The sequence below is a fragment of the Agromyces sp. Soil535 genome (genome assembly GCF_001428255.1).
Taxonomy (GTDB): Bacteria; Actinomycetota; Actinomycetes; order Actinomycetales; family Microbacteriaceae; genus Agromyces.
The window spans coordinates 1-53945 of sequence record NZ_LMRW01000007.1 but is presented as its reverse complement, the minus strand read 5'-3'; the positions used below and the strand labels follow the sequence as shown (position 1 = coordinate 53945).

At 71.3% G+C, this 53945-nt stretch carries 61 protein-coding genes (1 of these 61 running past the window's edge); 31 read left to right on the top strand and 30 right to left on the bottom strand.

The window, feature by feature from the left end:
- Nucleotides 1-2, bottom strand: a 2-nt sliver of a protein-coding gene (locus ASG80_RS07635) for a Fic family protein (protein WP_082589903.1). Its footprint begins 1189 nt before the window's first position; only 2 of the gene's 1191 nt are visible here; the start codon is cut by the window's left edge — 2 of its three bases fall inside, at nt 1-2; its stop codon lies off the left edge, out of view.
- Between the two features lie 228 nt (nt 3-230).
- Between ASG80_RS07635 and ASG80_RS07630 the strand changes: the two genes are divergently transcribed.
- A complete protein-coding gene (locus tag ASG80_RS07630) occupies nt 231-1298 on the top strand; it encodes a zinc-dependent alcohol dehydrogenase family protein (RefSeq protein WP_056729579.1) in 1068 nt (355 codons plus the stop codon).
- Here the strand turns inward: ASG80_RS07630 and ASG80_RS07625 are convergent.
- Nucleotides 1287-1856: a TetR/AcrR family transcriptional regulator gene (locus ASG80_RS07625; RefSeq protein ID WP_056729578.1), complete on the bottom strand. Its 570-nt coding sequence runs from the start codon at nt 1854-1856 to the stop codon at nt 1287-1289. The two genes, ASG80_RS07630 and ASG80_RS07625, sit on opposite strands and share 12 nt — an antisense overlap.
- Before the next feature lie 138 nt (nt 1857-1994).
- Between ASG80_RS07625 and ASG80_RS07620 the strand changes: the two genes are divergently transcribed.
- Nucleotides 1995-2717, top strand: coding sequence for an ABC transporter ATP-binding protein (locus ASG80_RS07620; RefSeq protein ID WP_056729577.1), 723 nt, complete (start codon nt 1995-1997; stop codon nt 2715-2717).
- Complete coding sequence (locus tag ASG80_RS07615) at nt 2717-5113, top strand: FtsX-like permease family protein (RefSeq protein ID WP_056729576.1); 2397 nt, start codon at nt 2717-2719, stop codon at nt 5111-5113. Before ASG80_RS07620 ends, ASG80_RS07615 begins: the two co-directional genes overlap by 1 nt.
- 159 nt (nt 5114-5272) lie before the next feature.
- On the opposite strand, the gene ASG80_RS07610 is transcribed toward ASG80_RS07615, so the two are convergent.
- Nucleotides 5273-5866 (bottom strand): nitroreductase family protein, encoded by a 594-nt coding sequence (locus tag ASG80_RS07610; protein WP_056729575.1) that lies wholly within the window; start codon nt 5864-5866, stop codon nt 5273-5275.
- 199 nt (nt 5867-6065) lie between these two features.
- On the opposite strand from ASG80_RS07610, the gene ASG80_RS07605 reads away from it, so the two are divergent.
- Both ASG80_RS07605 and ASG80_RS07600 read left to right on the top strand, forming a co-directional pair.
- Nucleotides 6066-6623, top strand: coding sequence for a flavodoxin domain-containing protein (locus ASG80_RS07605; RefSeq protein WP_056729574.1), 558 nt, complete (start codon nt 6066-6068; stop codon nt 6621-6623).
- Nucleotides 6620-7153: a flavodoxin domain-containing protein gene (locus ASG80_RS07600; protein WP_056729573.1), complete on the top strand. Its 534-nt coding sequence runs from the start codon at nt 6620-6622 to the stop codon at nt 7151-7153. The genes ASG80_RS07605 and ASG80_RS07600 overlap by 4 nt, the downstream gene beginning before the upstream one ends.
- Nucleotides 7154-7171: 18 nt before the next feature.
- Here the strand turns inward: ASG80_RS07600 and ASG80_RS07595 are convergent, their stop codons facing one another.
- The 4 genes from ASG80_RS07595 to ASG80_RS07580 form a co-directional block, all read right to left on the bottom strand.
- Nucleotides 7172-8245 (bottom strand): low specificity L-threonine aldolase, encoded by a 1074-nt coding sequence (locus tag ASG80_RS07595; RefSeq protein WP_056729572.1) that lies wholly within the window; start codon nt 8243-8245, stop codon nt 7172-7174.
- 70 nt (nt 8246-8315) lie between these two features.
- Nucleotides 8316-8876 (bottom strand): dihydrofolate reductase family protein, encoded by a 561-nt coding sequence (locus tag ASG80_RS07590; RefSeq protein ID WP_056729571.1) that lies wholly within the window; start codon nt 8874-8876, stop codon nt 8316-8318.
- A complete protein-coding gene (locus tag ASG80_RS07585; protein WP_056729570.1) occupies nt 8876-9346 on the bottom strand; it encodes an SRPBCC domain-containing protein in 471 nt (156 codons plus the stop codon). The genes ASG80_RS07590 and ASG80_RS07585 overlap by 1 nt, the downstream gene beginning before the upstream one ends.
- A complete protein-coding gene (locus ASG80_RS07580; protein ID WP_056729569.1) occupies nt 9339-9680 on the bottom strand; it encodes a helix-turn-helix transcriptional regulator in 342 nt (113 codons plus the stop codon). The genes ASG80_RS07585 and ASG80_RS07580 overlap by 8 nt, the downstream gene beginning before the upstream one ends.
- 158 nt (nt 9681-9838) lie before the next feature.
- Between ASG80_RS07580 and ASG80_RS07575 the strand changes: the two genes are divergently transcribed.
- Both ASG80_RS07575 and ASG80_RS07570 read left to right on the top strand, forming a co-directional pair.
- The gene (locus ASG80_RS07575; RefSeq protein WP_056729626.1) at nt 9839-10204 is read left to right on the top strand and encodes a cupin domain-containing protein; all 366 of its coding nucleotides are present in this window, start codon (nt 9839-9841) and stop codon (nt 10202-10204) included.
- A gap of 107 nt (nt 10205-10311) precedes the next feature.
- Nucleotides 10312-11289, top strand: a complete 978-nt coding sequence (locus ASG80_RS07570; protein ID WP_056729568.1) for an acyl-CoA thioesterase — start codon at nt 10312-10314, stop codon at nt 11287-11289.
- Nucleotides 11290-11305: 16 nt separating this feature from the next.
- Here ASG80_RS07570 and ASG80_RS07565 read toward each other — a convergent pair whose 3' ends face one another.
- Together ASG80_RS07565 and ASG80_RS07560 are read right to left on the bottom strand one after the other, a co-directional pair.
- Nucleotides 11306-12580 (bottom strand): RNA polymerase sigma factor, encoded by a 1275-nt coding sequence (locus tag ASG80_RS07565; RefSeq protein ID WP_056729567.1) that lies wholly within the window; start codon nt 12578-12580, stop codon nt 11306-11308.
- Complete coding sequence (locus ASG80_RS07560) at nt 12580-12912, bottom strand: YciI family protein (protein ID WP_056729566.1); 333 nt, start codon at nt 12910-12912, stop codon at nt 12580-12582. The genes ASG80_RS07565 and ASG80_RS07560 overlap by 1 nt, the downstream gene beginning before the upstream one ends.
- A 107-nt stretch (nt 12913-13019) precedes the next feature.
- Between ASG80_RS07560 and ASG80_RS07555 the strand changes: the two genes are divergently transcribed.
- Nucleotides 13020-13535: an emopamil-binding family protein gene (locus ASG80_RS07555; RefSeq protein WP_056729565.1), complete on the top strand. Its 516-nt coding sequence runs from the start codon at nt 13020-13022 to the stop codon at nt 13533-13535.
- Between the two features lie 18 nt (nt 13536-13553).
- Here ASG80_RS07555 and ASG80_RS07550 read toward each other — a convergent pair whose 3' ends face one another.
- On the bottom strand, nt 13554-13832 hold the full coding sequence (locus ASG80_RS07550) for a PLDc N-terminal domain-containing protein (protein WP_369816233.1): 279 nt from the start codon (nt 13830-13832) through the stop codon (nt 13554-13556).
- A 104-nt stretch (nt 13833-13936) separates the two neighbouring features.
- Here ASG80_RS07550 and ASG80_RS07545 point away from each other — a divergent pair, with 104 nt between their 5' ends.
- From ASG80_RS07545 to ASG80_RS07535, 3 genes are read left to right on the top strand one after another with little or no spacing between them, the layout of a single operon-like run.
- Nucleotides 13937-14302 (top strand): UBP-type zinc finger domain-containing protein, encoded by a 366-nt coding sequence (locus ASG80_RS07545; RefSeq protein WP_056729564.1) that lies wholly within the window; start codon nt 13937-13939, stop codon nt 14300-14302.
- Nucleotides 14303-14339: 37 nt separating this feature from the next.
- Nucleotides 14340-15743, top strand: a complete 1404-nt coding sequence (locus tag ASG80_RS07540) for an FAD-binding oxidoreductase (RefSeq protein WP_056729563.1) — start codon at nt 14340-14342, stop codon at nt 15741-15743.
- A 10-nt stretch (nt 15744-15753) separates the two neighbouring features.
- Complete coding sequence (locus tag ASG80_RS07535) at nt 15754-17463, top strand: SulP family inorganic anion transporter (protein WP_082589899.1); 1710 nt, start codon at nt 15754-15756, stop codon at nt 17461-17463.
- 76 nt (nt 17464-17539) lie between these two features.
- Here ASG80_RS07535 and ASG80_RS07530 read toward each other — a convergent pair whose 3' ends face one another.
- Entirely contained in the window at nt 17540-17926 is a 387-nt protein-coding gene (locus ASG80_RS07530) for a phage holin family protein (protein WP_056729562.1), read from the bottom strand.
- A gap of 120 nt (nt 17927-18046) precedes the next feature.
- On the opposite strand from ASG80_RS07530, the gene ASG80_RS07525 reads away from it, so the two are divergent.
- A complete protein-coding gene (locus tag ASG80_RS07525; RefSeq protein WP_082589897.1) occupies nt 18047-19396 on the top strand; it encodes an MFS transporter in 1350 nt (449 codons plus the stop codon).
- 121 nt (nt 19397-19517) lie between these two features.
- Nucleotides 19518-20186 (top strand): hypothetical protein, encoded by a 669-nt coding sequence (locus ASG80_RS07520; RefSeq protein WP_056729561.1) that lies wholly within the window; start codon nt 19518-19520, stop codon nt 20184-20186.
- 36 nt (nt 20187-20222) lie between these two features.
- Here the strand turns inward: ASG80_RS07520 and ASG80_RS07515 are convergent, their stop codons facing one another.
- Together ASG80_RS07515 and ASG80_RS07510 are read right to left on the bottom strand one after the other, a co-directional pair.
- Nucleotides 20223-20927, bottom strand: coding sequence for an SDR family oxidoreductase (locus ASG80_RS07515; RefSeq protein ID WP_056729560.1), 705 nt, complete (start codon nt 20925-20927; stop codon nt 20223-20225).
- A 97-nt stretch (nt 20928-21024) separates the two neighbouring features.
- On the bottom strand, nt 21025-22512 hold the full coding sequence (locus tag ASG80_RS07510) for a DUF6421 family protein (RefSeq protein ID WP_056729559.1): 1488 nt from the start codon (nt 22510-22512) through the stop codon (nt 21025-21027).
- A gap of 355 nt (nt 22513-22867) precedes the next feature.
- On the opposite strand from ASG80_RS07510, the gene ASG80_RS07505 reads away from it, so the two are divergent.
- Together ASG80_RS07505 and ASG80_RS07500 are read left to right on the top strand one after the other, a co-directional pair.
- The gene (locus ASG80_RS07505; protein WP_156401712.1) at nt 22868-23812 is read left to right on the top strand and encodes a hypothetical protein; all 945 of its coding nucleotides are present in this window, start codon (nt 22868-22870) and stop codon (nt 23810-23812) included.
- Nucleotides 23813-23928: 116 nt separating this feature from the next.
- Nucleotides 23929-24693: a DNA alkylation repair protein gene (locus tag ASG80_RS07500; RefSeq protein WP_056729557.1), complete on the top strand. Its 765-nt coding sequence runs from the start codon at nt 23929-23931 to the stop codon at nt 24691-24693.
- Here ASG80_RS07500 and ASG80_RS07495 read toward each other — a convergent pair.
- Nucleotides 24675-26120 carry a DHA2 family efflux MFS transporter permease subunit gene (locus tag ASG80_RS07495; RefSeq protein WP_056729556.1) on the bottom strand — a complete coding sequence of 482 codons (1446 nt, stop codon included), beginning with the start codon at nt 26118-26120 and terminating at the stop codon, nt 24675-24677. The two genes, ASG80_RS07500 and ASG80_RS07495, sit on opposite strands and share 19 nt — an antisense overlap.
- A 67-nt stretch (nt 26121-26187) precedes the next feature.
- On the opposite strand from ASG80_RS07495, the gene ASG80_RS07490 reads away from it, so the two are divergent.
- A complete protein-coding gene (locus ASG80_RS07490; protein WP_162256608.1) occupies nt 26188-26796 on the top strand; it encodes a TetR/AcrR family transcriptional regulator in 609 nt (202 codons plus the stop codon).
- A 58-nt stretch (nt 26797-26854) separates the two neighbouring features.
- Here ASG80_RS07490 and ASG80_RS07485 read toward each other — a convergent pair whose 3' ends face one another.
- The gene (locus ASG80_RS07485) at nt 26855-27556 is read right to left on the bottom strand and encodes a DUF998 domain-containing protein (protein ID WP_162256607.1); all 702 of its coding nucleotides are present in this window, start codon (nt 27554-27556) and stop codon (nt 26855-26857) included.
- Nucleotides 27557-27737: 181 nt separating this feature from the next.
- Here ASG80_RS07485 and ASG80_RS07480 point away from each other — a divergent pair, with 181 nt between their 5' ends.
- The 4 genes from ASG80_RS07480 to ASG80_RS07465 are packed head-to-tail and all read left to right on the top strand — an operon-like array spanning nt 27738 to nt 31578.
- Entirely contained in the window at nt 27738-28091 is a 354-nt protein-coding gene (locus tag ASG80_RS07480; RefSeq protein WP_056729553.1) for a YciI family protein, read from the top strand.
- Nucleotides 28092-28137: 46 nt separating this feature from the next.
- Nucleotides 28138-29430: an RNA polymerase sigma factor gene (locus ASG80_RS07475; protein WP_056729552.1), complete on the top strand. Its 1293-nt coding sequence runs from the start codon at nt 28138-28140 to the stop codon at nt 29428-29430.
- A 43-nt stretch (nt 29431-29473) separates the two neighbouring features.
- Nucleotides 29474-29935, top strand: coding sequence for a hypothetical protein (locus ASG80_RS07470; protein ID WP_056729551.1), 462 nt, complete (start codon nt 29474-29476; stop codon nt 29933-29935).
- Entirely contained in the window at nt 29935-31578 is a 1644-nt protein-coding gene (locus tag ASG80_RS07465) for a DUF5671 domain-containing protein (protein WP_056729550.1), read from the top strand. The genes ASG80_RS07470 and ASG80_RS07465 overlap by 1 nt, the downstream gene beginning before the upstream one ends.
- Before the next feature lie 17 nt (nt 31579-31595).
- On the opposite strand, the gene ASG80_RS07460 is transcribed toward ASG80_RS07465, so the two are convergent.
- A complete protein-coding gene (locus tag ASG80_RS07460; RefSeq protein ID WP_056729549.1) occupies nt 31596-32063 on the bottom strand; it encodes an N-acetyltransferase in 468 nt (155 codons plus the stop codon).
- A gap of 68 nt (nt 32064-32131) precedes the next feature.
- On the opposite strand from ASG80_RS07460, the gene ASG80_RS07455 reads away from it, so the two are divergent.
- Both ASG80_RS07455 and ASG80_RS07450 read left to right on the top strand, forming a co-directional pair.
- Nucleotides 32132-32500 (top strand): iron chaperone, encoded by a 369-nt coding sequence (locus tag ASG80_RS07455; RefSeq protein WP_056729548.1) that lies wholly within the window; start codon nt 32132-32134, stop codon nt 32498-32500.
- Nucleotides 32501-32548: 48 nt separating this feature from the next.
- Entirely contained in the window at nt 32549-33388 is an 840-nt protein-coding gene (locus ASG80_RS07450; RefSeq protein ID WP_056729547.1) for an SDR family NAD(P)-dependent oxidoreductase, read from the top strand.
- On the opposite strand, the gene ASG80_RS23470 is transcribed toward ASG80_RS07450, so the two are convergent.
- The 7 genes from ASG80_RS23470 to ASG80_RS07420 form a co-directional block, all read right to left on the bottom strand.
- Nucleotides 33352-33501, bottom strand: a complete 150-nt coding sequence (locus tag ASG80_RS23470) for a hypothetical protein (RefSeq protein ID WP_156401710.1) — start codon at nt 33499-33501, stop codon at nt 33352-33354. The two genes, ASG80_RS07450 and ASG80_RS23470, sit on opposite strands and share 37 nt — an antisense overlap.
- A gap of 49 nt (nt 33502-33550) precedes the next feature.
- Nucleotides 33551-34369 (bottom strand): alpha/beta fold hydrolase, encoded by an 819-nt coding sequence (locus ASG80_RS07445; protein ID WP_056729546.1) that lies wholly within the window; start codon nt 34367-34369, stop codon nt 33551-33553.
- 33 nt (nt 34370-34402) lie between these two features.
- Nucleotides 34403-34834 carry a hypothetical protein gene (locus tag ASG80_RS07440; RefSeq protein WP_056729545.1) on the bottom strand — a complete coding sequence of 144 codons (432 nt, stop codon included), beginning with the start codon at nt 34832-34834 and terminating at the stop codon, nt 34403-34405.
- A complete protein-coding gene (locus ASG80_RS07435; protein ID WP_156401709.1) occupies nt 34831-36075 on the bottom strand; it encodes a serine/threonine-protein kinase in 1245 nt (414 codons plus the stop codon). Before ASG80_RS07435 ends, ASG80_RS07440 begins: the two co-directional genes overlap by 4 nt.
- Before the next feature lie 93 nt (nt 36076-36168).
- Complete coding sequence (locus ASG80_RS07430; RefSeq protein WP_056729543.1) at nt 36169-37011, bottom strand: exodeoxyribonuclease III; 843 nt, start codon at nt 37009-37011, stop codon at nt 36169-36171.
- Between the two features lie 9 nt (nt 37012-37020).
- Nucleotides 37021-37656, bottom strand: coding sequence for a DUF6328 family protein (locus tag ASG80_RS07425; protein ID WP_255355586.1), 636 nt, complete (start codon nt 37654-37656; stop codon nt 37021-37023).
- Between the two features lie 64 nt (nt 37657-37720).
- Nucleotides 37721-38218 (bottom strand): DUF6264 family protein, encoded by a 498-nt coding sequence (locus ASG80_RS07420; RefSeq protein ID WP_255355585.1) that lies wholly within the window; start codon nt 38216-38218, stop codon nt 37721-37723.
- Between the two features lie 36 nt (nt 38219-38254).
- Here ASG80_RS07420 and cofE point away from each other — a divergent pair, with 36 nt between their 5' ends.
- The 5 genes from cofE to ASG80_RS07395 are packed head-to-tail and all read left to right on the top strand — an operon-like array spanning nt 38255 to nt 42407.
- The gene (gene cofE / locus ASG80_RS07415; RefSeq protein WP_056729541.1) at nt 38255-39031 is read left to right on the top strand and encodes a coenzyme F420-0:L-glutamate ligase; all 777 of its coding nucleotides are present in this window, start codon (nt 38255-38257) and stop codon (nt 39029-39031) included.
- 31 nt (nt 39032-39062) lie between these two features.
- Nucleotides 39063-40061, top strand: coding sequence for a TIGR03557 family F420-dependent LLM class oxidoreductase (locus tag ASG80_RS07410; protein WP_255355584.1), 999 nt, complete (start codon nt 39063-39065; stop codon nt 40059-40061).
- Entirely contained in the window at nt 40058-40726 is a 669-nt protein-coding gene (cofC, locus tag ASG80_RS07405; protein WP_056729540.1) for a 2-phospho-L-lactate guanylyltransferase, read from the top strand. Before ASG80_RS07410 ends, cofC begins: the two co-directional genes overlap by 4 nt.
- Entirely contained in the window at nt 40723-41739 is a 1017-nt protein-coding gene (gene fgd / locus ASG80_RS07400) for a glucose-6-phosphate dehydrogenase (coenzyme-F420) (protein WP_056729539.1), read from the top strand. The genes cofC and fgd overlap by 4 nt, the downstream gene beginning before the upstream one ends.
- Nucleotides 41740-41795: 56 nt before the next feature.
- Complete coding sequence (locus ASG80_RS07395) at nt 41796-42407, top strand: hypothetical protein (protein WP_156401708.1); 612 nt, start codon at nt 41796-41798, stop codon at nt 42405-42407.
- Between the two features lie 3 nt (nt 42408-42410).
- Here ASG80_RS07395 and ggt read toward each other — a convergent pair whose 3' ends face one another.
- Nucleotides 42411-44258, bottom strand: coding sequence for a gamma-glutamyltransferase (ggt, locus tag ASG80_RS07390; protein ID WP_056729537.1), 1848 nt, complete (start codon nt 44256-44258; stop codon nt 42411-42413).
- 174 nt (nt 44259-44432) lie between these two features.
- Here ggt and ASG80_RS07385 point away from each other — a divergent pair, with 174 nt between their 5' ends.
- From ASG80_RS07385 to ASG80_RS07375, 3 genes are all read left to right on the top strand, one after another.
- Entirely contained in the window at nt 44433-45701 is a 1269-nt protein-coding gene (locus ASG80_RS07385; RefSeq protein WP_056729536.1) for a hypothetical protein, read from the top strand.
- A gap of 14 nt (nt 45702-45715) precedes the next feature.
- Nucleotides 45716-46705 (top strand): ABC transporter ATP-binding protein, encoded by a 990-nt coding sequence (locus tag ASG80_RS07380; protein ID WP_056729535.1) that lies wholly within the window; start codon nt 45716-45718, stop codon nt 46703-46705.
- 64 nt (nt 46706-46769) lie between these two features.
- Nucleotides 46770-47594, top strand: coding sequence for an ABC transporter permease (locus ASG80_RS07375; RefSeq protein ID WP_056729622.1), 825 nt, complete (start codon nt 46770-46772; stop codon nt 47592-47594).
- Nucleotides 47595-47643: 49 nt separating this feature from the next.
- Here ASG80_RS07375 and ASG80_RS07370 read toward each other — a convergent pair whose 3' ends face one another.
- From ASG80_RS07370 to ASG80_RS07350, 5 genes are all read right to left on the bottom strand, one after another.
- Nucleotides 47644-48144 carry a hypothetical protein gene (locus ASG80_RS07370; protein ID WP_156401707.1) on the bottom strand — a complete coding sequence of 167 codons (501 nt, stop codon included), beginning with the start codon at nt 48142-48144 and terminating at the stop codon, nt 47644-47646.
- A gap of 9 nt (nt 48145-48153) precedes the next feature.
- A complete protein-coding gene (locus ASG80_RS07365) occupies nt 48154-49035 on the bottom strand; it encodes an ATP-binding cassette domain-containing protein (RefSeq protein ID WP_235508225.1) in 882 nt (293 codons plus the stop codon).
- A complete protein-coding gene (locus ASG80_RS07360) occupies nt 49032-50168 on the bottom strand; it encodes a putative F420-0 ABC transporter permease subunit (RefSeq protein WP_082589893.1) in 1137 nt (378 codons plus the stop codon). The genes ASG80_RS07365 and ASG80_RS07360 overlap by 4 nt, the downstream gene beginning before the upstream one ends.
- Nucleotides 50168-51208 carry a putative F420-0 ABC transporter substrate-binding protein gene (locus ASG80_RS07355; RefSeq protein ID WP_056729533.1) on the bottom strand — a complete coding sequence of 347 codons (1041 nt, stop codon included), beginning with the start codon at nt 51206-51208 and terminating at the stop codon, nt 50168-50170. Before ASG80_RS07355 ends, ASG80_RS07360 begins: the two co-directional genes overlap by 1 nt.
- A gap of 183 nt (nt 51209-51391) precedes the next feature.
- A complete protein-coding gene (locus ASG80_RS07350) occupies nt 51392-52384 on the bottom strand; it encodes a DMT family transporter (RefSeq protein WP_056729532.1) in 993 nt (330 codons plus the stop codon).
- Nucleotides 52385-52528: 144 nt separating this feature from the next.
- Here ASG80_RS07350 and ASG80_RS07345 point away from each other — a divergent pair, with 144 nt between their 5' ends.
- A complete protein-coding gene (locus ASG80_RS07345) occupies nt 52529-52999 on the top strand; it encodes a hypothetical protein (protein ID WP_056729531.1) in 471 nt (156 codons plus the stop codon).
- A gap of 36 nt (nt 53000-53035) precedes the next feature.
- On the opposite strand, the gene ASG80_RS07340 is transcribed toward ASG80_RS07345, so the two are convergent.
- Nucleotides 53036-53854 carry a class I SAM-dependent methyltransferase gene (locus ASG80_RS07340; RefSeq protein WP_056729530.1) on the bottom strand — a complete coding sequence of 273 codons (819 nt, stop codon included), beginning with the start codon at nt 53852-53854 and terminating at the stop codon, nt 53036-53038.
- Nucleotides 53855-53945: the final 91 nt, after the last annotated feature.

The window sequence follows — 53945 nt, the reverse complement described above, 5'->3', positions numbered from 1 at the left end:
ATGCATCCCCAATTTGCGTGAGCATCCAGCAGTATTTGTCGTTCGACGTCATTCTAGCCCGGAAACACGGGGATCTATTTTCTCAAGAGAGGCGCATTATTTGTCTCCGCGTGATGACGGAAGTTGCGTAGAGCCGACGACGCGAGTTTCAGGAATCCGCCAGGTCACCCCAGGTCGGGCGGACCGGGAGTTCGAAAGCTGCACAACCGCCGCGCGCGTAGGCTCGGAGCATGCTTGCGACGATCATCCACGCCCCCCGTGACATCCGCGTCGAAACCGTACCCGACCCCGTGCTCTCGACGGGCGGCGACGCCATCGTGCGGGTGGTCGCGGCGTGCGTCTGCGGCTCCGACCTCTGGCCGTACCGCGGCGTGACACCCACGCACGAACCGCACCGCATCGGCCACGAGTTCGTCGGGGTCGTCGAGGCGGTCGGCGACCATGTGCAGCGCATCAACGTCGGCGACTTCGTGATCGCGCCGTTCTACGTCTGCGACAACACCTGCATCAACTGCCGCAACGGCGTGAGCACGTCGTGCCTGCACGGCGGCTGGTGGGGCGGCGAGGACCGGTTCGGCGCATTCGCCGACGGCGGTCAGGGCGAGCGCGTGCGCGTTCCCCTCGCCGACGGCACGCTCGTTGCGGTGCCGGGCCCGGTGTCCGACGACCAGGTGCCCGGGTTGCTGTCGCTCTCCGACGTGATGGGCACCGGCCACCACGCCGCGGTCGCGGCGGGGGTCGGTCCCGGGGACTCCGTCGCAGTCGTCGGCGACGGCGCCGTGGGCCTCTGCGCGATCATCGCGGCGAAGCGGCTCGGGGCGGCGACGATCATCGCGATGTCGCGGCATCCGGAGCGCCAGGCGCTCGCCCGCGACTTCGGCGCGTCGTACATCGTGGCCGAGCGCGGCGACGTCGGCGTGACCGCCGTGCAGGAGCTCACCCGCGGCGTCGGCGCCGACCGCGTGCTCGAGTGCGTCGGCACGAAGGAGTCGATGGACCAGGCGATCCGCTCGACGCGCCCGGGCGGGATGGTCGGGTACGTCGGCGCGCCCAACGGCGCGCCCGAACTGCCGGTGCGCACGCTCTTCAACCGCAACGTCGGCGTCAACGGCGGCGTCGCGCCCGTGCGCGGCTACATCGAGGAGCTGCTGCCCGACGTGCTCTCCGGAGCGATCCAGCCGGGCCGCGTCTTCGACGTCGAGCTCCCGCTCCGCGATGCCGCCGCGGCCTATGCCGCGATGGACGAGCGGCGCGCGATCAAGGTGCTGTTGCGCCCGGGCCCCACTTCAGGCCGCTGAGACGCCGATCGTCACCGTGAGTCCCGGTACGACGAGGCCCTGGAAGAGCGCGTCGATCTCCCGGGGCTCGGCCACCCGCTCGCCTCCGAGCCATTGCTCGACGAGCGCGAGGAACGCGCCGACGGTCGCGGCGGCCGCCGAGTGCAGCAGCGCGGCGTCGGCCGCGGGCGACCAGCCGCGCAGTTCCGCACGCACCTGGCTCACGAGCATCCGCTCGATGTCGCGCAGCATCGGCGATTCCGCTGAAGCTGCGAGGGTCGTGCGCGCGATCGCACGGTTCGCATCGAGATGCTCGAGGAACGGACGGCTGAAGCGGAGCGTGCCCGGGGCAGCGTCGGCGGTGCCGACGGTGAGATCGGTTCTGAGCACGTCGATCGCATCAGCGAAGAGGTCGTCCTTGTCCCGATAGTGCGCGTAGAACGTGGATCGACCGATGTCGGCCCGCTCGATGATCTCCGACACGGTGATCTCACCGTAACTGCGCTGCGACAGCAGGTCGAGGAACGCCGAGTGCAGCGAAGATCGTGTGCGGCGCACACGGCGATCGTCGTCGCTCATGGCGCGTTCCCGAACGACCTGAGGTGGGGTGTGCGATAACGGACGACTCCGTGGCGCCTGTCGCTGGTGCGAGACCGGTGCGCGGTTGGAGACTCGTTTCCGAACAACATGTACGGAAACTACCACGGAGGCCCGAAAATGGACAGCGGTCGACTCGCCACGTCTGAACCCGTCATCCGCCTGCGCCGTGTGGGCAAGAGGTACGCCTCAGCGGCGGGCGAGACGGTTGCGCTCCGCGCGCTCGACCTCGACATCGAGGCGGGGGAATTCGTCTCGATCGTCGGTCGGTCGGGGAGCGGCAAGACGACGCTCCTCAACCTCCTCGCCGGCATCGACACCCCCGACGAAGGCGAAGTGCACGTCGGCGGCCGTCGCGTCGACGAGCTCCGCGGCGCCGAACTCGCGCGATGGCGTGGCCGGACGGTCGGGCTCGTCTTCCAGTTCTTCAACCTGTTGCCGACGTTGACCGTCGCCGAGAACGTGATGCTGCCCTTGGACTTCGCGCGCACCACGCCACCGCGTGCCAGACGGCGGCTGGCGGTCGATCGACTCGACGACCTCGGCATCGCCGAGCACGCCGACAAGTTCCCGCATGAGCTCTCGGGCGGTCAGCAGCAACGCGCCGCGATCGCCCGCGCCGCGGTGAACTCGCCCCCCGTGCTGCTTGCGGACGAACCGACCGGCAATCTCGACACGGCGACGGGGGAGGATGTGCTCGCACAGTTCGGCCGACTCGCCGCGTCGGGAACGACCGTCGTCATGGTCACTCACGAGCGGGATGTCTCGGCGCACGCCACCCGCGAGGTACGCCTCGAAGACGGAGCGATCGTCGACGACCGCCAGTTCGCGGGGGTGCGGTGATGACCGCCCTGCGGCTGCGGAAGCTGCTCCGTGACATCCTGTCGATGCGCGGCCGAGTCGCCCTCATGATCGTCGCGATCGCGCTGAGCGCGACGGCCGCGATCGCCCTGCTCGACGCTCGAGCGCTCCTCGGTCGCGCGATCGAGTCGAACTATCGCGCGACCGAGCCTGCCTCGGCGACGATCGTGCTCGATGACCCGCTCGACCAGGAGGCGCTCGAGATTGTCGGCGGCGTGGCCGGAGCCGAGCGGGTCGCCGCGCGCGCAGCGCTCGTGGGACGCATCCGCTCCGGCGACGGCCCGTGGCGTTCCCTGCTCCTGTTCGTGCGCGAGAACGGCGACCCGATGCGCTTCGCCACCGTCAGCGTCGAGGATGGTGCGGATGCCGCGGGCCTGCTGCTCGAACGCACCGCACTGCGGTACCTCGGCGTGGGCGCCGGCGACCCCGTCGAGCTGGGCACCGCTGCCGGCCCGACCACGCTCATCGTCGCCGGTGGCGCACACGACGGCGGTGTCGCCCCGGCCGAGCAGGAGCAGACCGTCTACGCCTATGCCGAGGAGTCGCTGCTCGAGTCGGCGGGCATCACGGTTGCGCTCGATCAGATCAAGATCCTGGTCACGGATGCCGCGGGACACCCGAGCGGCGACGCGAACGCCATCGACGACGTCGCACAGCGTGCCCGCGACGCGCTCGCATCACGCGGATACCGCGTCGACCACGTCGAGATCCCGAGGCCGCTCGCGCACCCCCATCAGGGACAGATGGAGACCCTCGGCGCGATGTTCCTCGCATTCGGCGTGCTCTCACTCGTGCTCAGCAGCATCCTGGCGGCGGCGCTCCTCGCGGGCGCCCTCGTGCGGCAGATCCCGCAGATCGGTGCCATGAAGGCGATCGGGGCGCGCACCGCACAACTCGTCCCGATGACGCTCGGCATCGCGCTCGTCGTGGCGGGCATCGCCACCCTGCTGGCGCTCGTGCCCGGGTTCGCCCTCGGCAACCTCATCGCAGGGTTCGGAGCCTCGCTCCTCAACCTCGACCTCGGCAGCACGCGGCCGCCGGGATGGGTCTTGGCGACCGCGATCGCGTCGGGCATCGGCATCCCGACCGCCATCGCCGCCGTTCCCGTCGTGCGCACGACGCGCATCACCGTGCGCCAGGCACTCGACTCGGCGCGCCCGAGCGCCGTGCGAGGGGGGCCGCGCCGCCTGCGGGTCGGCGGTGACCTCAGCCTGACGGCGGCGGTGGGCGGGCTGCTCCGCCGCCCGGGCCGGCTCGCGCTCAACCTTGCGCTGCTCGCGATCGCGGGCGCGTTGTTCCTCGCCGGCGTCAACGCCGCGGCGGGATGGGACGAGCTCGTGGACACCGGCACGGATCGGCGGCACTACGACGTCTCCCTGCGCCTCGATGCACCGCACGATCGCAGCGCCGTCGAGCGCCTCCTCGTCGACCTCCCCGATGTCGTCGAGGTCGAGGCCTACGGGTCGGCTCGGGCGACGCTGCACATCGCCGGGCGCGCCGACGTCGCACGCGTCTATCCCGACGAGGGGCACGCGAGCTTCGTGATGGTCGCGCCGCCGATCGACTCGACCCTCGCCGAGACGTCGCTGGAGAGCGGGCGACGGCTCGCCCCCGACGACACCGACGCCATCGTCGTGACGACGACCGCCGCGACGCAGCAGCTCGGAGGCGCACACGTCGGCGATCGCATCTCACTCAGCGTGGCAGGACGTGCCGCCGAGTGGACGATCGTGGGCATCGTCGCCGACTTCGGCAGCCCGGCGGCGGCGTACACGACGCCGGAGGCATTCGCCGAACGCGCCGGCGTTCCGGGTGTGGCGAGCGTGCGCATCGTCACAGGGTCGCACTCCGCCGGCAGCCGCAGCCGCACCGTCGACGCCGCCGTCGAAGCGCTGCGCCGCGCGGGGATCGAAACCGATCAGGCCTACTCCGTCGACACCCTGGGGATCGCCCTCGACGGTCACGTCGGGGTGCTCATCGCCGCGCTCGTCGTGATCGCGGGGATCATCGGCGTCGTCGGCTTCCTCGGACTCGGCGCGAGCATGACGACGAGCGTCGCCGAGCGCACCAGGGAGTTCGCGATCCTCGCGGTCGTCGGAGCGGCGCCCCGCGACATCCGCTCGATCGTCATGCTCGAGAGCATCCTCGTCGGGATCGCCGGAGTGCTGCTCGCCACCGTGTTGTCGGTTCCGCTGACGCTGCTTGCCGACCAGGTCTTCGGTCGGCAGGCGTTCCTTGCGCCGCTGCCGTTCACCGCGAGTGCGTTCGCGCTCGCCGTCTGGACGCTCGTCGGCATCGTCGGCGCCCTTGCGGCGAGTGCGCTCGCCGCGCGTCGCGCGACCCGCATCCGCCCGAGCGTCGCCCTCGCCACGCTCTGATCCCCCCGAACGAACGGAGACGCTCATGCGCCGCACCCTCATCGCGATCGCGATCGGCATCGCCGTCGTGCTCGTCACCCTGGTGTCCGTCCACCTCGCGGTGAACGGCATGCCGGACTTCAGCAGCCTCAACCCGCACGGGTAGGCGGCGGGCGAGCGCTACTCGCCGACGAGCACGAGCTCCTCGAGCGGCTTGCGCAGGCGCGGCGCGACCTCGCGCTCGCGCAGCGGGTCGGGCAGGGCGTCGACGTCGCCGAGCACGCCGATCGCGGTGATCGAGACGACCTCGAGGCTCGCGTCGAGCCCGAACGCGTCGTGGATCCTGGCGCCGTCGAAGCCGCCCATCTGGTGGGTGTGCAGGCCATCGTGCTGCGCCTGCACCGTGAGGTGCGCCACCGCCTGGCCGAGGTCGTAACGGGCCCACGGGCGGGCCTTGCCCTCGGCGTCCACCGTCTCGGCGACGTTCACGATGAGCACGGCGGCGGAGTCGGCCCACGCCTGGTTGAAGCCCATGAGGGCGTCGTGCACGGTGCGGAAGGTCTCGGTGCCGCGACGGGCGACGATGAAGCGCCACGGCTGCACGTTGTTGGCCGACGGCGCCCACCGGGCGGCCTCGAGGATCGTGCGGAGCGCGTCGGTCGAGACCTCGGCGGTCGGGTCGTAGGCGCGCGGGCTCCAGCGCTCCACGAGGGGGTGGATGAGGGGCGCGGTCGTGTCGGCGCGGCGGGACGTGAGTTCGGTGACGAGGGTCATGGTGGTGCTGCTTTCGTGGGAGTGGACGGATGCCGGGGCGCCGTCGTCCCGCGAGGTGCAACGCTTCGCGGCATCCGCTATTCCATGTATCCGCATACTCTCAGCAAGCGGCGGGACCTTCGGCCGCCTGCCGGGGGGGATCGCGGCGTACCGTCGCGCCTGTGCCCGCCGGACAGACATGGAGAGAGAGGGGTTCGCGATGAAGGTGCTCGTGGCGTATTCGAGCAAGTACGGTGCCACGGAGGGCATCGCCCAGCGGATCGGAGAGGTGTTGAGTCGACGGGGCCACGAGGTCGAGGTCGTGCGGTGCGCGGATGTGGACGACGCGACCGGGTACGACGCATGCGTCGTCGGATCCGCTGCGTACATGTTCAACTGGAGGAAGGACGCCACGAGGTTCGTGAAGCGCAATGCGGAGATGCTCGCCACCCACCCCGTATGGCTGTTCAGCAGCGGCCCGCTCGGCGCTGACACGGTCGACAAGGACGGCAACGACGTGCTCGCCGGGGCCGAGCCCAAGCAGTTCGCCGAGTTCGAAGACCTGATCCATCCGCGCGGACGGCAGGTCTTCTTCGGCGCGTACGACCCCGAGGGCATCAGCGGTCGTGATCGGATCGTCGTGTGGATGCCGGCGATCCGGGACCTGATGCCCGCGGGCGACTACCGCGACTGGGCCGCGATCGAGGCCTGGGCGGGCTCGATCGCCGATGAGCTGGGCGCGCCGGCCGGTCGTGCCCCGGAGAAGGAGCCGACATGAAGATACTGGTCGCCTACGCGAGCAAGTACGGGGCGACGCAGGGCATCGCCGAGCGGATCGGGGACGTGCTGAGACGACGAGGCCTCGAGGCCGACGTCGTACGGTGCAAGGACGTGGACGACGCGACCGAGTACGACGCGTACGTGGTCGGGTCCGCCGCGTACATGTTCCGGTGGCGCAAGGACGCCCGGAAGTTCGTCCGCCGCAACCAGGACGTCCTCGTCTCGCACCCCGTGTGGCTGTTCAGCAGCGGCCCGGTCGGCACCGACAAGCTGGATGCCAAGGGCCACGATGTGCTCGCGGGCGCGGAGCCCAAGGAGTTCGCCGAGTTCGAGGCGGCGATCAGCCCTCGCGGCATGCAGGTCTTCTTCGGCGCCTTCCAGCTCGAGAAGCTCCGCGGCGTCGACCGGATGGCCAAGTGGGCGCCCGCGGAGGCCATGCCCGTGGGCGACTTCCGCGATTGGGCCGCGATCGAGGCCTGGGCGGGCTCGATCGCCGATGAGCTGGGCGCGCCGGCCGGTCGTGCCTGAGCGCGTTCCGGTCGGGCGCTACGCCCGGGCGAGCTCCTCGCGGATCCCCGCCACGAACGCGTCGATGTCCTCCTCGCTCGTGTCGAACGAGCACATCCAGCGCACCTCCCCGCGTGCGGCATCCCAGTCGTAGAAGCGGAACCGCTCGCGCAGCCGGTCGGCGACGCCCTGCGGCAGTGTCGCGAACACGCCGTTCGACTGCGTCTCCTGCGTGAAGCCGAGGCCGTGCAGGTCGCCCGCGGCGATGCCCGCGTCGAGCGCGTCGCGCAGGCGGCGCGCCATGGCGTTCGCATGCGAGGCGCTGCGCAGCCACAGGTCGCCCTCGAGCAGCGCGATGAGCTGCGCGGAGACGAACCGCATCTTCGAGGCGAGCTGCATGTTCAGCTTGCGCAGGTACTTCAGGCCCTCGGATGCCGCAGGGTTCAGCACCACGATCGCCTCGGCGCCGAGCGCGCCGTTCTTGGTGCCGCCGAAGCTCAGCACGTCGACGCCGACGTCGCGTGTGAAGGCGCGGAGCGGGAGTCCGAGCGACGCGGCCGCGTTGGAGAGGCGCGCGCCGTCGAGGTGCAGCTTCATGCCGCGCTCGTGCACGTGGTCGGCGATCGCACCGATCTCATCGACCGTGTACGCGGTGCCGAGCTCGGTGGTCTGCGTGATCGACACGACGAGCGGCTGCGCGCGGTGCTCGTCGCCCCAGCCCCACGCCTCGCGGTCGATGAGCTCGGGGGTGAGCTTGCCATCGGGCGTCGGCAGCGTAAGGAGCTTCATCCCGCCGACGCGCTCAGGAGCCCCGCCCTCGTCGGAGTTGATATGCGCGGTCGATGCGGAGATGACCGCGCCCCAGCGCGGAAGCATCGATTGGAGCCCCGTGACGTTCGCGCCCGTGCCGTTGAACACGGGGAAGGCCTCGACGCCCTGGCCGAAGTGCTGCGCGAACACCTGCTGCAGGCGCTCGGTGTAGACGTCTTCGCCGTAGGCGACCTGGTGGCCGTCGTTCGCGGCCGCGATCGCCGCGAGGATCTCGGGATGCACGCCCGAATAGTTGTCGGAGGCGAAGCCGCGGAGGGTGGTGTCGTGGAGCTGATCGGTCACCGAACCATCCTCCCATCCGTCAGGCGGAGCCGGGCTCGGCCGAATCCCGCTCCGCCGAGCCCGATGCCGCTCAGCGCACCAGGTAGGTGAGGCCGACGTGCCCGCTCGGGTGCGACACGACGTGGTCGAGCGCGAGCCGCCGCTCGCCGAGGTCGGCGGGCGTGAACGGGCGACCGGCGCCGATCAGCACGGGCACGATCCGCAGGCGCAGCTCGTCGACGAGGCCGGCGCGGAAGAGCGCGTCGGCGAGGGTGAGGCTGCCCCAGACCACGATCCCCGCATGGCGCTCCTTGAGCGCGGCGACCGATGTCGCGCCGTCGCCGCTGAGGATCTCGATCGAGCCGTCGCCCCATGGGGCCGCCGTCAGTCCGTTCGACACGACGAACTTCGGCAGCCGATTGATGGGCTCTGCGACCCGTTCGACCTCGGGGTCGGCGGTCGGCCAGTACCCCGCGAACATCCGGTAGGTGTTCGCTCCGAGCAGGATGGCGTCGATGTGCTCGAGGAACGCGAGTTGGTCGGCATCGTTCGCGTCGACCTCGTCGACGGCCTCGAAGAAGTCGATGCCGCCGTCGGAGTCGGCGGCGTACCCGTCGACGCTCACGATCTGCTCGACGGTGAGCCGGCCCATCAGGCGCTCCCTCCAGCGAGCTGCTCCGCGAGCACGTCGAAGGCGGAATCCCATCCGTCGTACACGTCGCCGTCGCCGGGCTCGCCCGCCCATCCGACGAGGTGGAACCGCATCTCGGTGCGGTCCTCGGGCAACTCGCGAAGCTCCACCGTGATGACGGGCGCCTCCTCGTCGGGGTCGCCGGGCGACGCCCAGGTGAACACGAGCCGCTCGGGAGGGGTGACCTCGCGGTAGACGCCGGCCGTCGGGTACTCCTCACCGTCGGCGGGGTTCACCATCGTGTAGGCGTAGCGGCCGCCGACGCGGACGTCGACGGCGACGCTGCCCGGCTTGATCTCGATGCCGCGCGGGTGCCACCACGCGGCGGCGTCCGCCTCGGTCGTCCACGCCTGCCAGACGAGGTCGCGGGGTGCGTCGAAGACGCGGGTGATCGTGAACTGCTTCATTCCGGTGGCGGTCTGCTCAGGCATCCGTCTGTCCCTTCAGCTCGCGGAGTCGCTCGTCGAGCAGGTCGAAACGCTCGTTCCACTCGTCGCGGTGCCGTTCGACCCAGGCGGATGCCTCGTCGAGCGGCTCCGTTCGGAGGGTGCACCGGCGCCACTGCGCATCGGCGGTGCGTTCGATGAGGCCGGCGCGCTCGAGCACCTTCAGGTGCTGCGAGATCGCGGGGCGGCTCATCGCGAACGGCTCGGCCAGCTCCCCGACGGTCGTCGGCCCGCTGCGGAGGCGCGAGATGATCGCGCGCCGCGTCGGATCGGCGAGCGCCTGGAATACGAGGCTGAGCTCGTCCGCGGCACCTGCCATGTAAGCAACTCCTTATTTAATGATGTGCTTAACTGTAGGCACGAGCGGATGCCGCGTCAACCCCCTCCCTGGACGAGTTGAAGCCGAAGATGCGCAAACCCCTGCCAATTCGCGCGATGGGCATCAACTCCGAAGGCACGCCCGTCGAGAATCGAGGGATGAGCGCAGAGGTACGAAACCTGCAGGCCGCACTCGACTCGTTCTCTGAGCCATGGCAGCCCCGACGACTCGTGAGTGTGAACGACTACGACGTCAAGGTGGTGAAGCTCCTCGGCGAGTTCACGTGGCACAGTCACCCCGACACCGATGAGCTCTTCATGGTGATCTCGGGACGGCTCGTGATCCAGCTCCGCGACGGGGACGTCGAGCTCGCACCGGGCGACGTCTACGTCGTGCCGCGCGGCGTCGAGCACTGTCCGCGCGCCGACGCGGAGGTCTCGGCGATCCTCATCGAGCCCCAGGGCACCGTGAACACCGGCGACGCGCCGAGCGAGCGCACGACGCAACTGCGCGAGCTGGACTGATCACGTGTCGCACGCGAGTGCGGCATCCTTTGCTCAACATGAAAGAACCCCGGTTCTTTCACTCGAGATTCGCGTCAAAACCGTGGGCACGCTGCGATCCTGTCAAGATGAAGGACCGGATCACGCTGCGCTTCCTCGCCTCTCCACAGGACTCGGCCGCGGGCGGCACGACGGTCGCCGCCGGCCGCGTCCTCGAGTGGATCGACAAGGCCGGCTACGCGTGTGCGGTCGGCTGGAGCGGGTCGTACTGTGTCACCGCGTACGTCGGCAACGTCCAGTTCACCGCGCCGATCACCGCGGGCGACCTGGTGGAGGCGCACGCGCGCATCATCCACACGGGCCGCACGAGCATGCAGGTGCTGGTCGTGATCGAAGCGGCCGACGTGCAGAGCCGGGCGTACGTGCCCGCCACGCATTGCATCCTGGTGTTCGTCGCGGTCGACGATGACGGGATGCCGCGCGAGGTCCCCCGGTGGACGCCGTCGACCGACACCGACCGCATCCTGAACGAGCGAGCCGAGCAGCGCCTCGCCGCCCGACGGGAGATCCGCGACGCCATGATGGAGCAGCACTACACCCATGAGGGGACGACCCCGCAGACCGTCTTCCGCTTCCTCGCCGCGCCGAGCGCCGCCAACTGGGGCGGCAATGCGCACGGAGGAACGGTCATGGGATGGATCGACGAGGCGGCGTACGCCTGTGCAGCCGGCTGGTCCTCCACCGCCGCCAGGGCCGTGTACTCGGGCGGCATCCACTTCTTCCGTCCCATCCGCATCGGGCACATCGTGGAGGTCGATGCGAGGCTCATCCACGCCTGGGCGGGGCGCATGCACATCGCCGTGCGCGTGCGGTCGGGCTCGCCTCGGACTCCGGAGGCCCTCGAGCTGACCACGCAGTGCGTGAGCATCTTCGTCGATCCCGGGCCCGACGGTCGCGCTCGGCCGGTCGATCCGCTCGAACTCCGCTCGGCCGAGGACCGTCGCCTCGACCGGCACGCTCGCGACCTCATCCGGATGCGGGAGCGCCTCGAGGCGCTCCCGGTCGACATGCTGCCCGTCGATGCCGTGCCCGTCGGCGCGCCGTAGCGTCCTCCGCCGTCGATCAGCTCGTCGAGTCCATGGTCTCGAGGCGCCGTCGCAGGAAGTCCTGCTCCGCCGCGTTGTCCGTGAGGATGATCGCCTCCTCGTACGCGAGTCGCGCCTCCCGCGAGCGGCCGAGCCGCTGGAGCATGTCTGCGCGGGCCGCGGCGAGGTAGGGATACCGGGCGAGCCGCGGATCGGCCGCAAGATCGTCGAGCTCGACGAGCGCCTCGGCCGGCCCCACCGCGAAGCCGAGCGCTATCGCGCGGTTCAGCCGGACGACCGGGGAGACCCAGATCTCGGCCAGCAGGTCGTAGAGACCGAGGATCTCGCCCCAGTCCGTGGCGGACCACGACGGGCTCTCGTCGTGCACCGCTGCAATCGCCGCCATCAGGGCGAAACGCCCTGGTGGTCGGGCGCGCAGGGCCTCGCGCACCAGGGTCGTGCCCTCCGCGATCCCCCGCTGATTCCAGCGCGAGCGGTCCTGATCCTCCATGAGCACGAGGTCGCCCGCGGTGTCCACTCGAGCGTCACGTCGCGCCTCGGTGAGCACGACGAGCGCGAGCAATCCCGCGACATCCGGGTCGTCCGGAAGCAGCGCACGCAGGAGGCGGGCGAGTTCGTGGCCGCGCTCCGCGAGATCGCGGGGCATGAGGTCCGCCCCGAATGGCGCGGTGTGCCCGGTCGTGTAGACGAGATGCACGACCGAGAGCACCCCGTCGAGTCGTGGGCCGAGCTCCCGGGCGTCGGGCACTCGGTACGGGATCCCCGCCGTCGCGATCTTCTTCTTCGCCCTGGTGATGCGGGCCGCCATCGTCGGCTCGGGCACGAGGAACGCGCGCGCGACATCCGCCGTCGACAGCCCGCAGAGGAGACGAAGGGTGAGCGCGACCTGCGTGTCGACCGCGAGGGCCGGGTGGCAGCACGTGAAGATCAGGGCGAGCCGGTCGTCGGGGATCGCCGCAGCGGCGTCCGCCTGCTCGTCGACCGGCGGGGGTTCGGGCTCGACGAGCTTCGGCAGCGCACGGCGGGCGGTCGCCTCGCGGCGCAGCAGGTCGAGCGCGCGTCGGCGAGCAGCGGTCGTGAGCCACGCACCGGGATTCGACGGGATGCCGCGGGCTCCCCATGTGGCGAGCGCACTCGCGTACGCGTCCTGCACGGCCTCCTCGGCGGTGTCGATGTCGCCGGCGACGCGCACGGTGGCCGCCAGCACGAAGGCCCACTCGCGCCGGTGGGCCTCCGCGACAGCGGCGGCGACCTCGGCGGAGGCTGCCTTCGGGCTGGCGCCCTCGGGCATCAGCTCGCCAGCCGCACCGGCCGTACCTCGACGCCCGCTCCCGCCGGAACATCCTTGGCGATCTCGAGCGCTGCGTCGAGGTCGGCCGCCTCGATCAGGAAGTACCCGCCGACCACCTCCTTCGACTCGGCGAAGAGGCCGTCGGTCACACTGACCCCGCCATCGTCGTCGCGACGAATGGAGGTGCCGGTGGCGGGCGACTCGAGCGCGACACCGCCGAGCAGTGCACTCGCGTGGCGATCCATGAACTCGCGGTAGGCGGGGTTCACGGTCTCCCCTGCGGACTGCGCTGCTGACTCGTCCTGGAAGATCAGGATCAGGTACTTCGACATGTCGTCATCCTCTCGTGCGCGGCACGTGGATCATGCCGTCACCATATCGACGCGCTCGGGTGGCGGGCATCGACACGTGCGATGCATTTCATCTACGCTCTCGACCCATGACGGCTGCACCGGATCTCGCCTCGAACCTGCGCCTTCGCGACCGCCCGTTCGACTGGTTCTTCATCGTGGTGTTCTCGCTGTTCACCGTGACGAGCATGATCAGCGACATGCTGCCGACGCTCGGCGTGGACTTCTCGCAGCCGTCGCCGAACTTCCTCGTGAACGCCAACTGGTGGTACGCGCACGACGCCGATCCGCTGTTCATGGACCCGCCCGTGTGGATGCGCTTCGTCACCGGCCTGTCGGCGTTCGTCTACCCCGTCTTCTCCGTGCTGCTCGTGATCTCGCTCGTGAGGGGCTGGAACTGGATCCAGCTGCCGAGCGTGATCCACGCCACGATGATCGCGACGATCACGGGCATCATCGTGTTCGGGGTGGAGTTCGTCGGCGAGCCCGAGTGGGTCACGCCGAACCCCGTGAAATTCCTGGCGTTCAACCTGCCGTACGTGCTCATCCCGATCGTGCTGCTGATCCGCATGCGAAGGCCGCTGCCGTTCGCTCGGCGGTTCTGACGCGGAATCCGGGTCTCCCTACCTGTTGCCGTAATAGTCGTCCTGCGCGGTGTGCAGCGCTTGCCCGCCGCTGCCGCCGCCCATCCGCTCCGCCATGCCCTCCCCTCGGGCGATGATGTAGACGAGCCCGGTGATGAACGGGACGAAGACGAGGAAGAGGATCCAGACCGCCTTCAGCCAGCCGTTCAGCGTGTGGTCGCGGAAGATGTCAACCAGGATCGAGAACAGCACGATCAGGTACGCGACGAAGGCGAACGCCCAGAAGAACCACCAGAACAGATTCCAGAAACCCTCCATGCGCGAACCTCCGATGCTCGGTCGTGGTGCTGGCCACAAGCTACACCCGGGCGTCGTGTCAGGACGAGAGGACACGGTCGTCACGCGCGGCTAAGCTCGCTCGCATGACCGACGAGACCCCGGCCATCGATCCCGACGTGCCGCCGTCGAGCGAGGGGTGCGTCGAGTGCCTCGCCGCCGGCGGATGGTGGCTGCACCTGCGTCGCTGCGCCCAGTGCGGGCACGTCGGGTGCTGCGACAGCTCGCCCGAGCAGCACGCCTCGCGCCACGCACACGAGGAGGGGCATCCGATCGCGCAGTCGTTCGAGCCCGGCGAGGACTGGTTCTGGGACTATGCGGCGGGGCAGTCCGTGGCGGGACCGCCGCTCGCTGCGCCCGCCAGCCGCCCCATCGGGCAGGGCTCGCCGGCACCGCGTGGCCTCGTGCCGCCCGACTGGCGATCGAAGCTCCACGCGCAGAGCACAGGGTGAGTCGCATCCGTCGGCCGCCGAAGCGAGGAGCATCCGCATGACCGCAGCCAACGCCGTCGGCCCCGGCGCCGTCGTCGCAGACCTGCGGCGGATGCTCCGGCCCGACCAGGTGCTCACGGATGCCGCGTCGCTCGACGCCTACGCGCACGACGACGCCGAGTGGGCCCCGTTCGAGCCGCCGCTCGCGGTGGTGCTCGCCGAGCGCGAGGAGGACGTGTCGGCCGTGGTGCGCCTCGCGGCGGCATCCGGCCTGCATGTCGTGCCGCGTGGGGCGGGCACCGGACTGTCGGGCGGCGCGAACGCGATGGCCCGCAGCATCGTGGTCTCGCTCGAGCGGATGACCAGCATCGTCGAGGTGAACGCCGACGAGCGGTACGTCGTCGCCGAAGCGGGCGTGATCAACGACACGCTCCGCGAAGCGGTCGCCGCGCACGGCCTCTGGTACCCGCCGGATCCGGCGAGCTACCGCATCTCGACGATCGGCGGCAACGTCGCGACGAATGCGGGCGGTATCTGCTGTGTGAAGTACGGCGTGACCGGCGACTACGTGCTCGGGATGCGGGTGGTGCTCGCCGACGGCGACGTGGTGGCGCTCGGCCGCCGCACGGCGAAGGGCGTCACCGGGTACGACCTCACCGCGCTCATGGTCGGGTCGGAGGGCACGCTCGGCATCGTCACCGAGGTCACGCTCCGGCTGCTGCCGCTCGGCGGTCGCGACGAGCGAGCGGTGGTCGGTTCGTTCGGGTCCCTGCGGGCGGCAGGGGTCGCCGTCGCGGAGATCACGGCGGCGGGCATCGTGCCCGCCGCGCTCGAGCTCATCGACCGCACGTGCGTCGAGGCGGTCGACGCGTGGCAGTCGCTGGGGCTCCCACACGGCGTCGACACGATGCTGCTCGCCAAGGTCGACGAAGTCGGAGCAACGGGCGAGGCGCTCGCCGCATCCGTGGCCCGCATCATGGCGGAGGCCGGCGCGATCTCAGTCGCACAGGCCGCCGACGGAGCCGACGCCGATCGGCTGTTCCTCGCCCGCCGGCTCGCCTACCCCGCGCTCGAGCGACTCGGTCCGGTGCTCACCGAGGACATCTGCGTGCCGCGCCGCGCGGTGCCCGAGATGCTCTCGCGCATCCAGGCGACAGCGGCCGAGCACGACGTGCTGATCGCGAACATCGCCCACGCGGGCGACGGCAACCTGCACCCGCTGATCATCGCGCCCGAGGGCGACGACGCGGCGAAGGACCGCGCGAAGCTCGCGTTCGCCCGCATCGTCGACGACTGCCGCGCGCTCGGCGGCACGGTGACGGGCGAGCACGGCGTCGGGCTCCTGAAGCTGCCGGGCGCGCGCGAGGAGCTCGGGGAGCGGGTCATCGCGTTGCACGCCGCGGTGAAGCGTGCGCTCGACCCGCTCGGCACGCTGAATCCGGGCAAGGCGTTCCCCGAGTAGGGTTCGGTCCATGGGAGTCGCCGCGCCCCGCGAATCGTGGTTCGCCGCGAGGTTGCGCCGCGTCCGCGGGGTATTCCGCCGGGAGACGCTCGGGAAGGACGCGCTCGCGGGCGTCGTGCTCGGCGTCGAGAGCGTTCCCGACGGGCTCGCGATCGGACTGCTCGCCGGGGTCAACCCGGTCGGAGGCATCTACGCCTTCCTGTTCGGGATGGCGGGAGCCGCGCTGTTCACCAGCAGCTCGTTCATGGCCGTACAGGCGACGGGCGCGATGGCGCTCATCGTCGCCGACACCGACCTCGGCACTCTGCCCGACCCCGATCGCGCGCTGTACACGCTCGCCATGCTCACCGGCGTCTTCATGATCATCGCGGGCGTCCTCGGGGGCGGCCGGATGCTGCGCTTCGTGCCGACTGCCGTCATGGTGGGGTTCGTCACGGCGGTCGGAGTCAACATCGTGCTCGGACAGCTCACGAATCTGACCGGGTACGCCGGCCAAGGGGCGAACCGGCTCTTCAGGGCGGTCGACACGTTCGCGCACTTCTGGCTGTTCGACCTGCCGACGGTGATCGTCGGACTGGTCACGATCGCGCTCATCGTGGTGCTCACGCGAACGCCGCTGCGCTCGCTCGGCCTCGTGGTCGCGATAGCCGTGGGTTCGGCGCTCGCCGCCCTCTTCACCTTCGTGTTCGACTGGGATGTGCTGACCGTCGGCGATGTCGCCGACGTGCCGACGGGCCTTCCGGCTCCGGTGCTCCCGAGCATCGGCGACATCACGTACCTTGCGCTGCCGGCGCTCTCGCTCGCGTTCGTGGGCCTCGTGCAGGGCGCCGCCGTGGCGGGCGGCGTTCCGAACGCCGACGGGAAACCGGCGAACTCCGACCGCAACTTCATCGGCCAGGGCGTCGGCAGCATCGCCGCCGGAGTGTTCAGGGGCATGCCGGTCGGCGGCTCGATGTCGGCCTCGGCGCTCATCGTCGCAGCCGGCGCACGGACCCGCCTCGCCCTGTTCATCGCGGCCGCGGTCATGGCGTTGGTCATCCTCGTCGCGTCCGGTGTGGTCTCCCTCGTCGCGATGCCCGCGCTCGCCGGGCTGCTCATCGTCGTCGGCGTGCAGGCCGTCAAGCCTGCGCGGGTGCTGTCGGTTGCGAAGACGGGCCCGCTGCAGACGGCCATCATGGCGGTCACGTTCGTGCTCACGCTCATCATCCCGCTGCAGTTCGCGGTGCTCGTGGGGGTGGGCCTCGGCATCATCCTGTTCGTCGCCCAGCAATCCAACCGCCTCCGCGTCCGCCAGCTCGAGTTCCATGGAGACAGTCGGATGCGCGAGGTCGACCCGGTGCACACGTTGCCGCCCCACGACGTCGTGGTGCTGCAGCCCTACGGCAGCCTGTTCTATGCGAGCGCTCCCGTCTTCGAGGCGCAGTTGCCGAAGGTGGGGGCCGACTCCCGGGGATCCGTCGTCATCCTCCGACTTCGCGGGATCGACGAGCTCGGGTTGTCGTCCATCGCGGTGCTCGGCCGGTACCTCGACGACCTGGAAGAGCACGACTCCACACTCTGGCTCGTGGTCGCCAGCGATCGGGTCCGCGACCAGCTCGGGGCCGGCGGCCTGCTCGAACGCCTCGGTCCCGAGCGCCTCTACCGGAGTTCGGAGTGGATCGGCGAGGCGGTGCGCCGCGCGCACCGAGACGCGTTGGAGTGGGTGCGCCAGCGACAGTGACCCGCCGTCACCCCAACGGGTCGGCCTCGCCACGCGCGTCACCGGCCAGGACGACATGCACTGAGCCGCTGGGGCGTCAGCGCTGCTGCTCGGCCCCCCGAGGCCGCAGCAGGAACCTCGCTGCGAGCCAGCCGAGCAGCGCCGTCGTGAGCCAGACGACGACCGCGGCGAGGATCCAGGCGCCGACGTCGTCGAAGCTGAGGCCGTCAGTGAAGAGCGTCGCGATCCACAGCGCGAGGAACGTGGAGAGCAGTCCCGCGATGCCCGCGACGGTGGGCGACGATCGATGGAAGATCCGCTCGACCAGCCACTCGATCAATGCCTGCGCGATCGCGAAGACCAGGATCGCGACGAGGAAACCCGCAAGGTGGACATGGAACCCGGGTATGAGCAGCGACGCGAGGAACAGGCCGAGCGCGGCGGAGCCGACGAAGACCGCCACGCGGATGAGGAAGCGCACCATGCCCGGAGAGTATCGGCGGGGCCACCCCGGGTCAACGCACCGCGCCACACCGTCATCCACCCTTGGCTGGCGGCGTGCGCGGGAGCAAGATGATCGGGTGACGCAATCTCGGAGGTCCTCGTGAACGCCGCGGCGCGACGTGCTCCGACCCCGCAGAGCGTGCAGGCGGTGTACTACACGCTCATGCTCGGCAACACCCTCGCTGCCTCCTTCATCTGGGGCATCAACACGCTGTTCCTGCTCGACGCGGGCCTCACCAACCTCGAGGCGTTCGCCGCGAACGCGTTCTTCAGCGCCGGCATGTTCATCTTCGAGATCCCGACGGGCGTGGTCGCCGACACGCTCGGGCGACGTGCCTCCTACCTGCTCGGCACCATCACGCTTGCGGTGACCACCGTGATGTACTGGCTGCTCTGGGTGTGGGAGTCGCCGTTCTGGGCGTGGGCGATCGTGTCGGTGCTGCTCGGGCTCGGGTTCACGTTCTTCTCCGGCGCGGTCGACGCCTGGCTCGTCGACGCGCTCCACGCCACCGGGTACCGCGGCAGCCTCGAGACCGTCTTCGGACGTGCCATGATCGTGGGAAGCGTGGCGATGCTTGCGGGGTCCGTGCTCGGCGGCGTCGTGGCGCAGCTCACCAACCTCGGCGTGCCCTTCCTCATCCGCGGGGGCGTGCTCGCGCTCATGTTCATCGTCGCCGCCCTGCTCATGCGCGACCTCGGGTTCACGCCCGAGCGAGGCGTGGGGCCGCTGAAGGCGACCGGCAACGTGTTGCGGGCGTCGGTCCGCTACGGCCTCGGCAACCCGCCCGTGCGATGGCTCATGCTCGCCACCCCGTTCACAGCCGGCGTCGGCATCTACGTCTTCTACGCCCTCCAGCCGTACCTCCTCGAGCTCTGGGGCGACGAGGGTGCGTACTCGATCGCAGGGCTTGCGGCCGCCATCCTCTCGGGGGCGGGCATCGTGGGCGGGGTGCTCGCGCCGTACGCGCGGCGGCTCTTCCGCAAGCGCACGTCCGCCATCCTGCTTGCGACGGTGTCGAGCGCGGTGGTCCTCGTCGCGCTCGCGTTCACGACCAACTTCTGGGTGGCCATCGTGCTGCTCGCCGTCTGGGGCATTGCGTCGTCGATCGACGACCCGGTGCATCGCGCGTACCTCAACGACATGATCCCGTCGAAGCAGCGAGCGACCGTGCTGTCCTTCGACTCGCTCCTGGGCAGCGCAGGCGGCGCGGTGTTCCAGCCCATCCTGGGCCGCTCGGCAGACCTCGGCGGCTACAGCGGATCCATGCTCTGGAGCGGCGTGATCACCGCGATCGCCGCGCCGTTCGTCCTCCTCAGCCGCGCGCAGGCCGACCCGGCCGACACCGCCCGGGAGGTCATGCCGGCCGTGGTGACGGACGACGGTCCCGCATCGGATGCCGCGACGCGGGGCGACGGTCCGGCCCCGGATGCCGCGACGCCCCCGGCGTAGCGCAAGGAACCCGTCGCCTCGGTGTGACCCGCCCCCTTTCGGGGGACACGGATCGGCGTATAGCATATCCGGACACGCACTGGCGCCAACGACGCGCCGACGACGCCGGGAGGGGGGCCCCATGCGCCGGACGCTACTGCTGAGCGCGGGCGTCGCCGCCGCCCTCGTGGCCGCTGTCTTCGTGGGTGCCGCCGCCGCGACCACGGGCGCACCCGTCTTCTACGACGCACGATATCCCGCGCCCGCGTCGGGCGATCCGGGAACCTACGAAGCCGGGCCGGGCGCCACGTCGGCCCCGCAGCCGACCGGTTCGGCGAGCGGCGCCGACGGTGCCACGCAGCCGGGGCGCGGCGCCACGCCCCAACCGACCCCGCCGGCATCCGAGCCGCCGGCCGGCGAGCCGCCCACCGGGTCCGCCCCCACGCCGGCCCCGACGCCCGACGGCGACCGCCGTACCTCCGACGAGCCGGCACCGGGCGGTCCGCCGAGCATGCCCGATCCCGACGCCGCGCCGCCGAACGCGGCGGAACGCCAGGCATGGCTCGAGTTCCAGCAGCTCGTGCTCATCTGCATGGCCGAGGCCCGCCACGAGTACCTCTACTGGGAGTGGTGGAACCCGGGCGCCGACACCTCCAACCGCTTCCCGGCGATGCCCGCCGACCTCACGCCAGATGAGGTCGCGGCCTGGGAGTTCGCCCTGCACGGCGACGCGAAGAGCGGCAAGGGGTACCGCTGGCAGGATGCGGGCTGCTGGGGCTACGCCGTGCACGCGACCGACGGCACGAACTGACCCCCGGCACGATCCCGGGCGCTGTGGCGTCGGCCGTCAGGCGGGCTCGACGAGCTCGACGACGGACCCGTTGAGCTCTGCGGCATCCGCTCGCCAGAGGTCGACGACGGATGCCGCGAGCCGCTCCTCGAGGCCGGCGAGCGACTTCACGCGGAACACGACGGCCGCCCCGCCTCCTGGTTCGCGCTCCTGCAGTGCCCCGGCTTCGTCGACCGGTCGCGGGGCGAAGCCGTGGGCGAGCGAGCGCATCCACGACTCGCTCGCCGCCTTGACGGCGGCGTAGTTCGCGCTGCCGGCCGTGGGTGACTCGACCATGACCGACGACACGATCGCGATGCGGCCGGCGGTCGAGGTGACGAGGTCCCCCCAGAAGGCCCGGCTCACGTGGCGGAGCGCGGTGAACGAGCGCTCGAGCACGCGGTAGTCCTCCTCGGTCTGCCCCGAGATGCCGCCGCCGCCTCGCCAGCCACCGACGAGGTGGATCACGCCGTCGATGTCGCCGACACGCCCGTGCACCCGCATCGCGAGCTCGAGCACGTGATCCTCGTCGGCGAGGTCGGCCTGCTCGACGATCACTCCGGGGATCTCGGCTTCGAGCGCCTCGAGCCGTCCCTGGTCGCTGCCCACCGCGACGACCCGCGCGCCGGCGCCGAGCAGGGCGCTGGCCACCGCTCGGCCGGAGTCGCTTGTCGCTCCCGCGATGAGGACCGTCCGACCCTGCACGTCGCTCGATTCGGTCACATTGCCAGCCTCTCATACGGCGAGCCACGCCGAGCAGCTGTTCGGATGCGGCATCCGCGGCCGCTCGGCGTGGCTCGATCGGGGTTCGTCGCCTCGATCAGGCGTCGGGCGTGGCCGCGGTGATGCCGACGGTCGACTCGATGACCGGCTTCATCTTCTTGTCGAGGGCCTCGTAGAACATCGACAGCGGGAACTCGTCGTCCATCATGAGGTCGGTGTAGCCCTTCGGCGGGCCGGCGAGCACCTCGCGTGGCAGCCCCTCGGCCCACGCCGACGCCGGGTTCGGCGTCACCACGCTGCGCACGAGGTCGTACGCGGCGAGCCAGTGCGCCGTCTTCGGGCGGTCGATCGACTTCCAGTAGAGCTCGTCGATCGCGTCGCCCAGTTCCACGACGGCGTCGGGCACCGCGTCCCAGTCGAACCTCAGCGAGACATCCGTCCACTCGAGCACGTGCTTGCGGTGCAGCCACGCGAACAGCAGCTGGCCGCCGAGTCCGTCGTAGTTGCGCACGCGCGAGCCCGTGATGGCGAACCGGAAGATGCGGTCGAAGATCACCGCGTACTGCACGAGCTTGCCGTGTTCGAGCAGCTGCGAGTCGACCGCCGACAGCGCCTCGCCTTCCCCCTCGGTGTGCTCAGTCGCCCGCTTGCGCAGGCTGCGCTCGATCTTCACCGACTCGCGGAACGCGGTGAGGTCGCACCGCAGCTCCTCGAGCGAGTACAGGAAGAACGGCATCCGCTGCTTGATCATGAACGGGTCGAACGGCAGGTCGCCGCGCATGTGGGTGCGGTCGTGGATGATGTCCCACATCACGAACGTGCGCTCGGCGAGCTCCTGGTCGTCGAGCAGTGCGGCCGCGTCATCCGGCAGCTCGAGCTTCGTGATCTCGGATGCCGCGCGCACCACCCTGCGGTACCGGGCAGCCTCGCGGTCCTGGAAGATCGCGCCCCACGTGAACGGCGGGATCTCGCGCATCGCCACGGTCTCAGGGAACAGCACCGCCGAGTTCGTGTCGTACCCGGGCGTGAAGTCGACGAGCCGCAGGCTCACGAACAGCTTGTTCGAGTAGTCGCCGGCCTCGAGCGCGGCGACGAACTCGGGCCAGATCGTCTCGACGACGAGCGCCTCGACATGGCGGTCCGGCGAGCCGTTCTGCGTGACCATCGGGAACACGACGAGGTGGCGGATGCCGTCGATGCGGTGCCGCTGCGGCTGGAACTCCACGAGCGAGTCGAGGAAGTCGGGCGCGCCGAAGCCCTCTGCCTGCCAGCGGCGGAAGTCCACCACGGATGCCGCGAGGTACGCGGACTCGTGCGGGAACCGCGGTGCGAGTTCCTCGATCGACTCCACGACCGCGTCGACGAGCGCGGATGCCTCGCCACGCGCATCGGGCACTGCGTCGCCCTCCTCGGGCACCGAGCCGTCCTTCGCCTGCAGCGCCTGGAGCCGCGTCGCGGACTCCTTGAGTCGGAGCCACGCGGGGTCGGTCTCGACGTCGGCCGCGAGCGCGATGTCGGCCGCGGAGACCTCGTCCTCGAGGACCTCGGGTTCGCCGACGATGGCGTCGATCGTGGTGTTCGACATGTGAACCTCCGTTCCCCGGGTGCGGCCGCGAGCGCGGCATGGATGCGGCCGATCGGCCGCTGCTTCAAGGCTAGATGCAGGCTTCCCGCGATGTGTTGCGGCCCGGCGCGGCTTTCTTGCGTGGACGCAAGATTCCGCGACGGAGTTCGCCGTGCCGCGCACACCCGTGCCAGGAGCCGGGTCTCAGGGCTGGCGGGCTCCGTTCGGAGCAGCCGCGGGCGGATTGTACTGAGAGAAACTCAGGAATATTCCGAGGCCAGGCGGGGTGGCTGCACGGATCCGGCGCTGCGCCGCCGCTCGTAACTTCGGCCATACCCCCAACCAGGCGGTATCCCCACCCGAAAGGAATGTAACCATGAAGACACGAACGGCGGCACCGGTGCTCATCACCGCGTCGTTGGTAGTGCTGATGAGCGGCTGCGCTGGAGTAGCCGCGCAAGGCGGGTCTGTGAGAGACGACCTCCGCCCGGCGGCGAACGCCGCCGCCATGGGAATCGCACGCGGTCACGTGATCGTTCGCGACGACCTCTCGCCGACCCGCGGCGAGGACCGGATCGCGGCCGAGTCGGTCGCGAAGGCCGTCGAGGCCGACGTCCAGCGAGCGTGGAGCGCAGACGCGCGTCGCGAATTCCACGCGACCTCGCCTCAGCAGGCCCTTGGTGCGAGCTCGTGGAGCACAGACGCGCGTCGCGAATTCCACGCGACCTCGCCTCAGCAGGCCCTTGGTGCGAGCTCGTGGAGCACAGACGCGCTCCGCGAATTCCACGCGACCTCGCCTCAGCAGGCCCTTGGTGCGACCACGTGGAGCGCCGATGCGCTCCGCGAGTTCCACGCGACCCAGCCGGTCACGACCGAGCGTGCGGTCATCGCCGAGGCGATCCGCGAGTTCCACGCGGCACAGCCGGTCACGACCGAGCGTGCGGTCATCGCCGAGGCGATCCGCGAGTTCCACGCCCAGCAGGCTGGGGCAGTCACGTCGCGGAACCTCAGCCCGGAGGCCATCCGTGAGCTGAAGGCGGGCGCTCCGGTCGGCGTGAGCGCTGCAGACATGCAGGGCGAACGCCTGAGCGCGTACGCCGAGGCACAGGCAGCCGCCGACGTGACCGCTGCAGAGATGCAGGGCGCGCGCCTCAGCGCCTTCGCCGAGGCACGGGCGAACGCGGCGATCCGTGAGCTGAAGACGGGCATTCCGACCGACGTCGACGACGACCTGTCGCCGACCAGCGGCCCGGAGTCCACGCCGGAGCATCCGGCCGACACGGTCGACGACGACCTGTCGCCGACGGGAGGCTCGCGCTGAGCCCCGGCGCGCATCCCCGGCCAACCACTGACGGGCGCGGGCGAGGTCGATCACGACCCCCCGCGCCCGTCGACGTGCCCAGAAGGCACGCCGGGCAGGACCGCTAGAGTGCCACCGTGGCAGGAGCGACCCACCCATCCGACTCGACCGCTGCAGAGCTCGCCGCCGCCATCGATGCGGCCGGCGACCCGCAGGACGCCGCGTTCCTGCAGCGCTTCTTCAAGACCGGCCCCGGCGAGTACGGCGAGGGCGACGTGTTCGTCGGCGTCAGGGTGCCGGCGACGCGTGCGATCGTGAAGCGGTTCGAGCGGATGCCGCTCGCCGAGGCCTCGGCGCTTCTCGAGAGTCCCGTGCACGAGCACCGGCTCGCGGCGCTGCTCGTGATGGTGCGGCAGTTCGAGGTGGCGAGCCGGCCGCGCACCCGGGACGAGGGCGCACGGCTCGCGCTGCACGCCGCGTTCCTCGACGCCGTGCACGCCGGCCGCGTGGACAACTGGGACCTCGTCGACAGCTCCGCCGAGTTCCTCGTGGGGGTGTTCCTGCGGGAGGCGGGCCGCGGCGGCGATCCGCTGCTCGATCGGCTCGCGGCATCCGCCTCGCTCTGGGAGCGCCGGGTCGCCGTGCTCGCGACGTTCGCGTTCATCAAGGCCGGCGACGCCGGGCCCATCCTGCGGCTCGCGCCGCGACTGCTCGACGACCGCGAGGACCTGATGCACAAGGCGGTCGGCTGGATGCTGCGTGAGGTCGGCAAGCGCGTCGACCGGGGCGTGCTCACCGGATTCCTCGATGAGCACGCCCCGCGGATGCCGCGGACGATGCTCTCGTACGCGACGGAGCACCTCACGCCCGACGAGCGCGCCGCCTACCGCGCGATGCGCTGAGGGTTGCGCGCGGCCTTCCCCGACGGCAGGAGCATGGCCACCAGCCCGGAGGCTGCGAGCACCCCGGCTCCCACGAGCACGGCGGGCTGGGCACCCATCGCGTAGTCGGCCGGGGTCAGCTCGCCGCCGGCGCCGGTGAACACCGCCGTCGACACCGCGATGCCGAGCGCGACGCCCACCTCGCGCAGCATCGAGTTCGTGCCGCTCGCCTTGGCATGGTCGTCGGGCGCCATGGTGGCGAGCACGGCCGTGGCCGAGGGTGCGAACACCAGCCCCATGCCGATGCCCGCCAGGATGAACGGCGCGACGTAGGCCGGGTACTCCACGGATGCGTCGAGCAGCCCCGTGAGCCAGAACAGGGCGGCGCCCAGTGCCAGCAGTCCGGTGACGATGAGGGCGCGGGTGCCGACGCGGGGCGCGATGAACCCGGCGAGCGGCGCGACGACCATGGGCGCGAGCGTCCAGGGCGAGGTCTGCAGCGCAGCCTCGAGCGGGGTCGAGCCCTGCACGACCTGCAGGAACTGGATCAGGATGAAGATCGACCCGAACGCGCCGAAGCTGAACCCGAAGCCCGCGACGTTCGCGACGGTGAAGCTGCGGTCGCGGAACAGCCGGAGCGGAAGCAGCGGTGCCGACGCGCGTGACTCCCACGCGACGAACGCGGCGAGCAGGATGCCGCCGGCGATGAGGCTGCCGAGCACCTCGAGGCTGTCCCAGCCCGCGTCGTTGCCGCGCACGATGCCGTAGACGAGGGCGAGGAGCCCGAGACCCGAGAGCACGAGGCCCACGACGTCGGCGCGGAGTCGCGCCCCGAAGCTGTTCGGCAGGGCGAGCAGCGCGAGTGCGATCGACACAACGCCGACGGGCACGTTGATCCAGAAGATCGCCTGCCAGGCCCAGCCCTCGATCACCGCGCCGCCGATGAGCGGGCCGGTCGCGACTCCGAGGCCCGCCACGCCGCCCCAGATGCCGATCGCGAGCGGACGGCGGGCGAGCGGCACCGAGCCCGCGAGCAGGGTGAGCGACAGCGGCATGATCGCCGCCGCGCCGAAGCCCTGCAGCGCCCGGGCGGCGATGAGCTGGCCAGGGTCGGTGGCGAGCGCCGCGAACGCCGAGCTCACGGTGAAGACCGCGATGCCGATGAGGAACAGCGTGCGGCGGCCGAAGCGGTCGCCGAGGGCGACGGCCATGAGGATCGTGCTCGCGAACGCGAGGGTGTATGCGTTCATGAACCACTGCAGCTCCTCGACGGATGCCCCGAACTCCTCGTGAAGCACGGGCAGGGCGTTCGTCATCACGAGGTTGTCGAGGGTGGCCATGAACATCGGCAGGGCGGTCGCGATGAGCACGAGCCAGAGGGGGATCGGCCGGCGACGGCCGGCGCGGGGCGTGCGCGGTGCGGATGCGGCTTCGAGGACGGTTGACACGGCGGCGCTCCTTGGTTGTTATCGAATGATTACTTGAGAGTAGTAATCGACTGATAACATGTCAAGCATGACGATCAACGAAGTCGCCGCCCCGCGCATGAAGGCGGCCGACCGCCGGGAGCTGATCCTCGAGGCGGCCACCGCGGTCTTCGGCGCGAAGACGTACGTGGGCACGACCACCGACGAGGTCGCCCGTGCCGCCGGCGTGAGCCAGCCCTACGTGGTGCGGCTGTTCGGCACCAAGGAGAAGCTCTTCGTCGCCGTGATCGAGCGCGCCTATGCGCGGCTCATCGACGAGTTCCGTCGTGCGCTGCCGGGCGACCGCGAAGGCCGGGCCAAGCGCATGGGCACCGCATACACCGACCTGCTCGCCGAGCGCGGCATGCTCCCCGTCATCGCGAACTCCACGGCGCTCGGTGGCGAGCCCGTGATCGGGCGAGTCGCCCGCGCCGGATTCAGCGACATCTGGCGGTTCATCCGCGACGACGCCGGCTTCTCACTCGATGAGGCTCGTGTGTTCATCGCCACCGGCATGCTGATCAACACGATCGTCGGGCTTCGCCTCACGGGCGACTACGGCAACGAGGTGTCGGCCACCGAGGTGCTCGACGCCTGCTTCCCCGACGCGGTCGAGCACGTGCGCTCGCTGGTGCCCGAGGCCGGCGAGCCCTGGTGACCGGCCGGGTCCGGCGAGACGGATGCCGCGGCATCCGTTCGCCGGAAGGCCCGCGTCGTCACGCCGTGACCGTGCGCTCGCGCAGCAGCGAGATCGCATAGGCCGTGATCCACGCGAAACCGAGCGCGACGCCCACGAACAGGCGCACGCTCATCGCAGGCCCGAACGGGAGGCAGAGGAGCAGGCACGCGATGCCGATGACCCGCGACCACACGCCCGCAGCACGGTGGCCCTCCCAGGTGAGACGACGGGCGACCACGAACGTCACCGCCACGAGCGCGAGGAACGCGAGGGGTGCGGCGAACGCGTGCACGGTGCCGTGGAACGTCCACTCGGTGGGATAGCCGTCCGGCGTGCCAGCCGGGAAGCCGAGTGCCGGGTCCGCGGTGAACGCGCCCCCGAGCACGAGTCCCACGCCGTAGAGGGCGAACAGCACGGGCGCCCAGACGCGGCCCGGCCCGTCGCCGAGGCTCCGGCGCGCGCCGACGGCGAACGCGAGCATGAGCACGCCGGCCACGATGAAGTTCGCGATCTGGATCCAGCCGAGGTCGCCGAGCGAGAGGAGGCTGAGCGGATGCCGCGACAGGTCGAAGCCCTCGCGGGTCAGCACCTGCACGAGGCCCACGGCGACGAAGAGCGGGCCGGCGACGGCTCCCGCGGTGACGAGGACGCGCGTGGCGGGGTCGCCCGCGTGGGCCGGTCGGCGCACGGCATCGACGCGGCCGGTGCTCCGGGCCGCGGTGCGGAGGTCGGTGTTCATGGCGATCGTTCCTTTCGGTCGGACCCGGTCGATCGGGTCGGTCACCATGACGTCGTGGTGCGGCATCCGTTCTCGACATCGAGTTCGAGGAATCTCCGAGGTCATGTCGAGAACGGGACCGGGCCGCCGACGCTATCGTGAGGGCACGCCGAAGGGGCGCGCCTCAGCCAGGAGGGATCCCATGCGATACATGTGCCTGATCAAGTCCAGCGAGGCCAATGGCGAGCCGCCGGCCGAGCTGTTCGAGGCGATGGCGGAGTACGACCGCTGGGGGCGGGCCACCGGCATCCTGGTCGACAGCCAGGGACTGCTGCCGAGCGCGGCCGGCGCCATCGTCTCGCTCGTCGACGGCAGCATCAAGGCGGTCGATGGGCCGTTCACCGAGGCGAAGGAGCTCGTCGGCGGCTACGCGGTCATCGAGGTCCACTCTCGCGAGGAGGCGCTCGAACTGGGGCGGCGGCTGATGCAGCTGCACAAGGACCACTGGCCGGGATTCGAGGGCAGCGTCGAGATCCGCCAGATCGCCGAGTTCTGACCCCGGCCGCCTTGCGTGCCGGCTGCGCGCGTGGTCTCATGCTCGCGTGGGCGACGAGACGGGCGAGGAGACGACGCGCGCCGCGATCGAGGCCGTCTGGCGGCTGGAGTCGACGCGGCTGATCGCCGCGCTCGTGCGCATCGTGCGCGACGTCGGGCTCGCCGAGGACGTCGCGCAGGACGCGATCGTCGCCGCGCTCGCGCAATGGCCGAAGACGGGCATCCCCGACAATCCGGGCGCGTGGCTGATGACCACGGCGAAGCGCCGGGCCGTGGACGCCTTCCGGCGGCGCGCGCGGTACGACGCAGCGTTCGCGGCGCTCGCCCACGAGCTCTCCGAGGCGGTCGAGGAGGATCCCGGCGCCGGGATCGACCACGTCGAGGACGACGTGCTGCGCCTCATGTTCATCTGCTGCCATCCGGCGCTCACGCCCGAGGCGCAGACCACGCTCACGCTGAAGCTCGTCGCCGGCCTCTCGACGCGCGAGATCGCGCGCGCCCACCTGGCGCCCGAGGCCACGGTCGCGCAGCGCGTCTCCCGGGCCAAGCGCACGCTCGCCGAGGCGGGCGCCGCGATCGAGGAGCCGAGCGGCCCCGAGCGGGCGGAGCGCCTCTCGACGGTGCTCGGTGTCGTGTACCTGCTGTTCAACGAGGGCTACTCCGCGACCGAGGGCGACGACTGGATGCGCCCGACCCTCTGCGACGAGGCAGTGCGCCTCGGCCGCATCCTCACCGTGCTCGTGCCCGACGACCCCGAGGTGCACGGCCTGTCGGCGCTCATGGAACTGCAGTCCTCTCGACTCGCGGCGCGTGCCGGCCCCGACGGCGAGCCGATCCTGCTCGACGCGCAGGACCGACGGCGCTGGGATGCCTCGCGCATCCGCCGCGGCCTCGACGCCCTCGCGCGCGCCGACGAGGGTGCGGCCGCGGCCGGAGCTGGCGCCGGACCGTACGCGCTGCAGGCGGCGATCGCGGCTGAGCATGCGCGCGCGGCATCCGTCGACGACACGGACTGGAACCGCATCGCCGACCTCTACGAGCAGCTCGGTCGCCGCACGGGCTCGCCCGTGGCCGAGCTCAATCGCGCGGTCGCCCTCGGCCGCTCGCGGGGGCCAGAAGCCGGCCTCGTGCTCCTCGAGCAGCTCGAGGACGTGCCGGCGCTGCGCGGCTACCACCTCGTGCCCAGCGTGCGCGGCGATCTCTACGAGCGCCTCGGCCGAGGCGACGAGGCCGCCGAGCAGTTCGAGCGCGCCGCCGCGATGACCTCGAACGAGCGCGAGCGCGCACTGCTCATGCGTCGTGCCCACGCCGCGCGCGGCGACGGCGGCCGCGTGCCGTGAACTTGGTCGGGATCGCAGGCGCGGACTACGCCATGATGTGCACATGGAACCAGCGAGGCCGAGGCCCGATCGCACCCTCATCGTGATCCTCGCCGTGATCGCCGCGCTGGCGATCGTGGCGCTGATCGTCGTGTTCACCCGCGGTGAGCCGGAAGTGCTCGACGAGTCAACCCCCGAGGGTGTCGTGCAGCGATACTCGGCCGCGGTGATCGAGGGCGACGAGGCCGCGGCGATCGAGTACCTCGTGCCCGAGCTCGGCGACCCCTGCGTACGCATCGGGACCGGCCCACAGGACGGCATGCGGGTCACCCTCGTCTCCACCACGGAACGCGACGACTCGGCCGACGTGAGGGTGCTCATCACCGTCACGTACGAGGGAGGGCTGCTCGGATCGTCGGACTACGAAGAGGAGGGCGACTTCGACCTCGTCAGGGCCGACGGCGGCTGGCTGATCGAGTCGACCCCGTGGCAGCTCGCGGTCTGCACCCCGGAGATGGTGCAGTGATGAGCGCCTCGGAGATCCCCGCCGTCCCGGCCGCCGGCGGGGCGCAGCGCACCGTCCGGCGTCTCATCGTGTACACGCTGCTCTTCGTGCTGGTCTCGATCACCGCCATCGGCCTGGCCGGCCTCCTCGAGCGACTGCTCGACGTCGGCACGAGGCTCGTCGTCGACGACACCGCCGGCCTGGCGCTCTCGCTCGCGTTCGCCCTCATCGGCGGGCCGCTCGCCGCGGTGCTGTGGTGGGTCGTGTGGCGCCGCCTCGCGGATGAGTCGGAGCGGTCGTCGCTGGCATGGGGGCTGTACCTGGCGGTCATGTACACGGTGTCCCTCATCGTGTCGGCGACGGCGCTGCTGGGTACGGCGGCTTCGCTCGTGAGCGGGCAGTGGCTGCCCGGTGAGTGCTCCGTCGGGGTGGTCTGGGCGGCCGTCTGGGTGTGGCATCGCTGGATGTGGCGGCATCCGCTGAAGCGCCCGGGAAGGCTCGGTACCGTGCCCGCCGTGGCCGGCTCCGTCTTCGGCCTCATCATCGGCGTCGGTGGTGCCGTGAATGCACTCGGCTCCCTGCTCGACATGGCGATCCGTGGAACCTCCGAACGGGCGCTGTCCGGAAGCCCGTGGTGGTACGTCCCGCTCGAAGCGCTCATCTGGGCCGTCGGCGGCGGGGTGATCTGGTGGTGGCACTGGTTCCGTGATGGCACGAGGCGACTGGACACCGGCCTCGCGCCCGTGGCGCTCATCGTCGTGGGGGTGATGGGGTCGGGCATCCTGATGCTCGGCGGGCTCGGCACCGCGCTCTACGCACTGCTGCGGCTGGCATTCGACCCCGGCGAGCCTGCCGGCGAGATCCTCCGTCCGCTGGGTACGGCGCTCGCGGCGGCATCCATCGGCGCGCTCGTGTGGCACTACCATCGCCGCATCGCGGCCGAGCGGTCCGACGGCACGCGCCGCGCGAGCGCGCTGGTCATGTCGGGGATCGGCCTGGTCGCGGCCGCATCAGGAGTCGGCGTCATCCTGAACGCGACGCTCGCGACGCTGGTCGGCCCGCTTGCGGCATCCGACGACCGCGCGCTCCTCCTCGGCGGTATCAGCGCGCTGGTCGTCGGCGGACCCGCCTGGTGGCTCAGTTGGAAACCCACCCGGCAGGTCGAGTCGACGGAGATCGCCTACACCGGGCGGCGGGTGTACCTCGTCGCCGTGTTCGGAGCCAGCGCCATCGTGGCGCTCATCGCCCTGCTCGTGGTCGGGTACCGGTTGTTCGAGTTCGGACTCGATCCCACGACGACCGCGAGCCTGATCGACCGCGTGCGTGCGCCGCTCGGCCTCCTCGTCGCCACGGGACTCGTGTTCGGGTACCACTTCGCCGTCTGGCGCCACGACCGCTCGGTGATCGTCACCGAGGGCCTGGCGCCCGCCCGACGCATCGGCCGTGTCATCCTCGTGACTGCAGGCGACCCCGCGGCCTTCGAACAGGCGATCGGGAAGGCCACCGGCGCGCCGGTCAGCGTCTGGCAACGGTCGGGGGATGAGGTCGGTGCGGGTCCGGATGCCGCGGCGCTCGCCGGCGCGCTCGAGGGCGTGACCGCCAAGCGCGTGCTCGTGCTCGCGGGTCCCGGGGACCGGATCGAGGTGGTGCGCCTGGCGGAGTGAGCGCGAGTGCGGGCCGCTCAGAGCACCTTGTGCATGTGCATCGACGCGGTGGCGTAGCCGAGGCTCTCGTAGAGGCGGACCGCGGGGTCGTTGTACGCGAACACGTTGAGGCGCATCGACGTGGCGCCCTGGGAGCGCGCGAAGTCCTCGGCGAGCCGCATCGTCGCCCGTCCGAGTCCCCGGCCGCGGAACGCCTCGTGCACCGCGACGTCCCACACGTACCAGTTCGACGCGTCCTGCATCGGGCCGATCCAGAGCCATCCGGCCTCCTCGCCGTCGGCGACGACCGTGAAGAGGAAGTGTCCGTCGACGAGCCGGCCGTCGGGGAAGAACTGCTCCTCCGAGCCCCGCCGAGCCGCGGCCGCCTGCTCGGGGTCGTCACCGGCCTTCAGTCTGGCCTGCTCGTAGGCCGCCATGGCCGTCGGCAGCCAGCGGGCGGTCTCATCGTCGGATTTCGGTACGAGTCGGATGTCGGGCGTCGCCATCCGCCCATCGTGGCACGAAGCTCCGATGCATCATTGAACTAAATGGTTCAGTGTTGTAGGCTGCCTGTATGGCCGCCAGTGCCCCTCAATCCGTCGACGAGTACGTCGCGTCGTTCCCACCAGAGGTCCGCGACGTGCTCGAGCGCGTCCGCGCTGCGATCCACGCCGGCGTCCCCGACGCCGACGAGAAGGTGCGCTACGGGATCGCCGCGGTCATGCTCGGCGGCCGCTATGCGATCCACTTCGCCGGGTGGAAGCACCACGTGGGCCTCTACCCCGTGCCGACGTTCGACGGGCCGCTCGAGGCCGAGGTGGCGCCGTTCCGGGTGGAGAAGGACTCCCTGAACTTCCCGTATTCCAAGCCCGTCCCCTATGACCTCATCACGCGCCTCTCGGCCGAGATCGTGCGGCGCCGCACCGCGGCATCCGACACCTGACGACCACGCCCGCGCGGCCGGCCCGCCGGCGTGCGCGAAGATGGAGCGATGACGAGAACGGTGCAGGACGCGAAGGTGCTCATCACGGGCGCGGCCAGTGGCATGGGCCGCATGTACGCGGAGCGCGCGGTCGCCGAGGGTGCGGCATCCGTCACGCTCTGGGACCGCGATGCGGCCACGCTCGCCCGCACCGCGGACGAGCTCGGCGCGACGTCGCGCGGACGCACCGCCGTGCGTTCGTACGTGGTCGACGTCGCCGACCTCGGCGCGATCGCGAAGACCGCCCAGCGCGTGCGCAGGGAGGTCGGCAACCCCGACGTGCTCATCAACAACGCCGGCATCGTGCGCGGCAACCGGTACTTCTGGGAGACCGACAACGGCGAGGACACCCGCCCGACCATGCAGGTCAACGCGCTCGCGCCGATGTACATCACGCGCGAGTTCATCCCGGGCATGATCGCGAACGCCTACCGGCCGTCCCGCATCGTGAACATCGCGTCGGCCGCCGGCACGCTCGCCAACCCGCGGATGGCGGTCTACGCCGCGTCGAAGGCGGCGCTGATCGGCTGGAGCGACTCCCTGCGCCTCGAACTCGAACAGGCCGATCACGCCAACGTGAAGGTCACCACCGTCACGCCGAGCTACATCTCGACGGGCATGTTCGCAGGAGCCAAGGGGATGCCGCTCGCACCCATCCTGCAGCCGGAGTTCGTGGTCGACCGGGTCTGGAAGGCCATGCTGGCGGGGGCGCCGCTCGTGGAGCTGCCTTGGAGCGTCGGGCTCTCGCGGGCGCTGCGCGGCATCCTGCCGACCCGCGTCTTCGACCGGATCGTGGGCGACGGCTTGGGCGTCTACCGGTCGATGGAGCGGTTCACCGGCCGCGGCTGAATCCGGGCGCGCACGGCGCGAGGGCGCAGGCGCTGCGCGACGCCGACGAGCATCGGCAGGGCCAGGCCGGCCAACGCGGCCGCTGCGATCGCCGGCATGAGTTCCGTGGTCATCCCGCGACCATAGCCCCGCAAGCTGGACGTGCGCCGCGAATCCCCGACGTCAGAGACCGTGCTCGGCGAGCCAGTCGACCAGCACCTGCGTGAACTCGGCCGGCCGCTCGACGTTCGGCAGGTGCGCCGCATCCCGGAAGGTGAAGCCCGTGGCGTCGGGCAGCGCTTCGAGCAGGTGCTCGTACTGGGCGAGCGTCGTGCTGAGGTCGTACTCGCCCACCATCACGAGTGCGGGCGAGCGGATGTCGCCGAGGCGGCCGAACGCCGGCGGGTCCAGCGGCAGCATCGTGCCGTCGTCGGCCGCGTGCGCGACGTTCGGCTCGTTCAGCTCGTGCGCCCTGCGCACGAAATCGGGGTCGAGGTCGTCCTCGAGCCGCAACGGGCCGGCCGCCCACAGCGTCGTCTCGAGCCGCACGATTCGTCGGGCGTCGAAGGCGGGATCGAGTCCGTCGAGCTCGTCGACGAGGTGACGCTCCTCCTCGGTGGGCGGAAGGTCGGGAAACCCGCTGGGCGCGGCGCCGACGGTGACGACGCCCGCGACGCGCCCGGGTGCGTCGAGCGCCACGTCGAGCGCGATCCGGCCGCCTCGACTCGCGCCGATGAGGGTCGCCCGCTCAACACCCAGATGGCCGAGCAGGGCGAGGGCGTCTGCGTGGTTCGAGAACGGCACCGACGCATCATGGCGCGTGGCCCCGAAGCCACGCGGGTCGTACCGCGCGACGAGGTGCTCGGCGGCGAGCGCCTCGATCTGCGCGTCCCACATGCGAAGGGTGGCGATGCCGGCAGGGATCAGCAGGAGCGCCGGCGCGGAGACCGGCCCGTCGGTTTCGTAGGAGAGCTCGGCACCGGGCACCGCGAGATGAGGCATGGCTCGAGCCTTGCACGGATGCCGCGTCCGACGTCAGTCGTCGTCCTTGCCCTTGTCGTCGTTGTTGCCCTTGCCCTTGTTGTCGCTGTTGCCCGGGCCGTCGTCGTCCTCTTCCTCGGTCGGCGTGGGCGTGGGCGTCCGCGTGGGGGTCGGCGTGACGTCGGCGGCCTCGAGGTCGGCCCGCACCAGTTCCATCCCGGCGCGGATCGCCTGCTCCCGGGCGGCATCGATGGTGCCGTTCTCCGCTGCCGCCGTCACGTCCCTGTCGAGCAGCGCCAGCTCGGCGAGCGCGCCGGCGTAGTCGCCCGCAGCGGCACGTTCCGCGATCTGCACCACCGAGCCGTGCATCGCCGCCGCGGTCTGCTCGCTCGAAGCGCCGCACGCCGAGAGACCGAAGGTGAGCGCGAGCGCGATGGCCGCGGCGGGGAGCACCGCACGACGTCGGAAACGCATGGTCGTCGTCATCCGCCGGTCACCGCCTCGTCGAGCTGATCGAGGTGCACGCCGAGTTCGCCCGGCACGCTCGGCAGCGGCTCGAGGGGCGACGTGGTCGTCGGTGCGGACAGGGCCGACTGCATCAGGAAGAACACGACCGCGGCGATCGCCAGCAGGAGCGCGATCACGATCACCGGGCGCACCCAGCGGCGCTCCTCGTCTTCACGGCGGTCGCGGTCGTGTCGGCGCTGGGCGGGTGCCGGGGTCGCGCTCGCCGGTGCCGCGAAGAACGAGCGGTCGGGGGCGGGCAGCACCCTCGTCGCGGCGGTCTCGTCGTGGGGCGCGATCGAGGCGGTGTCATCCTGGCCGCCGGCGAACGCGACCGTCGGCGCCGTCAGGACACGCTCGGACGCGGAGGTGGTGTCGAGCCGGGTCGCCGCGACGGCGACGTCGAGGGCCGACGGCCGCTCTGCGGGATCCCGGGCCGTCATCGCCCGCAACAGCTCGACCCAGTCGGAGCCGAGTGACTCGGGGATGTCGGGATCTCGCACGAGCCGGGCGCTGGCTGCCTCGACGGCGGGTCCCGGGAACGGGGTCTCGCCGGTGCGCGCCTCGAGCACCACGAGCCCGAGGGAGTACACGTCGGCAGCGGGCGTCGGCGGGCGGCCGCTCACCTGCTCGGGGCTGAGATATCCCGGCGTTCCGACGAGGAGGCCGGTTCGGGTGAGGCGGGCGTCGTCGATGAGCCGGGCGATGCCGAAGTCGGCGAGCTTCGCGTTCCATGTTCGGGTCGGCAGGTGCGCGGACTCGAGGAGCACGTTCGCGGGCTTCACATCGCGGTGCACGATGCCGCGCGCGTGGATGACGTGCAACGCCTCGCCGAGGTCGGCGACCATGCCTGCGGCATCCGCAGGCGTGAGCGGGCCGAGGCGCCGCAGTGTCTCCCGCAGGTCGCGACCGTCGACGAGCTCCATCACGAGGAACTCGCGGCCCGTCCCCGGGTCGCGCGACGCGTCGTAGAGCCTCACGAGCGCGCGGTGCGAGAGGCTCGCGAGCAGCGCCGTCTCCGACTTGCGGCGCTCGGCGTCGTCGATGCCCTCTGCGGCCTCGGCGAACACCTTCACGGCCACGGGCCGCCCGAGGGCGAGGTCGACACCCCGGTAGACGCTCGCCATGCCGCCCCGGCCGATGAGGCGGTCGAGGCGGTAGCGCTCGCCGAACGTCACGCCCGCGAAGGCGTCGCCCATCACGCTGTTCGGAGACGTGGTCACCCGATCGAGGGTAGTCGCCCTGGCTGGGTGCCGCCCGCGCCGTGATGCCCGGTTGGCACGGGCGGCGCCGTCTGGTATGCGCGCGCGGATGCCTCAGCCGAAGATCATCGGCAGGTCGTCGTCGGCCTGCGAGAGGGCGACGTCGACGAGCACGGGCACGTGGTCGGACGGCGCGGTGCCCTTGCGCTCGTTGCGGTGGATCGAGGCATCCGTCACGGCCGCCGCGAACGCCGCCGAGCCCAGGACGAAGTCGATGCGCATTCCCTCGTTGCGCGGGAAGCGCAGCTGCTTGTAGTCCCAGTAGGTGTACAGGCCCTTAGGTACGCGCGCGCGCACCACGTCGGTGACGCCCGCGTTCTCGAGGGTGAAGAACGCCTCGCGCTCGGGCGGGGAGACATGCGTGGTCTGCCCGATGATGACCGTCGGGTCGCCGTTGTCCTCGTCGAACGGGGCGATGTTGAAGTCGCCCAGCAGCGCGAACGGCACTTCGGGGCGCTCCGTGGTCTCGGCGCGCGTGTACTCGGTGAGCGAGGCGAGCCAGTCGAGCTTGTAGGCGAGGTGCGGGTCGCCCAGCGCGCGCCCATTGGGCACGTAGAGGCTCCAGAGCCGCACCCCGTCGACCGTCGCTCCGATGGCGCGCGCCTCCTGCGGCTGGTCGGGCCCCTCCACCCCCTTCAGGAAGCCGGGCATGCCCGGGAAGCCGGTCTCGACGGACTGGATCGGCGAACGGCTCGCGATCGCCACGCCGTTCCACTGGTTGAAGCCGTGGATGGCGAGCTCGTAGCCCGCGTCTTCGAACTTCGCCGCCGGGAACTGCTCGGCCGTGCACTTGATCTCCTGCATCGCGAGCACGTCGACGTCTTCGCGCACCATCCAGTCGACGACGCGGTCGACGCGGGTGCGGATCGAGTTGACGTTCCAGGTGGCGATGCGCATGGTTCAAGCCTAGAGCGGCGTGCCGACACCCTCCTGCTCGTCGCGGTCGGGTGCCGCCGGCCTCGCCTCGTCCCCGCCGTCCTTCCCGGCCCGCACGCGCGGCAGCACCACCCAGAGCAGCACGAGCACGACCGCGCCGATCATGAATGCGATGACGCCCGCGAGGCGTGAGAGGGCGAAGTCGAACACGAAGCTCGTGACGCCGAGCACGAGCAGCGCGACGACGCTGACCTGTGCGACGAGCAGCCGGTTCCCGGTGCGCACCACGCGCTCCTTCACCTGGCGCCGGAACAGCGTTCGATGCAGCGTCACGGGGGCCAGGCCCACGATCGTGGCGAGGCCGGCAAGGGCGACGAGGACGAGGTAGAGCGTGAGCTGGTATCCGTCGAGCTCCAGGAAGCGCGGCTGGAACGCGACCGCGAGCAGGAAGCCGCCGATCAGCTGGGTGCCGGTGAGCGCCACGCGCAGCTCCTGGAGGATGTCGTTCCAGTTGCGGTCGCTGCGCTCGTCGGGCGTCTCGTGGCGTCCATCGGCAGGCGGGTCGACTGGGGCAGGCGGGTCGGCCTCTGCAGCGGCCTCGGGGACGGGGTCGGCCCCGGGACGGGAGTCGGCCTCGGGGGAGGGTCCGGAGTGGCGGGCGTTCATGCTCGATCGTAGGCACCCGGCCATGGGCTGGTTCAAGCCCCTTGCGCTCGCCGGGCGCCAGGCTCTACGACGTCGTGCCCGGTACGCCCGAGGCCGTGAGGGCTGCCCCGCCGATGAACACGGCCGCGATGAGCACGATGCCGACGATCGGGATCCAGAACGCGATGCGCTTCAGCACGAGCACCACCACCGCGGCGATGAGCGCGAGCAAGCCGACCACGAGCGGTCCGACCATGGCGATGAGCATGCCGGTGGCTATGCGGTCGTAGTCGCACGTGATCCCCGACCCGCACGAGTCGCCCGCGAACGCGAGGAAGAACGACAGGAACGACGCGACCAGCGCCACGCCGACCATGACCACGAGCAGCACGATCGTGAGCACCAGGTCCCATAGGATCACCGGTCGTCTCGGCGGAACGGATGCCTCGACGGGCACTGGCCCGACTGCCTCGCTCATGTGCGCCTCCCCAGTGCACGCGCCAGGGCGCGCCGCTGGCCGAATTCTGGCAGCGCGGCATCCGATGCTGCAAGGATCGAGGCAGGATCGAGCCGCGACCGACACAGGCTCGAGGCATGGATCGAGGATGCGGGGGTGGCCATGGGATTCAGCATCGAAGGCGTCGAGGGCCTTCCCGAGATCGAACAGGGCGACGACCTCGCCGCGCTCATCGTCAACGCGGTCGAGCTCGTCGACGGCGACATCCTCGTGGTGACCTCGAAGATCGTGTCGAAGTCCGAGGGCCGCATCGTGCAGGCCGACGACCGCGAGGCCGCGATCACCGCCGAGACCGTGCGCGTCGTCGCGACCCGCGAATACGAGGGCGGCGTGACCCGCATCGTCGAGAATCGGCAGGGCATCATCGGGGCCGCGGCCGGGGTGGACGCGTCCAACGCGCCGCACGGCACCGTGCTGCTGCTGCCGGTCGATCCGGATGCCTCAGCGCGGGCCCTCGCCACCGGCATCCGTGCCCTGACCGGCGTCATCGTGGGCGTGATCCTCTCGGACACCCTCGGCCGGCCGTGGCGCGAGGGCCAGACCGACATCGCCGTCGGCGCCGCGGGCGTGCACGTGTTCGACGACCTGCGCGGGTCGAAGGATGCCTCGGGCAAGCCGCTCGCGGTCACCATGCCGTGCGTGGCCGACCAGCTCGCCGGCGCGGCCGAGCTGGTGAAGGGGAAGTCGTCGGGCGTGCCGGTCGCCGTGGTGCGCGGGCTCGGCCGCTACGTGGGCGACCTCGACCTGCCCGGCGCCCGCAGCATCCAGCGCCCCGCGGAGCGCGACCTGTTCCGCATGGGCGCCGACGAGGCGTACAACGAGGGCTATCGCGACGGCTTCGACGAGTCCCAGGCCGAGGGTCCGCTCGGCTCGGTATGACACCCGCCCCGCGGCGGGGGAGGATGGAGGGGTGTCTGCGCACATCGGCTATGCCGCGATGCTCGAGCGGTTCCCGCCCGCCGAGGCGGTGACGCTCGCCGCGCTCGCCGAGTCGCACGGATTCCGCGGGGTCATGGCGACCGACCACTTCCAGCCGTGGGTGCCCGCGCAGGGCGAGTCGTCGTTCGTGTGGAGCGTGCTCGCCGCCATCGGCGAACGTACGACGGGCGACCTCGGCCCGGGGGTGACGACGCCGACGTTCCGGATGCATCCGGCCGTCGTCGCACAGGCGAGCGCGACGCTCGGTGCCCTCTTCCCCGGCCGGCACTGGCTCGGCATCGGCTCCGGCGAGGCGCTGAACGAGCACGTCGTCGGACAGTACTGGCCCGAGGCGCCCGAGCGCATCAACCGCATGTTCGAGGCGGTCGACGTCATCCGCAAGCTCTTCGCCGGCTCGATCGCCGGTCGTGACGTGCGCCATGCCGGCCCGCACTTCCGGCTGGAGTCGACTCGGCTCTGGACGATGCCCGCGGTCGCCCCCGACATCCTCGTCGCGGCATCCGGACCCGTGACCGCCCGCCGGGCGGGTCGCAACGTCGACGGGTTCATCACCACCGGCGGGCCCACCGACCGTCTCGCCCCGCTGCTGCAGCGCTTCGCGGAGGGCGCCCGCGAGGCGGGCCGCAACGCGGCGAGCATGCCCAAGGTCCTGCAGCTGCACCTGTCGTGGGCGCCGACCGACGAGCAGGCGATGCGCAACGCCCTCGTCGAATGGCCGAACGGCGGCATGCGGTTCCCGCGCAGCGACATCCGCTCCCCCTACGAGTTCGACCAGCTCGCCCGCACCGTGCGGCCCGAGGACTTCGCGGGACGCATGGTCGTCTCCGCCGACCTCGACGTGCACCGCGCCGACATCCAGCGCCACCTCGACCTCGGGTTCGATCGGATCTACCTGCACAACGTCGGCCGCAACCAGGCCGAGTTCCTCGAGGTGTTCGGCCGCGACGTGCTGCCCGGGCTGCGCGCATGACCGACGCCCCGTATGCCGCACCGGGCGCGGCGTGGACCGTCGTGATCCCGGTCAAGGGCGCGCCCGCGGCCAAGAGCCGGCTCGGGCCGACGGTGGACGGCGACGGGCGGGCGGTGCTCGCCAGGGCGTTCGCGCTCGACACGATCGCGGCGGCGCTCACGGCACGCTCGGTTGCACGCGTGATCGTCGTCGGCGACGATGCCTCGCTCGCCGGCGGAGCTGAGTTCCTCCCCGAGTCGACGGAGCCCGGCGTCGAGCGCGGCCTGATGCCGGCGATCCGGCGCGGTATCGCGCACGCCCGCTCGGCGCGATACGTCCCCGTCGCCGTGCTGCTCGGCGACCTGCCCGCGCTGCGCCCCGAGGAACTCGACCAGGCCCTCGCCGCCGCGGCGCGGCATCCGCTCGCCTTCGTGCGCGACGCCGACGGCACGGGCTCGACGCTCGCGACCGCGGTGGCCGGGGTCGCCCTCGAGCCGCGGTTCGGGCCAGGCTCCGCGGCGCAGCACGTCGCGGCCGGGTTCGTCGAGCTCGCGGCATCCGGCCTGCCGGGCCTCACGCGCGACGTCGACACCGTCGACGGGCTCGAATCCGTGCTGCACCATGGAGTCGGCGACCACACCGCCGAGGCCGTGGCGCGGCTCGCCGATCGGAAGGGAACACCATGACGCTCACACTCGGATACAAGGCCTCCGCCGAGCAGTTCGACCCCCGCGAGCTCGTCGAGATCGCCGTCGCTGCCGAGGGGCACGGCATGGAGTCGGTCTGGACGAGCGACCACTTCCAGCCGTGGCGGCACGAAGGCGGGCACGCGCCGTTCTCGCTCGCGTGGATGGCGGCGGTCGGCGAGCGCACGTCGACCGTGCGCATCGGCACGAGCGTGATGACGCCGACGTTCCGGTACAACCCCGCGGTGCTCGCGCAGGCGTTCGCGAGCCTCGGATGCCTCTACCCCGGCCGGGTCATCGCCGGGTTCGGCACGGGCGAGGCGCTCAACGAGATCGCCACAGGGTTCCGCGGTGCGGGCGAGCAGGACTGGCCCGAGTTCAAGGAGCGTTTCGCACGCCTGCGCGAGTCGGTGCGCCTCATGCGCGAGCTCTGGAAGGGCGACCGGGTGAGCTTCGAGGGCGAGTACTACTCGACGCACGACGCGTCGATCTACGACCGGCTCGAGGGCGGGGTTCCCGTGTACATCGCAGCCGGCGGACCGACGGTCGCGAAGTACGCCGGGCGTGCGGGCGACGGCTTCATCTGCACTTCGGGCAAGGGTGCCGAACTGTACGTCGACCAGCTCATCCCGGCCGTGAAGGAGGGGGCGGATGCGGCGGGCCGGTCGTTCGACGACCTCGACCGCATGATCGAGATCAAGCTCTCCTACGAGGAGACCGAGGAGGCCGCGCTCGAGAACACGCGGTTCTGGTCGCCGCTGTCGCTCTCGGCCGAGCAGAAGAGCTCGATCCACGACCCGGTCGAGATGGAGCGGGCCGCCGACGCCCTGCCGATCGAGCAGATCGCGAAGCGCTGGATCGTCGGCACCGACCCCGACGACGTCGTCGCGCAGATCGGGCAGTACGTGGACTGGGGCTTCAACCACCTGGTGTTCCACGCGCCGGGACACGACCAGCGCCGGTTCCTGGACCTCTTCGAGCGCGACCTCGCGCCGCGGTTGCGGGCGCGCTGAGCCGCGCAGAATCCTGAGGCGTAGAATCCTGAACGGGAGCCGAGATGAAGATCGGGTTGAGACGGATCAGCGGGGCCGCGATCGTCCTGGGATCGGTGCTCTTCCTCGTCGGATTCTTCCTTCCGATGTCGGGCAGCGTCTTCACCGCGACGTCGGCCGAGGAGAAGCTGGAGATCATCACCGAATCGGCCGGCGCCTGGACCGCGTCTCAGGTGTTGCTCGGCCTGGGGGCGGTCGTCACGCTGGTCGGGGTCGCCCTTCTCGCGTTCGACGCTCGCGACCGGTCCGTCGCCGTGCTCCTCTGGACGGCCACGGTGATCATGCTGGTCGGCGCAGGGTTCTGGGTCTGGTACGTGTACGCACGTGCCGTGGATACGGCGGCATTCGCGAACGGCGAACTGCCTGCGTGGACCATCCCCGTCTCCTTCGCCCTGACCGAAGTGGGTCTGGCGATCTTCGGTGTGGGGCTCATCGTCGGGCCGTACCCCTCGTGGGTGGGGTGGATCGTGGCCGTCAGCATGGTGCTCCTGATGGTGCTGACGCTCGCGTTCGGTGACCTGCCGGAGTTCTTCGTCTACGTCGTCACCCTCCTGGCAGGAGTGGTGCTTCTCCTGAGCAGGGAAGGGTCGCGCCAGGATCTGCCTGCGCTCCGACGACGCCCCTCCTGAGCGTCACTCCTCCGGCTCGACCACCAACCCGGTCCCGCCGCCGCGGCGCACGGGTTCTGCTGCGGCGGTCATGAGCCCGCTCGGGTCGACCTCGATCGTCGCCGCGGCACCGATCTGCGCGGCGGTGGTGCCTGGCGCACCCACGAGCGTGAGCGCCTGGCCGAACGGCGCGAGGTCGTCCGCGTACAGGGCGATGAACTCGGCTTCGGCCAGCGTGGTCGCACCGTTCCGCTGCGTGGCACGTGGTGCCGCCACCGCTTCAGGAAGCGTCATGCCGAGGTCGATCCGGTTCATGAGGACCTGCACGACGGTGGTGATGATCGTCGACCCGCCGGGCGAGCCGACCACGAATCGCACGTCGCCGTCGTCGAGCACGATCGTCGGCGACATCGACGACCGCGGCCGCTTGCCGGGCTCGACGATGTTCGGGTCGGCGGGGTTCGGCACGAAGCTGAAGTCGGTGAGCTCGTTGTTGAGCAGGAACCCGCGGCCCGGCACCGTCATGCCGGACCCGCCGGTCTGCTCGATCGTGAGCGTGTACGCGACCGCGTTGCCCCACTGGTCCACCACCGACAGGTGCGTCGTCGAGACGTTCTCCAGGTCGGCGGTCTCCTCGGACGCCGCCGCGGCGCAGCCCGCCGCGTTCAGGTCGCCGGGCGGGACGGGCTTCGTCGACGCCTGCGTCGGATCGATCACGCAGGCGCGTGCGTCGGCGAAGTCCTGGCTGAGCAGGGTCTCGGTCGGCACGTCCACGAATGCCGGGTCGCCGACGTACGCGTTGCGGTCGGCGAAGGCGTGCGCCGTGGCCTCGAAGTACAGGTGCAGGCTCTGGCCGACATCCGCAGCGGCGAGGTCGTAGTTCTCGAGGATGTTCAGCGACTCGCCGACGGTGGTGCCGCCCGACGACGACGGAGCCATGCCGTAGACGTCGAGGCCGCGGTACTGCACGTGGGTCGGCGCCTGTTCGATGACCTCGTAGTCGGCCAGGTCGTCCGTCGTCATGAAGCCCGGGAACGCCGGCAGCGTCGAGGCCGGGTCCGTTTGCGGGTCCTGCACGACGTCGGCGATCTCATCCGCGATGGCGCCTTCGTAGAACACGTCGGTGCCGCCCAGGGCGATCTGCCGGAGCGTCGACGCGAGGTCGTGGTTCTTGAAGGTCGACCCGACCTCGGGCGCGTCGCCGTCGGGGAGGAACAGGTCCGCCGTGTCGGGGAATGCCGAGAATCGGGCCTTGTTGTCGAGCGTCTGCTGCCGGAACGTCTGGTCGACGGTGAAGCCCTTGGTGGCGAGGAGGATCGCCGGCTCCAGCGTGTCGCGGAGCGACTCGGTGCCGAACCGGTCGAGCGCCGCCTCCCAGGTGGCGAGCGTGCCGGGCACGCCGACCGACAGCCCAGATGACACGGCGCTCGCGAACGAGTACGGCTGGCCGGTCGCGGGGTCGATGAACGCGTTGCTCTGCATGGCGGCGGGTGCGGTCTCGCGTCCGTCGATCGTGGTCACCTCGCCGGTCGCCGCGTCGAAGTAGACGAAGTAGCCGCCGCCGCCGATGCCGGCGCTGTACGGCTCGGTCACGCCGAGCGCGGCCGCCGTGGCGACCGCGGCATCCGCGGCGTTGCCGCCGTCGCGGAGCACCTCGAGGCCGATCGCACTGGCGGATGCGTCGACCGACGACACCGCACCGCCGGTCCCGATCGAGGTCGACGGGGCAGATGGCGTCGGACGCCCGGTGGTGACGGCGGTCGGAAACGCGGATGCGGGCGTGGCGGCCGCGACGACTCCGACGGTCAGTGCTGCGGCGAGCGTGAGGCCGGCGCTGCGGAGCGCGGAACGGCGGCGGACGACGTTGACCATGAGATTCCCCCCGAACTGGGTACAGACATGCCGGATGTCCCTCACCGTAGACCCGGGTCGCTTTCCGAGGCAACGGGGTTGCCCGATGAGACGACGGCCATGTGCGCGATCCCGTACCTGAGTGTTCACCGCCGATCAGGCACCGGATGCCGCGGTCAGGCGTAGCCTGAGGGCATGCGCCGCAGCGACACCGGGGCGTCTCACAGGTTGGTCCGCTGGATCCCCGCCATCGCCGCGCCGATCGCGATCGGCGTCGGCGTCGTGCTCGTGCCGATGCAGGCGAACGCCGCCGTGGACCTGCCCGACCTCACGCCCGAGGAGCTCCTCGAGTTCGCGGCATCGAGCGAGGTCGACGCGCTCTCGGGCACGATCGAGCAGACGTCCGAGCTCGGCCTGCCCGACCTGTCGGGACTGACGGGCACGATGGGCGGCGGTGCCGGTGGAAGCGGGAGCGACAGCTTCGGCCCCGGCGGTGGTGACGACGGTGCGACCGGCGACGGCGAGGCATCCGCGTCGGCGACCGATCTCGACGACCTCATCTCGCTCGCGACCGGCACCCATACCGCCAAGGTGTACCTCGACGGCACGAACGCGCGCCTGCAGGTGCTCGACCGTCTCGCCGAGCGCGACGTCTACCTCTCCGAGGCGGGCGCCTGGATCTACGACTCCCGCGAGCAGGCGGCCACGCACGTCACCGTCGACCGGGCCGCCCTCGACGCCCTGAAGGCCGAGGCCGAGGCCCGCGGCGAGGATGCGAGGGCCCGCATGCTGGCCGAGCTCGGCACCCCGCTACCGACGCCCGAGGATGTGCTCGACGAGGCGCTGGCGAAGCTCGACGAGACGACCGACGTGAGCGTGGGCACCGACGCCCGGGTGGCCGGCCGCGAGGTGTACGAGCTCGTGCTCGTGCCGCGAGACGCTGACACGCTCGTCGGCGAGGTGTCGGTCGCGATCGACGGCGACACGGGCTTGGCGCTCGCGGCATCCGTCACCGCACGCGGCTCCGAGGAGCCCGCGTTCAGCGTCGCGTTCACCGATGTGTCGTTCGACGCGCCGGATGCCTCGGTGTTCGCGTTCACCCCGCCAGAGGGCACCGCGGTCACCGAGCACGAGGTTCCCGTGCCGACGGTCGCCGAGCTCGAGCAGTGGAAGGCGGAGGCCGAGGCGGAGGCGGGCGACGCCGCGTCACCTCGTCCGGAGGTCATCGGCGAGGGCTGGTCGGCCGTGGTCGTGCTGCCGGCTGGCGCCTACGGGCAGGGGGGCGCCGGCGCCGAGGGACTCGGCGAGGCATCCGCGATGCTGAACACCCTCACCGAGCCGGTCGACGGCGGACGCATCCTCTCGACCTCGCTCGTGACCGTGCTCTTCACCGACGACGGGCGCGTGCTCGCGGGCGCCGTGACGGCCGACCGCCTGCTCGACGCCGCCGCGAGCGGTCGCTGACCGGGGCGCGGCACGTGCCCGACCTCGCGATCGAGACGCACGGCCTCACCAAGCGCTTCCGTTCGCAGCTCGCCGTCGACGACCTCGACCTCGCCGTGCCGCCCGGTGCCGTGTACGGGTTCCTGGGGCCGAACGGCTCGGGCAAGACGACCACGATCCGGATGCTGCTCGGCCTCGTCGCGGCGACCGCCGGAGACGCGCGCGTGCTCGGCGCCGACATGCCGAGGCACGTCGACTCGGTGCTGCCGCGCGTCGGCGCGCTCGTGGAGGGACCGGCGTTCTCGCCGTACCTCTCCGGCGAGGCGAACCTGCGGCGATTCGACGCGGCCGACCGTGAGGCGCCACGGCGCACCCGCGCGGCGCGCGTCGTCGAGGCGCTCGACCGGGTCGGGCTCTCCCACGCGGCCCGCAAAAAGGTGCACGCCTACTCGCTCGGCATGAAGCAGCGCCTCGGCATCGCGAATGCGCTGCTCATGCGACGCGAGCTCCTGGTGCTCGACGAGCCGACGAACGGCCTCGACCCGCAGGGCACGCGCGAGGTGCGCGCCCTCATCCGCTCCTTCGCCGAGGACGGCACCACCGTGTTCGTGTCGAGCCACCTCCTCGCCGAGGTCGAGCAGGTGTGCACGCACGTCGGCGTGATGAGCGCCGGACGGCTCGTGGCCCAGGGCACGCTCGACGAGTTCCGCGCCGAGGGCGAGACCCGCGTGCTCGTGCGCACGCCCGACGCCGCCCGCGCGCGCCGGGTGATGGCGGGGCTCGGGCTCGACGTCGATGAGGAGGCGGCCGGCGGGATCCGCCCCGTGACGATTCCGGCGACGGATGCCGCGGGCAACGCGGCCGGCGACGCCGTGGTCGCCCGCCTCGGAACGAGGCCGCCCGAGTCGGTCGTGGCCGCACTCGTCGACGCCGGCGTGCGGGTCCGCGGGTTCGAGACCCTGCATGCGAACCTCGAGCAGCGGTTCGTGGAGCTCACGGGCGAGGGGTTCGACGTTGTCCAGTGAGGTCGAGGCGGGCACGACATCCGCTGGTCGAGGAGACCGCGAAGCGGTCGTCTCGAGACCCGCGCTGCAGGCCGGCGGCACGCTCTCGCTGCTCGGCTCCGAGCTGCTGACCCTCTTCCGTCGTCGGCGCACGTGGGCACTGCTCGGCGCGCTCGCGCTCATCCCGATCCTCATCGGCGTCGCGATCCGCGTGGCAGGCGCCGCCCCGACCGGACGGGGACCGGCGTTCCTCGACCAGATCACGAACAACGGGCTGTTCGTCGGCGTCACCGCGATCATCGTCGCCACGCCCCTGTTCCTGCCGCTCACGATCGGCGTGGTCGCCGGCGACGCCATCGCCGGCGAGGCGAGCCACGGCACGCTGCGCTACCTGCTGATCGCGCCGGCCGGGCGCATCCGTCTGCTGGTGGTGAAGTACGTTGCGGCGGCCGTCTTCTGCGCCGCCGCGGCGCTCACGGTCGTCGTGATGGGCACCATCGTCGGATGGGTGCTGTTCCCGATCGGCCCGGTCACGCTGCTCTCGGGTGCGACGGTGGGCGTCGGCGACGCGCTCCTGCGCTTCCTCGCCATCGCCGCCTACGTGACGGTGTCGCTGCTCGGCATGTCGGCGATCGGGCTGTTCCTGTCGACGCTCACGACCGTGCCCGTCGGGGCGATGGCCGCGACGGCGATCCTCGCCGTCGCCTCGGAGATCATGGACGCCCTTCCACAGCTCGAGTGGCTGCATCCGTGGCTCTTCACGCACTACTGGCTCGGCTTCGGCGACCTGATGCGCGAACCAGTCGTGTGGGACTCGTTCGCCGAGAACGCCCTGCTGCAAGCCGGCTACGTGCTCGTGTTCGGTGCGCTCGCCGTCGGCCGGTTCATCACCAAGGACGTGCTCTCCTGACGAGCGGATGCCGGTCGCTCCATCGACGTCTCGTAACCGCCTGAACAGGTTATCGCGTGCTCGACGTGGTGGTGGAGGCGCGGCGCTCGCCGAAGCTCGGCGGCAGCCTGCAGTAGTCGTAGAAGTACCGGGTCGGCGCCTCCTCGTCGGTGACGTCGACGATGACGTTCGCGCCGGCGTTCGGCAACTCGTCGCCCGCGATCGTCCACAGCGAGAAGTGCCAGATGCCGCGCACCGAGTCGTTCAGCAGCCGGCGTCCGTCGACGACGAGGACCGCGTCGGCGCCGTCGGCGGACGGCAACACCCCTGCGCGGAACGGCACAACGGTCTCGCGCCGCAGGGTCGCCTCGTCGACGTCGCCGACCGAGACGCGCACGACGTGCTGCCCGCGACCTTCGAGCACCATCGCCAGGTCGTCGGCGAAGCGCGCCGCGTGCTCGTCGGTCGCACCCTCGACGGCGACGAGCCGGCGCCCACCCCACGAGTTGTGCAGGAACTCGTCGGCGATCCAGTCGACGAGCGCCCGCCGATCGTCGCTCAGCTCGCCCATGATCACAGGCTACGCCCGGCCGTCCGCCCGTACGCCGGCCACCCCGGCATCCGACACCTCAGAGTAGGCGATCAACGGCCGGCCCGTCGTCGGATGCTCCAGCACCTGCGCCTCGACGCCCCACACGTCGCGGATCAACCCGGGCGTCAGCACCTCCCGCGGCTCGCCGGCCGCCACCACGCGACCGCCGCCGAGCACGACGACGTGGTCGGCGTATGAGGCGGCGAGCGAGAGGTCGTGCAGCGCCGCCAGCACGGTGAGCCCGCTGTGCGCGAGCTCGCGCAGCAGGCCGAGCATCGTGAGCTGCGCGTGCACGTCGAGGTGGTTCGTGGGCTCGTCGAGGAGGAGGAGCTCCGGCTCCTGCGCGAGGGCACGGGCGAGGTTCACGCGCTGGCGTTCGCCGCCGGAGAGGGTCGCGTACTCGCGGTCCGCGAGCTCGATGATCCCCGTGTCCTCGAGGCGGCGGCGCACGACAGCGCGGTCGTGGTCGCCCGGTCCCGCGAAGGCGCCGAGGTACGGGGTGCGGCCGAGCGCGACGACCTCGGAGACCATGAGGCCCGGGGCATCCTGCACCTCCTGCTCGGCGAGCGCGATGACACGTGCGCGGTCGCGGCGACGCAGCGCGGCGAGGTCGCGGTCGCCCAGGCGGGCGGTACCGGCATCCGCTCGCTCGACGCCGGCGATGAGGTGGAGGAGCGTGCTCTTGCCGGCGCCGTTCGGTCCGAGCAGCGCGCCGACGGCGGTGCCCGGCACGGTGCAGTCGACGTCGTCGATGATGAGCCGGTGTCCACGGGTGAAGCGCACCCGGTCGACCCGAAGGCCGTCGGCGGCGCCGGCGTCGGTGCTGCGTGCGTCGGTGCTGCGGGCGTGAGTACTGCGGGCGTCGGTCACGTGAGCCTCCGGTTGCGCAGCATGAGCACCGCGAAGACCGGCCCGCCGACGAGCGCGGTGATGATGCCGACGGGCAGCTCGCGCGGGTCGAAGAGCGTGCGGGCGGCGGTGTCGGCCCAGACCAGGAAGATCGCGCCGGCGAGCGCCGACAGCGGCAGCAGCGCGCGGTGGCGCGAGCCCACGACGAGCCGCACGGCATGCGGGAGGATGAGTCCCACGAAGCCGATCGAGCCGCTGACCGAGACGAGCGCGCCGGTGAGCAGCGCGGTGCCGGTGAGGAGCAACGCACGGCTGCGGCCCACGTGCACGCCGAGCGCCGCCGCCGCGGTGTCGCCGAACGCGAACGCGTCGAGGGTGTTCGCACTCGTGAGCAGCGGCACGCCGACGAGCACGACCGCCCCGCCCGCGATCGCCACCGACGTCCAGTCGGTGCCCGCGAGCGAACCGAGCAGCCAGTTGAGGATCTCGCGGTAGCTGTCGCCCGTCGCGCTCCAGAAGATGACGAGGCTCGTGATCGCGCCGAACACCGACGACACGGCGAGGCCGGCGAGCACGGTCCGCGTCGGGGTGAGCGCACCCGCAGCACTTGCGATGGCCAGCGTCGCGACCAGCGCGATGAGCGCCCCGGCGAACGCCGCGAACGGCAGCAGCAGGCCCACGCCGAGCACGATCACGACCACCGCGCCCACCGAGGCGCCCGACGAGAGGCCGAGCAGGTACGGGTCGGCGAGCGGATTCCTCGTGAGCGCCTGCATGACCGCGCCGCAGAGCGCGAGCCCGGCGCCGACGGCCGCGGCGGTGAGTACCCGCGGCATCCGGAGCTCCCAGACGATGCCGTCGCGCAAGGGGCTGAGCGTCGGCTCGCCGATGCCGAGATGCGCGAGCACGCTCGCCCAGACGTCGGCGGGGCTGAGCCCGGCTGGACCGATGGTGACGGCGACGACGACGGATGCCACGAGCAGCAGTCCGAGGCCGACGGCCCATGCCCCTATGCGCAGGCCGCTCCGGCGGCGGGTCGAGGAGCGCTCGTCAGAGCGCGTCTCGAACCCCGGCTCAGGGGTTTCGAGACGCGGCGTCTCGAGACGCGGCTCCGCCGCTCCTCGACCCGCTCCTCGACCTGCGGTGGCAGTCATCAGCCCTCCAGGGCTCCCAGCTGCTCGACGAGCGACGCGACCGCGCCGACGTTGCGCACGCCCGCCTCGGTCGCCGGGAAGTCGACCACGAGGTACCGCTGCTGCTGCACGGCCGGCAGCGCGGCGGTCGCGGCGTTCGATTCGAGGTGCGCGATCTTCTGCTCGGCGGTGTTCCACGCCGCGTCGACGAGCACGATGACGTCGGGGTTCGCGGCGACGATCGCCTCCCAGCCCATCGAGGTCCAGGTGTCCTCGACTTCGGCGGCGACGTTCTCGAGCCCCGCGGCATCCATGATCATCTGCGGCGCGCCGATGCCGGCGCCCACGTAGGGGGTGTCCTCACCCGAGGAGTACCAGAGCGCGGTGAGGCCCGCGTCGCTCGGCTCGATCGCGTCGAGCTCGGCGCGCTGGTCGGCCACGAGGTCGGCGGCGGCATCCGGCACGTCGAAGATCGCGCCCGCCTCCTCGAACTCGCGGAACACCTCGTCGAACGTGAGCGGGTTCGGCATGTACCCCTCGCCCTTGCACGCGGCGGGCGCCACGTAGGTGGCGACGCCGAGCTTCTCGAGCGTGGCGCGGTCGCCGGCCCCCTCGGCCGAGAGGTTCGACTCCCATCCGGCGAAGACGAGGTCGGGCTCGGCGTCGAGGGCGACCTCCTGCGAGGGCACCTTGTCGGAGAGCACCTCGAGGCCGGATGCCGCGTCGGCGTACTCGTCGGGCACCGGTCCATCGCTGAACGCGGTGCCGACGATACGGTCTTCGAGGCCGAGCGCGAGCAGCAGTTCGAGCGTCGACGACTTGACGGTGACGACCCGCTCAGGGGCGGACTCGAAGGTCACCTCGGTGCCGCAGTTGTCGATGTTGAGGGGGAACGCGGATGCCTCAGCGGCACCGGTGTTCGAGGCATCCGACTCGCCCGAATCGGCGGCGCCGCTCGCACATCCGGCGAGGAACAGCGCGGCGGCGGGGACCGCGAGTGCGGCGGCGACGAGCCGTCGGTGACGCACGCGGGACGAGTCGGTGCGGGGGGAAATGGGCATGAGGCCTCCGGGATGGGTGTGCAAGAGGTGTTCCGACGAGGTCGGCGACTCGCGGCCCAATCCCGGGCCACACGCACCGGTCAGATCCAGACCGGTGGGTCGAATCCCATCCTATTCCTGCGCGGCTCTCCTGCGGGGCCGCCGTTGCCGTCTCGGCACCCGGTGCGAATCACGCCGCGTGCGTCAGGCGATGCCGAGCAGCACCGACGCCACGACCGCGAGCACGGCGCCGACGGCCTGCAGCCGTGTCAGCCGCTCACGCAGCACCACCCAGGCGAGCACCATCGTCGCGACCGGGTAGAGGTTCGTGAGCACCGCGACCACCGCGACGCTGCCCGCGTGCAGCGCGAGCATGAGGAGCACGTTGCCCCCGCCGATGAGCAGGCCCGCGCAGGCAGCGAGCACGACCGCTCGGCTTCGACGCCTGCGGTCGGCCGCGGTGTCGACCGCAGCGGCGCGAGCGGTCTGCTGCCGGTCGTCCGCCCCCGCGGGACCGGACGCGCTGTCGACCGCCGCTTCACCGTGGGCGGCACCGGACGCCGGATGCTCGTCGAGCAGGGAGATCCAGTGCGCGGTCGTCGTGCTCACCCGTGACGCCGCGGCGAGCGTGAGCAGGACCACGAGACCGATCCCCGTGTCGAGCGCGACGGGGATGAGCGACGCGTCTGCGGGCACCCGATCGAGCGCGACGGTCGCGAACCCGAAACCCAGCCCCGACACGGTGGCCAGTGCGAGCGTGCGAGGGCGTACGGCCCGCATGCTCACGCGGCGCTCGAGGCCGACCAACACCGACCCGGCGACGGCGAGCGCGATCGCGATCCAGGCGAGGGGACGCAGGACCTCGCCGAGCGCGAGCGTCGTGACGACCGGCACCACGGAGCTGAGCAGGGCGATGAATGGGGTGACGAGCGAGATCGGGCCCGCCGCGAGCGCCGCGAAGAAGGTCATGAACCCCACGAGCGCGAGGAGTCCGGCGATGAGGCCGCCCGCGACGGCCGCCCCCGACCACACCCCGCCCGTGACCGCAACGGCGACGATCATCACCAGTGCGGCGAAGACGTAGTTGACGAAGCTCGCACCGAACACGGTGGATCTCCGCGCGGCGACCCCGCCGAGGAAGTCGGCCACGCCGTACATGAGCGCTGCGCCGAGAGCGAGCGCGACTACCAGCAGCACACGTCCACTCTCCCGCGCCCGACCGACATCGGCCGGCGGAAGCGCCGTAAGGGAACCGTAAGCGCTCGCCGTGGAGATCGGTGTTCGGCTGAGTTTGACTGCTGGAAGGCCGCCGGAGCCGGCGGCGAAGGAGATGAGAGCCAGATGAACACGAATCGAATCCGCACTGTCGCCGGTGCCGCCGCGGTCGCCGCCTTCGCGCTTGGCGGCGCGCTGTTCGCGACGTCGCCTGCGAACGCCGCGGGCGTCAGCGGGCCGGGGTTCTGGGTCGACGGCGTGCAGTATCGCACCGTCGGCACGCCGACGGATCTGTCGGGCACGGGTGCACCGGCGAGTTCGTTCCAGCCGATCTACGCCTTCCCCGCGGGCACGCAGGAGAACATCGCGACGGCCGCTCCTGGCGACCCCGGGTATCGCGGAGGTCGCTGGCAGGTGCTCCCGGTCAGCCTGCCGAACGGATACGGTGCGGCGCTCGCGTCGGGCGACCTCGACAGCGACGGCGTGCTCGACTCCGCTGCCGAGCTCTGGGCCGCGCAGTCGGCGGGTGACGTCGCCGTCGGCGACGCGGTCGCGTCGTTCGAGTGCCCGGTGATCAAGGTTCCGGCGTCGAACTGACGTCGCTCCGCGGCGGCGTCCCCGGCGGGGGCGCCGTCAGCGCGGCATGGCCGGCGCGGCGCGGATCAGCACGAGCGACCCGTCGAACCGGGGCTGCCGACGCAGTGCGCCGTGTGCGGCATCCCAGGTGCCGTCGTCGAGGTCGCGGCGGAGGTCCGCCTCGAAGCGCGCCTCGACGTCGTCTCCGACGAAGCTCCACGCCGAGTTCGCGCGACGGGCGCCGGGGTCGAGGAAGGCCTCGGGTCGCCCGTAGTAGGCCTCGCCGAAGCCGTCGAGGCATCCGAGCGGGATCGGCACGATCTCACACGTGACGTCGTCGCCGAGTGCGTCGGCGATGCGGTCGATCGCCGGGTAGCGGCGCCCCTCGGTGGCGATGACCTCGGGTGCGTAGTCGGCGAGCCAGAATCGGTCGAGGCGGGCGGGGTCGCACGTGAGGATCACAACCGGTCCGGTGGCGACGCGCCGCATCTCGGCGAGGCCGGCCTCGAGGTCGCCCCACTGGTGCACCGAGAACGTGGTCATGGCCGCGTCGAACGCGTCGGTCACGAAGGGGAGCGATTCGGCGGATGCCTCGATCGCCCGCGCGAGGTGTGCCCCGCGCTGTGCGCGCATCGTCGCCGACGGCTCCACCGCCGTCACCACCCGGTCGCCCGGGGCGTACGACCCGGCGCCGGCGCCGACGTTCACGACCGTGCGTGCGTCGCCCAGGGCGGCGGCGATCGCGGCCCCGATCTCAGGCTCCGGCTGCCGGTAGCGCGAATAGCCGACCCCGATGTGCGAGTAGTTCGCGTCGCCGGCCGAGCCGTCATCGGCGCGATCGTGCGCGGCGGTGCGGCGAGCACGCCCGTCGCTCATTGGTGCACCATCGCTTCTGTAGCGCGATTGGGTCGCGTCGGATGAGGCTTCCTGTTGAACCGCCGGCCGGTGGCTGACCGCCAGCGTCGCT

Bases quoted from the DNA above. Each gene is read 5' to 3' on its own strand.
- ASG80_RS07630 (WP_056729579.1), top strand. From the start codon at position 231: ATGCTTGCGACGATCATCCACGCCCCCCGTGACATCCGCGTCGAAACC.
- ASG80_RS07625 (WP_056729578.1), bottom strand. From the start codon at position 1,856: ATGAGCGACGACGATCGCCGTGTGCGCCGCACACGATCTTCGCTGCAC.
- ASG80_RS07620 (WP_056729577.1), top strand. From the start codon at position 1,995: ATGGACAGCGGTCGACTCGCCACGTCTGAACCCGTCATCCGCCTGCGC.
- ASG80_RS07615 (WP_056729576.1), top strand. From the start codon at position 2,717: ATGACCGCCCTGCGGCTGCGGAAGCTGCTCCGTGACATCCTGTCGATG.
- ASG80_RS07610 (WP_056729575.1), bottom strand. From the start codon at position 5,866: ATGACCCTCGTCACCGAACTCACGTCCCGCCGCGCCGACACGACCGCG.
- ASG80_RS07605 (WP_056729574.1), top strand. From the start codon at position 6,066: ATGAAGGTGCTCGTGGCGTATTCGAGCAAGTACGGTGCCACGGAGGGC.
- ASG80_RS07600 (WP_056729573.1), top strand. From the start codon at position 6,620: ATGAAGATACTGGTCGCCTACGCGAGCAAGTACGGGGCGACGCAGGGC.
- ASG80_RS07590 (WP_056729571.1), bottom strand. From the start codon at position 8,876: ATGGGCCGGCTCACCGTCGAGCAGATCGTGAGCGTCGACGGGTACGCC.
- ASG80_RS07585 (WP_056729570.1), bottom strand. From the start codon at position 9,346: ATGCCTGAGCAGACCGCCACCGGAATGAAGCAGTTCACGATCACCCGC.
- ASG80_RS07580 (WP_056729569.1), bottom strand. From the start codon at position 9,680: ATGGCAGGTGCCGCGGACGAGCTCAGCCTCGTATTCCAGGCGCTCGCC.
- ASG80_RS07575 (WP_056729626.1), top strand. From the start codon at position 9,839: ATGAGCGCAGAGGTACGAAACCTGCAGGCCGCACTCGACTCGTTCTCT.
- ASG80_RS07570 (WP_056729568.1), top strand. From the start codon at position 10,312: ATGAAGGACCGGATCACGCTGCGCTTCCTCGCCTCTCCACAGGACTCG.
- ASG80_RS07565 (WP_056729567.1), bottom strand. From the start codon at position 12,580: ATGCCCGAGGGCGCCAGCCCGAAGGCAGCCTCCGCCGAGGTCGCCGCC.
- ASG80_RS07560 (WP_056729566.1), bottom strand. From the start codon at position 12,912: ATGTCGAAGTACCTGATCCTGATCTTCCAGGACGAGTCAGCAGCGCAG.
- ASG80_RS07555 (WP_056729565.1), top strand. From the start codon at position 13,020: ATGACGGCTGCACCGGATCTCGCCTCGAACCTGCGCCTTCGCGACCGC.
- ASG80_RS07550 (WP_369816233.1), bottom strand. From the start codon at position 13,832: ATGGAGGGTTTCTGGAATCTGTTCTGGTGGTTCTTCTGGGCGTTCGCC.
- ASG80_RS07545 (WP_056729564.1), top strand. From the start codon at position 13,937: ATGACCGACGAGACCCCGGCCATCGATCCCGACGTGCCGCCGTCGAGC.
- ASG80_RS07540 (WP_056729563.1), top strand. From the start codon at position 14,340: ATGACCGCAGCCAACGCCGTCGGCCCCGGCGCCGTCGTCGCAGACCTG.
- ASG80_RS07535 (WP_082589899.1), top strand. From the start codon at position 15,754: ATGGGAGTCGCCGCGCCCCGCGAATCGTGGTTCGCCGCGAGGTTGCGC.
- ASG80_RS07530 (WP_056729562.1), bottom strand. From the start codon at position 17,926: ATGGTGCGCTTCCTCATCCGCGTGGCGGTCTTCGTCGGCTCCGCCGCG.
- ASG80_RS07520 (WP_056729561.1), top strand. From the start codon at position 19,518: ATGCGCCGGACGCTACTGCTGAGCGCGGGCGTCGCCGCCGCCCTCGTG.
- ASG80_RS07510 (WP_056729559.1), bottom strand. From the start codon at position 22,512: ATGTCGAACACCACGATCGACGCCATCGTCGGCGAACCCGAGGTCCTC.
- ASG80_RS07505 (WP_156401712.1), top strand. From the start codon at position 22,868: ATGAAGACACGAACGGCGGCACCGGTGCTCATCACCGCGTCGTTGGTA.
- ASG80_RS07490 (WP_162256608.1), top strand. From the start codon at position 26,188: ATGACGATCAACGAAGTCGCCGCCCCGCGCATGAAGGCGGCCGACCGC.
- ASG80_RS07485 (WP_162256607.1), bottom strand. From the start codon at position 27,556: ATGAACACCGACCTCCGCACCGCGGCCCGGAGCACCGGCCGCGTCGAT.
- ASG80_RS07480 (WP_056729553.1), top strand. From the start codon at position 27,738: ATGCGATACATGTGCCTGATCAAGTCCAGCGAGGCCAATGGCGAGCCG.
- ASG80_RS07470 (WP_056729551.1), top strand. From the start codon at position 29,474: ATGGAACCAGCGAGGCCGAGGCCCGATCGCACCCTCATCGTGATCCTC.
- ASG80_RS07465 (WP_056729550.1), top strand. From the start codon at position 29,935: ATGAGCGCCTCGGAGATCCCCGCCGTCCCGGCCGCCGGCGGGGCGCAG.
- ASG80_RS07460 (WP_056729549.1), bottom strand. From the start codon at position 32,063: ATGGCGACGCCCGACATCCGACTCGTACCGAAATCCGACGATGAGACC.
- ASG80_RS07455 (WP_056729548.1), top strand. From the start codon at position 32,132: ATGGCCGCCAGTGCCCCTCAATCCGTCGACGAGTACGTCGCGTCGTTC.
- ASG80_RS07450 (WP_056729547.1), top strand. From the start codon at position 32,549: ATGACGAGAACGGTGCAGGACGCGAAGGTGCTCATCACGGGCGCGGCC.
- ASG80_RS23470 (WP_156401710.1), bottom strand. From the start codon at position 33,501: ATGACCACGGAACTCATGCCGGCGATCGCAGCGGCCGCGTTGGCCGGC.
- ASG80_RS07445 (WP_056729546.1), bottom strand. From the start codon at position 34,369: ATGCCTCATCTCGCGGTGCCCGGTGCCGAGCTCTCCTACGAAACCGAC.
- ASG80_RS07440 (WP_056729545.1), bottom strand. From the start codon at position 34,834: ATGACGACGACCATGCGTTTCCGACGTCGTGCGGTGCTCCCCGCCGCG.
- ASG80_RS07430 (WP_056729543.1), bottom strand. From the start codon at position 37,011: ATGCGCATCGCCACCTGGAACGTCAACTCGATCCGCACCCGCGTCGAC.
- ASG80_RS07425 (WP_255355586.1), bottom strand. From the start codon at position 37,656: ATGAACGCCCGCCACTCCGGACCCTCCCCCGAGGCCGACTCCCGTCCC.
- cofE (WP_056729541.1), top strand. From the start codon at position 38,255: ATGGGATTCAGCATCGAAGGCGTCGAGGGCCTTCCCGAGATCGAACAG.
- cofC (WP_056729540.1), top strand. From the start codon at position 40,058: ATGACCGACGCCCCGTATGCCGCACCGGGCGCGGCGTGGACCGTCGTG.
- fgd (WP_056729539.1), top strand. From the start codon at position 40,723: ATGACGCTCACACTCGGATACAAGGCCTCCGCCGAGCAGTTCGACCCC.
- ggt (WP_056729537.1), bottom strand. From the start codon at position 44,258: ATGGTCAACGTCGTCCGCCGCCGTTCCGCGCTCCGCAGCGCCGGCCTC.
- ASG80_RS07385 (WP_056729536.1), top strand. From the start codon at position 44,433: ATGCGCCGCAGCGACACCGGGGCGTCTCACAGGTTGGTCCGCTGGATC.
- ASG80_RS07370 (WP_156401707.1), bottom strand. From the start codon at position 48,144: ATGGGCGAGCTGAGCGACGATCGGCGGGCGCTCGTCGACTGGATCGCC.
- ASG80_RS07360 (WP_082589893.1), bottom strand. From the start codon at position 50,168: ATGACTGCCACCGCAGGTCGAGGAGCGGGTCGAGGAGCGGCGGAGCCG.
- ASG80_RS07355 (WP_056729533.1), bottom strand. From the start codon at position 51,208: ATGCCCATTTCCCCCCGCACCGACTCGTCCCGCGTGCGTCACCGACGG.
- ASG80_RS07345 (WP_056729531.1), top strand. From the start codon at position 52,529: ATGAACACGAATCGAATCCGCACTGTCGCCGGTGCCGCCGCGGTCGCC.
- ASG80_RS07340 (WP_056729530.1), bottom strand. From the start codon at position 53,854: ATGAGCGACGGGCGTGCTCGCCGCACCGCCGCGCACGATCGCGCCGAT.